The organism is Stenotrophomonas sp. YIM B06876 (assembly GCF_030711595.1).
Classification (GTDB): Bacteria; Pseudomonadota; Gammaproteobacteria; order Xanthomonadales; family Xanthomonadaceae; genus Stenotrophomonas.
Genome location: NZ_JAUJUJ010000003.1, coordinates 1 through 53,788, shown reverse-complemented (window position 1 = coordinate 53,788; position 53,788 = coordinate 1). Strand labels below are relative to the sequence as shown.

The window sequence follows — 53,788 nt, the reverse complement described above, 5'->3', positions numbered from 1 at the left end:
GCCTGCACCAGTGCGGCCAGCACCGCCAGCACGATCCCGGTGGTGGCGCCCAGATAGGGAATGAAGCTGATCAGGCCGGCCACCAGGCCGATCAACAGACCCAGGTTGAGCCCTGCCAGCGACAGCCCTGCGGCATAGACGATGCCCAGCGCGATCATCACCACGATCTGGCCGCGGATGAATGCCGCCAGCACGTCGTTGGATTCGCGCGCCAGCCGCGTGGCAGTGGCGATATGGTCGCGCGGGATCAACGAAGCGACCCGCTCCACCAGCTTGTCCCAGTCCCGCAGGAAGTAGAAGGCCAGCACCGGCAGCAACACGATGTTGACCGCCCAGGCCACCATCGCAAACCCCGAACGCGACAGATAGCCGAAGAACGCGGCGGCCACCCCTCCGGCCTGCTGCCAGTGGCTGCGCGCCCACTCCACCAGCCGCTGCGGATCCAGCCAGCTGATCAGCTCCAGGCCGGTTTTCTGCTCCAGCCACGGAAGCGCGGTGGTGATCAGCCACTGCTGGCCCTGCGGCAATACCGCCAGCAGGGTCACGATCTGGCGCTCGATCATCGGCACCAGGATCAGCAGCGCCAATGCCAGCAGCAGCACCATCAACACGAATACCAGGATGACAGCGGTGTTGCGCGAACGCCCGGCCGCTTCCAGCCGGTCCACCAGCGGGTCGCCCAGCCAGGCCAGCATCAACGCGACCACGAACGGGGTCAGGATCGGTGCAAGCACCCAGGTCACCCAGAGCGCGGCGACGGTCACCGCGGTCCATTTCAGGCGGCGCAGGAACAACGCGATTTCCGCTTCCGGTGTTACCCCGCTCATCGCATGCGGTACTCGGCCATCCGGCTTTCGCCGGCCGGTTGCCCGCGGTCTTCGGCCGGTGGCGTCACCGGTGCCAGCGCGGCATCCGTGCCCAGCATGCGATTGAAGCCGGGCAACCCGGTCATCAACTCCAGGTCCAGCTCCAGCCGGTCGGCGGAGGCACGGACCGGCACCATCGCCTTCACCACCGGCACGCCCTGCAACGCCACGGCCAGGCGCAGGTAGTCATCGGCGCTGTAGATGCCGCTTACCGCCACCCGGTAGATTCCCGGGGCGCCGGCGACACCGGCCTTGGCATAGCGTTTGACCAGCGCGTCGGCCGCGCCATCGGCGCCACCGGCCATGGCGCGGCGGGCATCGCCTTCGCGCGTGCTCCAGTTCGACAGCACCTTGCCCGCGTCCACAAACACCCAGTCCGCCACCCAGCCGCCGTCCTGCCCGCGATACAGCTTGCCGATCAACTGCATCGGCGGCGAATAGCGGGCCGAAGCCCGCGCCACCGCGGCGGTGTCCTGGCGCCAGATCGCGCCCACCAGCGCCTGTTCGGCCGCGCTGCCACCGGGCAATCCCAGCCTGAAACCCCGTTCGATCGCCCGGTCCAGCAACGGCCGCGCCGCAGCGGACTGCTGCACGCTCACCAGCCGCGGGCCGCTGCCATCATCGATGGCCAGCCACACCACCGGCTTGGGCCGCGGCTGCGGCCACACCGGCAGGCCCAGCGCCGCCACCAGCCCGTCCACGTCATCGGCACGGAAGCGCGCCACCAGCAGCGTACGGAAACTGGGCGCGCCAGTGGCCGAGGTGCTCTGATCCTGGCGGTAGTCGTAGCTTTCGACGTAATCCTTGGCATTGCGCAGCGCCTGCCCGACCCCGGGACGGGTCATCGCACTGCGGTCGCCGGACAGTTTGCCCAGCACATTGCCCAGCGCGCGCGCCAACGCGCCGTTGCGGTCGGCCTCGGACTGGCTGTTCACCGGCACCTCGGCTTCATAGGCACCGTGCGCACTGGCAATGTCGCCTTCAGTGCGCATTGCCGACTGCGCCAGCGCCGCCGGAGCAGGCAGGCAAAGTGCCAGAAACAGGATTATGGCCAGGCTGCGACGCATTGAAAATTCCATTGCTCGACGATTCCAGGGGGAATTGTTGCCCGAATGCGGCCTTGGCGCCAACGCGGCTGTTAAAATCGCCTGTCCACTCCGCCAGTGCAGCCGCCCGTGACCACCCCCTCGACTCCTGCCAATCCTCCCCTCACCTATCGTGACGCCGGTGTCGACATCGACGCGGGCAACGAACTGGTGGAACGCATCAAGCCGCTGGTCAAGCGCAGTTTCCGCCCGGAAGTGATGGGCGGACTGGGCGGCTTCGGCGCGCTGTTCGACCTGTCCGGCAAGTACCGCGAGCCGGTGCTGGTCTCGGGTACCGACGGGGTCGGCACCAAGCTCAAACTGGCGCAGCAGCTCGGCCGCCACGACACCATCGGCATCGACCTGGTCGCCATGTGCGTCAACGACGTGCTGGTGCAGGGCGCCGAACCGCTGTTTTTCCTGGATTATTTCGCCACCGGCAAGCTGGATATCGATACCGCTGCGGCGGTGGTCGGCGGCATCGCCAACGGCTGCACCGAAGCCGGCTGCGCCCTGATCGGCGGCGAAACCGCGGAAATGCCGGACATGTACGCGCCAGGCGAATACGACCTGGCCGGTTTCACCGTGGCCGCGGTCGAGAAGTCCGAACTGCTGGACGGTTCGGCCGTGCAGCAAGGCGATGTGCTGATCGGCATCGCTTCTTCCGGCCCGCACTCCAACGGTTATTCGCTGGTCCGCCGCATCTATGAACGTGCCGGCAGCCCGGCCGAGCTGCTGCTCGCGGATGGGGTGAAGCTGGTCGATGCACTGATGGCGCCGACCCGCCTGTATGTGAAGCCGATCCTGTCGCTGCTGAAGTCCCACGGCGCGGCGATCCACGGCATGGCGCATATCACCGGCGGCGGGCTGACCGAAAACATCATCCGTGTGGTTCCGGATGGCCTGGGCGTGGAGATCGACGCCAGCCGCTGGACCCTGCCGCCGGTATTCCAGTGGCTGCAGCGCGAAGGCGCGGTGGCCAACAGCGAAATGTGGCGCACCTTCAACTGCGGCATCGGCTTCGTGCTGGTGGTACCGCCGCAGCAGGCCGCAGCAGTGAGCAGTGCACTGGACGCGCTGGAACTGCCGCACTGGCAGATCGGTGCCGTGGTGACGGCCGCCAGCGGTGAACGCGTCCACATCGGCTGAGCCGGGCATTTCCGCGATGCAGAGGGCAAAAAAGGCCGCGCACGCAAGCGCGCTCGCGGCCTTGTGCGATCCCCGGGACCAGGTCGCCGGCCAGCAAGGCGACAGCGGGGACGCACATGCCGACATGATGCCGGCCCCGCCCGGCAGCCTGCTCACCTGGCCCTTCCTCAGAATCCGCGCCCGATGACCCTCCCGTCCCTTTCACGTATTGCGGTACTGGCCTCCGGCCGGGGCAGCAACCTGCAATGCCTGCTCGACGGCATCGCTGCCGGCACCCTGCCGGCGCAGATTGCCGGTGTGTTCTCCGATCGTCCCGACGCCGCCGCGCTGCTCAAGGTCGCCCCGGCGCAACGCTGGGCGTGCACTCCAAACCAGTTCGCCGACCGCGCCGCGTTCGACCGCGCGCTGGCCGATGCGGTGGCCGCCTCACAACCGGACTGGATCGTCTGCGCCGGTTACATGCGCATTCTGGGCACCGCCTTCGTCGAGCGCTTCCACGGCAGGCTGGTCAACATCCACCCTTCGCTGCTGCCGCGGCACAAGGGGCTGCATACCCATGCCCGGGCACTGGAAGCCGGTGATACCGAGCATGGCGCCAGCGTGCACTTCGTGGTGCCTGAACTCGATGCCGGCAGCGTGATCGCACAGGCACCGGTCCCGGTGCAGGCCGGCGACAGCGCCGACACGCTGGCCCAGCGCGTGCTGCAGGTGGAACACCCGTTGCTGCTGGCGACGGTGCGCCTGCTGGTTTCCGGGCGCATTGCTGAACGGCAAGGGCAGGTCCTGCTTGATGGTCAGCCCCTGTTTAAGCCGCTGCACCTAGATTCCGCCGGAACACTCTCGCGCTTATCCTGATCCGCACATGCCACCGATGCGCGAGCTGGCATGCTTGTCCCACTTCCCGCCCCTGTGAGTGCATGACCATCCCATTCCTCAAGCCGGTATTGCGCACCGCCCTGCTGCTGGTTGCCGTCGCCGGCCAGGCACAGGAACCCCCGGCCAAGGCCGCTGACCTCAGCGCGCTGCCGGCCAGCGAGTGGAATGCGCCGGAGCTGGAGCCGTTCGTTGCCACCTACCAGGCCTTTTACAAAGGCAGGGAAGCCGGCGATGCCACCTTGCGCGTTGTCCGCGGCGAGCCACCACAGTGGCGGGTGGACCTGGCCGTGCACGGCCGCCGCGGGTTTGCCAGCGTGCTGGGGCTGAACATCGAGCAGAGCACGGTGTTCAACAAGGACGGCGCCAACTACGTTCCGCTCAGCCAGAGCACGGTGAAGAAAGCGCTGTTCCTGGGCAAGAAGGTCACCGGCACCTACAACTGGCAGGCCGGCACCGCGCAGTGGCAGGGCGACCTGAAAAAGGAACGGCAAGCGCCGATCCCGCTGCAAACCGGGGATCAGAGCGCGCTGCTGCTGAATCTGGCGATCATGCGCGACGCCCGCCCGGGCAAGACGATGCATTACCGCTATGTGGACGTGGGCCGCGTGCGCCAGCACGACTACCGCGCCGCGGACGCCACCGAGATCGTCCAGATCGGCGATCTCAGCTATGACGCACTGCGCGTCTACCGCACCAATGGCGGCAACGACGAAACCATCCTGTGGATCGCCAATGGCGTTCCCACGCCGGTGCGCATCCTGCAGCGCGACAACGGCGAAGACCAGATCGACCTGCGCCTGATCGAATACAACGGAGCCTGAGCATGAAAACTTTCATCCGCCCGCTTTCTCTTGTCACCGCCGCCGCGCTGGCCTTGGCCAGCCTGCCGGCATTGGCGCTGGAACCCTTCAAGGCCGACTACACCGCCAGCTACATGGGCATGCAGGCCAACGGCATGATGTCGCTGGCGGCGGAGGGCAACAACCAGTGGCGCTACAGCCTGCAGGTGAAGAACCAGCTCGCCGACCTGAGCCAGAGCACCGTGTTCGACGAACACAATGGCAGGTTGCGGCCGCTGAGCAGCCAAGACAGCTCCACCGTGCTGGTGAAAAAGCGCAATGTCGACGCCCGTTATGACTGGAAAACCGCCCAGGCGACCTGGTCGGGCGACGTCAAACCCGATCGTCGCGGACCGGTGAAACTGCAAAGCGGCGACATGGACGGGCTGCTGATCAACCTGGCCATTGCCCGGGACGTGGCGGCCGGCAAACCGCTCAACTACCGCATGGTCGACGGTGGCCGCATCAAGCCGATGAGCTACAGCGTGGTCGGCAAGGAAACCCTCACCATCGGCGGCAAAGCCGTGGAAGCGACCAAGGTGTCGCGCATCGATGGGCGCAAGGAGTTGATCGCCTGGGTGGTCCCGAATTTTCCGGTGCCGGCACGCCTGCTGCAGCGCGAGGACGGCAAAGACACGCTCGACCTGACGCTGAAGTCGCTGCGCTGAATCCCCTTCAGCAGCGGCACGGAAAAGCCCGGCCATACGCCGGGCTTTTTACGCACCAATCCTGGCTTGGCGGCCGCTGCCTGCGCCGTGCCCGGGGCGCAGCGATCACACCGCCGCACCCGCGTCCTCAGTGGCCGGCATCCTTCTGGAACACGGTCTTGCAGTCCACCCGGAACTGCTCGCCATTGCGCCGCCACTGGAAGCTGCGGCACTGCCGGTTACCCTCGCGGGTATCCTTCACCACCACCGCATAGAACGCCTGCAGCAGTTCGCTGCGGCTCACCTGGCCATCGCCATTCCAGTCCATCTCGCGCTTTTCCACGCCGCGGGTGATGGCGATGCCGGCGTACCAGCCATAGCCCAGCCAGCCCAGTATCACCAGCACCAATACCAGCAGGATCTTGCGGCGGCGGGTGAAACGGCCGCGCAGGATCACGGGACGCGCCGGATCAGGGCGCCCAGCGAACCGAGCTTCTCTTCGATGTTCTCGTAGCCGCGATCAAGGTGGTAGATACGGTCGATGGTGGTATCCCCTTCGGCCACCAGACCGGCAAGGATCAGACTCGCCGAGGCGCGCAGGTCGGTCGCCATCACCGGCGCGCCACTGAGCTGGGCCGCGCCGCGCACAATCGCCGTGTGGCCTTCGATCTGGATGTCGGCGCCGAGGCGCAGCAGTTCGTTGACGTGCATGAAGCGGTTTTCGAAGATCGTCTCGTTGATCACGCCCACCCCGTCGGCCACGCAGTTGAGCGCCATGAACTGCGCCTGCATGTCGGTCGGGAATGCCGGGTACGGCGCGGTGGTCAGGTTGACCGCACGCGCACGCTTGCCGCCCATGTCCAGGGTGATGCTGTCTTCGCCGCTCTCGATATGCGCGCCGGCCTCCACCAGTTTGGACAGCACCGCGTCCATCGTGCCCGGCCGCGCGCGTTTGACCGTGACCCTGCCGCCGGTCATCGCCGCGGCGACCAGGAAGGTGCCGGTCTCGATGCGGTCGGGCAGCACTTCGTGACGGCCACCGGACAGGCGCTCCACGCCTTCGATCACCAGCCGCGCGGTGCCCAGGCCCTCGATCTTCGCCCCGAGCGCGATCAGGCAATGCGCCAGATCGGCCACCTCCGGCTCCATCGCGGCGTTTTCCAGCACCGTGGTGCCTTCGGCCAGCACGGCGGCCATCAGCACGTTCTCAGTGCCGGTGACGCTGACCATGTCGAAGGTGAAGTGGGCGCCCTTCAGGCGCTTGGCCTGCGCCTTGATGAAGCCGTTCTCCACCGTGATCTCGGCACCGAGGGCCTGCAACCCCTTGATGTGCTGGTCCACCGGACGCGACCCGATCGCGCAGCCGCCGGGCAGCGAGACTTCCGCTGCGCCGTATTTGGCCAGCAGCGGACCGAGCACCAGGATCGAGGCGCGCATGGTCTTGACCAGCTCATACGGGGCCACGTGCTGGTTCACCGTGCGCGGGTCGACCACGATCGCGCTGCCGCGTGACAGCGAGCCCTGGTCGATGGTGACCTTCGCCCCCAGCTCACCGAGCAGCTTCACGGTGGTGATCACATCGTGCAGATGCGGCACGTTGGTGATTTCCACCGGTTCGTCGGCCAGCAGGGTCGCGCACAGGATCGGCAGCACCGCGTTCTTGGCGCCGGAAACAAAGACTTCACCGTTCAGCGCGTTGCCGCCGGTCACTATGATTTTTGCCATGGAATAAAGGCCGAAAAAGGAAAAAGGTGGTGGCGGGACGCGGCGGTCAGGCCGTTTCGTCGGGCGTGACGGTCTTCAGGGCCAGCGCATGGATCGCTCCGCCCATCAGCTCACCCAGCGTCGCATACACCATGCGGTGGCGTGCCAGCGGCAGTTTGCCGGCAAAGGCGGCGCAGACCACGGTCGCCTCGAAGTGCACGCCATCGTCACCTTGCACCTGGGCGCGGGCACCGGGCAGGCCGGTTTCGATCAGATTTCGGATGGTCTCGGCGTCCAACGGGCTTTCCTAATAAAATGGCCCCCCATTCTACTATCCGACCGGCACCCACATGGCCGTTTCGCACCCGTCCACCGCCGCCGTGACCGATACCAGCCTGGTTGCCAGTGGCCGTCGTGTCATCGAGATCGAGCAGGCCGCATTGGGCTCGATCGGCGAACGCATCGGCGAAGCCTTCAGCCGGGCCTGCCGGCTGGTGCTGGAATCGCGCGGGCGCGTGGTCGCCACCGGCATGGGCAAGTCCGGCCATATCGCGCGCAAGATCGCCGCCACGCTGGCCTCCACCGGCACTCCGGCCTTCTTCGTCCATCCCGGCGAGGCCGGGCATGGCGATCTGGGCATGATCACCGAGGACGACGTGGTGCTGGCGTTGTCGTATTCGGGCGAATCGGACGAGGTGCTGATGCTGCTGCCGGTGCTCAAGCGCCAGGGCAACCGCCTGATCGGCATGACCGGCAAGCCGCAGTCCAGCCTGGCCCGCGCCGCCGACGTGCATCTGGATGTGAGCGTGGCTCACGAAGCCTGCCCGCTGGCGCTGGCACCCACGTCCAGTACCACCGTCTCGCTGGCGATGGGCGATGCCCTGGCGGTGGCGCTGCTGGATGCGCGCGGCTTTACTGCCGACGACTTCGCCCGCTCGCATCCGGCCGGCAGCCTCGGCCGGCGCCTGTTGCTGCACATCACCGATGTCATGCATGGCGGCGATGAACTGCCGGCCGTGAACGAAGAGGCCAGCTTGAGCGAAGCGCTGATGGAGATGAGTCGCAAGCGCCTGGGCATGACCGCCGTCGTCGACCACGACAACCGCCTGGTCGGCCTGTTCACCGACGGCGACCTGCGCCGCGCCCTGGACACCGACCTGGACGTGCGCACCGCCAGGATCGCCGACGTGATGACCCGCATGCCGCGCACCATCGGTGCCGACCAGCTGGCGGTGGAAGCCGCACGCCTGATGGAAACGCACAAGATCAACGGCCTGATCGTGGTCGATGCCGCCGGCCATGCCGTCGGCGCCCTGAATATTCATGACCTGTTGCGCGCCAAAGTGGTTTAAAGCCGGCAGACTGCCGTTGCGTGATCCCGCTCCCCGCCCCTCCCCCGGACATTTCCCGCTGATGCCTTATTCCCCGCTCGCCGGTTTTCCTGCCGAACTCCTCGCCAGCGCCCGCACCATCAGGCTGGCGTGCTTCGACGTGGACGGTACGTTGACCGATGGCCGCCTGTACTACGACCACGCCGGCCATGAGAGCAAGGCGTTCTACGTGCACGATGGCCTGGGCCTGAAATTGCTGCAGCAACACGGCATCCATCCGGTGCTGATCACCGCGCGCAACAGCCTGTCGGCGCAGCAACGCGGCGCTGATCTGGGCATCGACACCCAGATTGCGGTCGGCGACAAACTCGCCAACGTGAAGGCGCTGTGCGCGCAGCATGGGATTGGCCTGGACCAGGTCGCCTTCATGGGTGACGACCTGCCTGATCTGGCGCCGCTGTCGAAGGTGGGGCTGGCGGTAGCGCCGGCCGATGCGCACCCGCTGATCGCCAGCCGCGTGCACTGGCAGACCCGTGCAAACGGTGGCCGGGGGGCGGCGCGCGAACTGTGCGATGTGCTGCTGGCGGCGCAGGACAAACTGGATGCGGTGCTGGCGAGGTTTTCAGCATGAACTGGCGCAGCCTTCTGGGCGTCACCTTGCTGGTCGCGGCGTTGGTCAGCGGCTGGTCCGCGTGGCGCCAGCGTTCGACCATTGCCGCCAGCGAAATGGAACAGGGCCGCTCGGATTACGTGCTGGGGAATTTCGAAATCATCGCCCTGGACGAGGACGGCAAAGAAGCCACCACCCTGCGCGCGCCGGCGATGGAGCGCAGTCGCGCCGATGAGAGCATGAGCGTGACCCAGCCGTTGTTCCTGCTGCCTGATGCTGCCGGCCAGCATTGGCAGTTGCGCGCGAAAACCGGCTGGATCAGCGCCAAGGGTGACGAGATGCGCCTGCGCGGCGACGTCAATGGCGACAGCCCCAGCACCGGCAACATTCCCCCCACCACCTTCCGTACCCAGCGGCTGGATGTGTTCCCCCGGCAGAATCTGGCGCGCACCGATGACACGGTGACGATGACCCGCCCCGGTATCATCCAGACCGGCGTCGGCTTCCAGGCCGACCTCAAGTCCCAGCAGTATTCACTCCTTTCCCAGGTCAAGACCCGCTATGAACCGAACGCTGCCCGCTGAGCTCGCGACCATCGCCCTGCTCGCCGCCCTGCTGTTGCCGGGCCTTGCTTGGTCCAAGGCGTCGGACCGCAACCAGCCGATGACCATCGATGCAACGTCCAGCGATTGCAGCATGGCCGGTGACAACGGCAAATGCCGCTTCACCGGCAATGTCGTCATTGTGCAGGGGACCTTGGAAATCCATGCCGACACCGCCGATGTCATGCAGAAAAACGGCGAGATCGACCGCGTCGTCCTCACCGGCAAGCAGGCCGCCCTCAAGCAGCAGATGGACGATGGCACGATGATGAATGCCCATGCCAACAACATGGATTACAACATCCACACTGAAACGATCATCCTTACCGGCGATTACAAAGTCGAATCCGAACGCGGCACCAACGCCGGCCAACGCATGGTCTACAACACCCGCAGCGGCAACATGCAGAGCGGTGGCGACGGCACCCGCGTGCGCACCGTGATCCAGCCCAAGAACAAGGCAGCCGCCGCACCGGGAGAGAAGAAGTAATGCTCGTCGCCGAAGGCCTGCGCAAGCGCTACAAGAACCGCGAAGTCGTGCGCGAATTCGGGCTGACGCTCGATGCCGGCGAGGTGGTCGGCCTGCTCGGCCCGAACGGCGCCGGCAAGACCACCTGCTTCTACATGATCGTCGGCCTGGTGGAGGCCGATGCCGGACGCATCGTGCTTGATGGCCGCGACATCACCGCCGATCCGATGTACAACCGCGCCAAACTCGGCGTCGGCTACCTGCCGCAGGAGCCCTCGGTGTTCCGCAAGCTGACCGTGGCCGACAACATCCGCCTGGTGCTGGAGCTGCGTGACGACCTGGACGCCACCGGTCGCGAGCGCGCGCTTTCCTCGTTGCTGGACGAACTGCAGATCGGCCATGTCGCCGAACAGCTGGGTGCGAGCCTGTCCGGTGGCGAGCGCCGTCGCTGCGAAATCGCCCGCGCACTGGCGGCCAAGCCGCGGCTGATCCTGCTCGATGAACCGTTCGCCGGTGTCGATCCGATTTCCGTCGGCGAGATCCAGCGCATCGTGACGCACCTCAAGCAGCGGGGCATCGGCGTGCTGATCACCGACCACAATGTGCGCGAGACCTTGGGAATCTGCGACCGCGCGTATATCCTCAATGAAGGCAGCGTACTGGCGCAGGGGGCACCGGAGGAATTGCTGGCCAATACCGACGTCCGCCGCGTCTATCTCGGAGACTCCTTCAAGCTCTGACCTGCGGCTGACCCGCTGCGCCCCTCCAGAACGGTTGCAGGCATGAAAGCACGGTTGCAGACATCGATGGGGCAACACCTGGTGATGACGCCGCAGTTGCGTCAGGCCATCAAGTTGCTGCAGATGTCCAGCGCTGAACTGGACGTGGAAATCGCCGAAGCGGTGGAAACCAACCCGCTGCTGGAATGGGCGGAGAACGCGGAAGCCTCGGCGGCCACCGGCAGCGATAGCGATAATGGCAACGCCGTCAGCAACAGCGACGGGGCCTCCGCCGGGCAGGAACAGCGCAGCGACGAGTGGACGCCGGACGAGCCCGACTGGCGGGGCGGCAGCGGCGGCTCGTTTGACGATGACGACAATGACAGCGCCGCCGAGCGCGTGGCCGAGCCGGAAACACTGGCCGACCACCTGCTCTGGCAGCTGCACCTGTCGCCGCTGTCACCCCAGGACCGGCACATCGGCGTGGCGCTGATCGACGCCCTTGATGACGACGGCTATCTGCGCGAACCGCTTTCGGCCATTGCCCAGACGCTGCGCCCGGAAGTGACCGCAGACGAAGAGGAAATTCTCACCGTGCTGCACCAGATCCAGCGCTTCGATCCGACCGGCGTCGGCGCCCGCTCGCTGGGGGAATGCCTGAACCTGCAACTGGATGTGCTGCCGGCCGACACCGCCGGGCTGGACCTGGCCCGGCAGATTGCCGATGGCCCGCTGGAAAAACTGCCACGGGCCGGCATCGCCGGTGTCGCCCAGGAGCTCAAACGCAGCCACTGCGAGGTGGAACAGGCCATCCAGCTGCTGCGCTCGCTGGACCCGCGCCCGGGCAAGCAACTGGGAGAACTGTCCTCGGATACCTATGTGGTGCCCGATTGCGTGGTCTGGCGCCAGCGCGGCGTCTGGCGCGCGGCACTGGCCGGCCATGCCGGCCCCAAGGTGGTGATCCACCGCGGCTACGAGCAGATGATCCGCAGCTGTGGCGACAGTGACGCCAGCTACATGCGCGCGCAGCTGCAGGAGGCGCGCTGGCTGCTGAAGAGCCTGGAGGCGCGCGGCGAGACCCTGTTGCGCGTGGTCAACTGCCTGTTGCAGCAGCAGGCCGGCTTCCTGGAATTCGGTGAACAGGCGTTGCGGCCACTGACCCTGCGCGAGATCGCCAGCGAACTGGGCCTGCATGAATCCACCATTTCCCGCGCCATCTCGCGCAAATACGTGCGCACCCCGCGCGGCACGCTGCCGCTGCGCGCGTTCTTCGCCTCGGGCATCGATACCGACGGCGGCGGCGAAGCCTCCAGCACCGCGATCCAGTCGATGATCCGGCGCCTGATCGACGCCGAAAACCCGCGCAAGCCGCTTTCTGACGCCAAGCTGGCCGAGATGCTCAAAACCACCGGAATACCGGTGGCGCGCCGCACCGTGGCGAAGTATCGTGAAGCCATGAACATTTCCGCGTCGCACGAGCGTGTACGCATCATCTGAACGCACGCGACTGTAGAAATGCTCATAGCCGCCTAATCAGAGGAGGAATATGATGCGCATCGAGACGTACGGCCAGCAGATTGAAGTCACCCCTGCCCTGAAAGAGTACGTGGAGAGCAAACTCCAGCGACTGGGGAGGCACTTCGACCAGCACTGCGAAATCCGCACCCAGCTGTCGGTTCGCAAGCCGGATCACCTCGTCGTTGCCACGTTGAATGTTCCCGGCCGCACCCTGCATGCCGATGCCAGCGCCCCGACGATGTATGCCGCCATCGACCTGCTGGCCGACAAACTGGACCGCCTCGTGATCAAGCACAAGGAAAAGCATCTTGCCCACGCATCGCATGCTCTGCGCGACAATGGCGGCGAATAGACGCCACCGCCAGACCCAGACATGCCCCTGACCGACCTGATGGCGGCCGTGAATACGCAAGTGCTCACGGCCGCTGATCGTGACAGCACCCTGCAGGCCGCCGCCTTGTTGCTGGCCTGCCCCCAGGCCAACGCCACCAGCATCTTCGACAGCCTGTGCCAGCGCGAACGGCTGGGCAGTACCGCCATCGGCCATGGCATCGCCATTCCCCATGGCCGGGCCACCCGGCTGGACCGCCCCCGCGGGGCCTTGCTGCGCCTGCTGCAGCCGGTGGATTTCGGCGGCAGCGAGCCGGTGGATCTGGTCTTCGCCATGGCCGTGCCTGCGCATTACACCCATCAGCACCTGATGCTGCTGTCCGAGCTGGCCGAGCTGTTTTCCGATGCCGGGGTACGCGCCGCCCTGCGCGCGACGCACGACCCGGGCACGCTCAAGCAGATCCTCGATTCCCCGCCCAGCCACGGTGCCGCATGAACACCCGCATCACTGCACGTGAACTGTTCGAGCAGCAGCGTGAACGCCTCGAGCTGCGCTGGGCGGCAGGGCAGAACGGCGGTTTGCGCGAGCTGGAAGCGGGCAACACCGTTTCGCGACGCCCCTCCCTTGCCGGCTACCTCAACACCATCTATCCCAACAAGGTGCAGATCCTGGGCAGCGAGGAGCTGGCGTGGCTGGACTCCCTGGATTCGCGCCAGCGCTGGGAAATCATCGAGCGCATCATGCAGGCGCGGCCGCTGGCGCTGGTGATCACCAAGAACCATTCCTGCCCGGAAGACCTGCGCGCCGCCGCGGATGAATCGCAGACGCCGCTGTGGGTTTCACCCAAGCGCGGGCATGAACTGCTCAACCACATTTCCTATCATCTGGCGCGCACCCTGGCGCCGCGGATCACGCTGCACGGCGTGTTCATCGAGATCTATTCGATCGGCGTGCTGATCACCGGGGAAGCCGGCTCGGGTAAAAGCGAACTGGCGCTGGAACTGCTGTCGCGGGGCCATCGCCTGGTCGCCGACGATGCCCCGGAATTCACCCAGATCGCCCCCGACGTGCTCGACGGCACCTGCCCGGAACTGCTGCAGGACCTGCTCGAAGTCCGCGGACTGGGGGTATTGAATGTGCGCCAGATGTTTGGCGACACCGCGGTCAAGAAGAACAAATACCTGCGCCTGATCGTGCACCTGACCAAGCCGATGACCGAACCGACGGCCTATGGTTACGAACGCCTGACCGGGGACTCGGGCAAGCGCCATGTGCTGGATCTGGACGTGCCGCTGATCACCCTGCCGGTGATGCCGGGCCGCAACCTGGCCGTACTGACCGAAGCGGCCACCCGCCTGCATATCCTGCGCACCAAGGGCATCGATCCGGCGGCGATGTTCATCGCCCGCCACAGCAACCTGTTGGAGCAACGCAGTCCATGAACCAGAGCGCCCCTTCGACCCTGATCATCGTCAGCGGCCTGTCCGGCTCTGGAAAGTCGGTCGCGCTGAAGACGTTCGAGGATCTGGACTACTACTGCTCGGACAACCTGCCGATCAACCTGCTGCCGGAATTCGTGCGCAGCGTGCTCGGCGAACCCGATGGCGCCGCCCCGCAACGGCTGGCTGTCGGCATCGACGTGCGCGGCCGCAGCGACCTGAGCCAGCTGTCGCGCTGGCGACGCGCGGCCCAGGAGTACGGCATCGAGGCACGGCTGCTGTTCTTCGAGGCCGACGATGAAACCCTGCTCAAACGCTATGCCGACACCCGCCGCCGCCATCCGCTGAGCCACCTCGGGTTGTCGCTGCCCGAGGCGATCGCCCGCGAACGCGAGTTGACCGCTCCGCTGCGTCGCGAAGCCCACGCGGTGATCGACACCAGCAATCTCAATGTCCACCAGCTGCGGCGCCGGGTCGTCACCGAATTCGCGCTGAGCCAGGACAGCAATCTGTCACTGTTGTTCGAGTCCTTCGCCTACAAGCGCGGGGTACCGGCCGAGGCCGATTTCGTCTTCGACGCGCGGGTGCTGCCCAACCCGCACTGGGACCCGGAACTGCGCTCGCTGTCCGGTCGCGACCGCGGCGTACGTGAATATCTGGAGACACAGCCGGAAGTCATCCGGTATGTCGCCCAACTGATTGATTTTCTCGACACCTGGCTGCCAAAACTGGGCAATGACACCCGCAGCTATGTCACCGTCGCCTTCGGCTGCACCGGCGGCAAGCATCGCTCGGTCTACCTGGCCGAACGGCTTGCGCGCCACGCCCGCGAACAGGGCTGGCCGGATGTGGCGACGTTCCACCGCGAACAGGATTGAAACGCGCACCAGAACCTGTTTTCGACGCTATCGCGGACGCCGTCCGACCTGTTAACGTTCAGTGATGACCTGCGGTATTCTTCTCGTGACCCATCCCGGTATCGGCCCCTCGCTGTTGAGTGTGGCCACCCGGCTATTGCGGCAACTGCCGCTGAAAACCGAAGCCTTCGAGGTGCCGTTCGACGCCGATCTGGAGGTACTGCTGCCTCTGGCCTCGGCGGCATTGCGCCGTGTGGACAGTGGCGAAGGCGTGATGATCCTGACCGACCTGTATGGCGCCAGCCCCAGCAATCTGGCCGGCGCCCTGGCCCGCCTGGGCACACCGGTGCGGCGGGTTTCAGCCTTGAGCTTGCCGATGTTGCTGCGGGTGATGAACTATCCGGAACAGGGACTGGACCAACTGCCTGCGACAGCCGCCGCAGGCACCCGCAATGGAGCGATTGTCGACGATGCTTGAACGTGAACTGACCATATCCAACCGCTTGGGCCTGCATGCCCGCGCCACCGCCAAGCTGGTGCAGCTGCTGTCCAGCTACCGCTGCAATGCCACGCTCGTGGCCAAGGGCCGGGAAGTGAACGCCAAGAGCATCATGGGAGTGATGCTGCTGGCCGCTGGCCAGGGCACACCGGTCACCGTGCGGGTGGAAGGTGAAGACGAGGTCACCGCGCTCGAGGCGGTAAGCGGCCTGTTCGAACGGCGCTTCGACGAGGACAACTGATCGTGGCCCCCGCGCCGCCCTCGCGTCGCCGTTTCGCCCGACCCGGCGGAAACACCTGATGGTGGCGCGATTCTCCGGCCATGGCGCCTCACGCGGCAGTGCCCTTGGCCGTGCCCGGGTGCGCCTGCCGCATACGCTGGAAGTGGCCGAAAAGCGGGTGCCGGCCACCAAGGTCGATGCCGAGCTGCAGCGCCTGCATCGCGCGGTGGACGCTGCCCGCGGTGAAATGCATGAACTGCGGCAGCGCCTGCAAGGCGCCCTGCCGCACGATGTCGGCGAATTTCTCGACCTGCATGCGCTGCTGCTGGATGACCCCGAACTGCTGTTCGGGCTGGATGAGCTGATCCGCACCCAGCGTTACAGCGCCGGGTACGCACTGCGGGTGCAACGCGACAAGCTCGCCAACGTCTTCAACGATATGGAAGACGCCTACCTGAAAAGCCGCATGGACGACCTGGACCACGTCATCGGCCGCATCCATGCATTCCTGCATACGCGCCCGCCGGATGTGAAGGGAATGGCCGGGGAAATCCTGGTCTGCGACAACATCGCCCCGTCCGAACTGGCCCAGCTGCAATCCCAAGGCGTGGTCGGCATTGTCACCAGTGCCGGCAGCGCGCTTTCCCACAGCGCCATTCTCGCCCGCAGCCTGCACCTGCCGCTGGTGGTGGGCGCGGCCGGGGTCTGGCAGAAGATCAGCGACGGCGATGTGCTGATCGTCGACGGCGGATCCGGCATCGTCATCGTCGATCCGGCCCCGGCCGACCTGCGCAACTATCGCGCACGGCTGCGCGAGCTGGCCCGCGAACAGCGCGAGCTGGGTCGCCTGCGCAGCAAGCCGACACGCACCCTGGACGGGGTCGACATCACCCTGCTGGCCAATGCCGAATCGCAGGAGGACGTGGCCCAGGCGCATGCCATGGGTGCGCACGGGCTGGGGCTGTACCGTACCGAATTCCTGTTCCTGCAGCGCAACGAGTTGCCGGACGAAGAAGAGCAGTTCCGCATCTACCGCGACACCGCGCTGGGCATGAGCGGACGCCCGGTCACGATCCGCACGCTCGACCTGGGCGCCGACAAGGCCGATCGCACCGGGCTGACCCTGAGCAGCGAGGAGAACCCGGCACTGGGCCTGCGCGGAGTGCGGTTGTCGCTGGCCCGGCCCAAGGTGGCCGACACCCAGCTGCGGGCGATCCTGCGCGCCTCCGGTTATGGCCCGGTGCGGCTGCTGATTCCGATGGTCAGCGCGCGCGAGGAGATTCTGGCAGTACGCCGCCGGCTGGCCCGGCTGGCCGTGCAGTTGCGCGCCGAAGGCCATGAAATCGCCGAACACCTGCCGATTGGCGCGATGATCGAGGTTCCCGCAGCGGCCATCGCGCTGGAGAGCTTCATCGACCTGGTGGATTTCCTGTCCATCGGCACCAACGACCTGGTGCAGTACCTGCTTGCCGCCGACCGCAACAACGAAGCGGTGGGCGAACTGTATTCGCCGCTGCATCCGGCGGTGCTGCGGCTGCTGTCGCAGGTGATCCACACCGGCCTGGCGCATGGCAAGAAGGTGGCGGTGTGCGGGGAAATCGCCGGCGATCCACGTTTGACCCCGATGCTGCTGGGGCTGGGACTGACCGAGTTCAGCCTGCATCCGGCGACGCTGCTGGAAGTGCGGCGCACGATCCGCGATTGCGATCTGGCGCGGCTGCGCGAATCCGGCCGCAAATTGCTGCAGGCCCGCGACCGCCGCAGCATCGAGCGCTGGATCGCCGAAGCGGCCAGGCCGTAGCGACCGCTGCCGCGATCCCGGCACAAATACGGTGCATCGCCGCGCCGCCCGCGTGATAATGACGGGTTGACCACTTCTGTTGCCGCATCCTGGTCGGGGGTGCGGCCATTATTTTTCCCGGGGAGCTGTGCATGGCCGAAGCCGTACGCCACGACAAGACTGCTCGACAGCTGCGACTGCTTTCCGATGCGCTTGATAGTGGCCGGCTCGGGCCGGTACGCCGCCTGGTCAATACGCTGGCACCGGCGGAAATCGGCAACCTGCTCGAATCCCTGCCGCCGGGCAAGCGCGAAGTGGTGTGGGGGCTGGTCGACCCGGAAGACGATGGCGAGGTGCTGGTCCACGTCGGCGAGGAAGTGCGCGAGAGCCTGCTGGCCGACATGGATGCGGACGAGATCATCGCCGCGGTCGAAGACCTCGACATCGACGATCTGGCCGATCTGGTCGAAGACCTGCCCGACACCGTCATCGACGAAGTGCTCAAGTCGATGGATCGCGAGAACCGCGAACGGCTGGAACAGGTGCTCTCGTACCCGGAGGACAGTGCCGGGCGCCTGATGAATCCGGACGTGGTCACGGTACGGGCCGACGTCAATGTCGATGTGGTGCTGCGCTACCTGCGCCTGCGCGGGGAGCTGCCCGACCATACCGATCACCTGTTCGTGGTCAGCCGCCGCCACCGCTATCTGGGCCGGGTATCGCTGGCGGCGCTGGTGACGCATGCAGACCACACCCCGATCAACCGGCTGATCGACGACGAACAACCGGCCATTGATGTCGGCGAGAACTCCGATGAGGTGGCGCGCCAGTTCTCCGACCATGACTGGGTCTCGGCGCCGGTGGTGGATGACAACAACGTCCTGATCGGGCGCATCACCATCGATGACGTGGTCGACATCATCCGCGCCCAGGCCGAACACCAGGCCCTGGGTGCGGCAGGTCTGGACGAGGACGAAGACCTGTTCAGCCCGGTCTGGCGCGCGATGCGCCGCCGCCTGCTGTGGCTGTCGATCAACCTGTGCACCGCCTTCCTGGCCTCCAGCGTGGTCGGCCATTTCGAAGGCACCATCGACAAACTGGTGGCGTTGGCGGTATTGATGCCGATCGTCGCCGGGCTCGGTGGCAATGCCGGCACCCAGGTGCTGGCGCTGATGGTGCGGGGCCTGGCACTGGGCCAGGTCGGCGCCTCCAATGCCCGCACCCTGCTGTGGAAAGAACTGCGCGTGGCCCTGCTCAACGGGCTGCTGCTCGGCACCGTGCTGGGGCTGATCGTGCTGGCATGGTTCCACAGCCCCGGCCTGTCCGCGGTGATCGGCATCGCGCTGACGCTGAACCTGCTGCTGGCCGCTTCGGCCGGCGTGCTGGTGCCGCTGACACTCAAGCGCTATGGCTTCGATCCGGCGCTGTCCAGCGGCATCTTCCTGACCGCGATGACCGACTCGATGGGCTTTTTCACCTTCCTGGGACTGGCCACGCTGGTCCTGCTGCACTGAGCCGATATGACCTTCACCGTCGAAAACTACTACCAGCCCGGCTGGCGCGAACACCCGCACACCTGCCCCGCCTGTGAATGGCATGGCAGCTCGCGGCAGATGGAAATGGAACTGCATGACGAGCAGACCGAATACAGCTGCCCGGGCTGCGAGCACCCGCTGCTGATCGTGCTGCACCCCAGCCTGCAGCAGCTCAAGGACGCGGCCGCACAGGGACACGCCGAAGCGCTGGAGCAACTGGCGATCCTCGCCGCGGCACCGCGCCCGGATTGAATGCGCGCCGGGCCTGGCACTGGCCGGGCGCCGGAACTGCCGCTATGGTCGGCCGCAGACTCCCTGCACAGGTCGGCTGGCGATGCGGACATTGTTTTTCGCGCTGGTGCTCGGTGTACCCGCCCTGGCCGCCGCGCAACGCGAAACCGGCCCCTCCTATCTGAGCAGCACCCCGCTGGTCAGCGCAGCGGCCGAGCCCGGCCTGGGGATCGCGTTGCGGGCCCCGGTGCAGAACGCCGTGGCGGCCAGCATGGCCGGCCGCCACGAAGAAGCTCTCCCGGCCCTGCGCCAAGCCGCGCGCAGCTGTGATGCCTACCGCGCGGTCACCGGCCGCCGCACCTTCAGCTTCCGCAGCCAACGCCAGTATCTGCTCTATATGGAGGAAGCCGGCGGCGGCCATCCCACCGAATGGCTGGACCATGCCTGCAGCAGCGCCTATACCCGCCTGGGCTACATCGATATCGAACGGAACCGGATCGACAGCGCGCTGGCGTGGCTGGACCAGGCCATCGCCGTGGCTCCCTACGAGGCCGAGCCGCTGTGTGAGCGCGGCGCGGCGCTGACCCGGCGCAAGGACTGGAAGGGTTCGCTGCAGGCCTATCAGCAGGCCCTGGCGCTGGCGCGGCGCCATCCCGAAGCGGCGCATATGGAAGCCATGGCCCTGCGCGGAACCGGTTTCGCCCTGATCGAACTCGGCGATCTGGCCGCCGCGCGCGCGGCCTATGAAGCCTCGCAAGTGCTGGACCCGGAAAGCGCCACGGCCAGGAACGAGCTGCGCTATATCGTGCAGCTGCAACAACGCGCCGAAGCTGCCGACTGACCCCTCATCCCGCAGGGCTGGAAATGCCAGTCCCACCGCCCGCGGACATCACCCCAGCAGCGTTTCCAGCACCGCCATGCGCACGGCAACGCCGTTGGCGACCTGGCACAGCACCCAGGACTGCGCGCCATCGGCAACCTCGTCGGTGACTTCCACGCCGCGGTTGATCGGGCCCGGATGCAGTACCGCGGCATTGGCGCCGGCGCGCTTGAGGCGTTCGCTGGTGAGGCCGTATTGGCGGTGGTACTGCTCCAGCGAGGGCACCAGCCCCTCTTCCATACGCTCACGCTGCAGCCGCAGCAGCATCAATGCGTCAGCGCCTTCGAGCATGGCGTCGAAGTCCTGGCCGACCACACAGCCATCGAGGATCGCGTCCTCCGGCAGCAACGATTGCGGCCCGCAGACACGGATCTCGCCCACCCCCAGCGTGCGCAGCGCCTGCAGATCGCTGCGGGCCACACGCGAGTGTTTGACATCGCCGACGAGCAGCACCTTCAACCTGGAGAAATCCGGACCCTTGGCCTGGCGCAGGGTCAGCATGTCCAGCAGCCCCTGGGTGGGATGCGCGTTGCGCCCATCGCCGGCATTGATCAGCGCGGTGCCTTCCCCGGCGGCCGCGGCCAGCTCGGCCACGGCGCCGTCATCGGGATGGCGTACGACGAACCCGCGCACGCCCATCGCTTCCAGGTTGCGCAGCGTATCGCCGGCGGTTTCGCCTTTGCGCGTGGACGAGGTGGAGGCATCGAAATTCAGCACGTCCGCCCCCAGCCGCTGTGCCGCCAGCTGGAAGGAACTGCGGGTGCGGGTGGAAGGCTCGAAGAACAGCGTGCAGATCGCGGTACCGGCCAGCACATGGCGCTTGTTGCCGACCCGGCCGATGGCGGCATCGCGGATCTGGCCGGCGCGGTCGAGCAGCTGCAGCAAGGTGTCACGGGGCATCCCATCCAGTGTCAGTAGGTGGCGCAGGCGGCCCTGGGAATCGAATTGCGAGACGGTCATGGCGGCAGGTCTTGGCAGGAGTCAGGAAACAGGGGTGGCATCGCCCGGCGCCGACAACCAGCGTTCGATGATGACCGCAGCGGCCACCGCATCCAGGTTGGCCGCATCGCGGCGACGCTTGCGGCCTTCGGCACGCTCGACAGCAAAGCGGCGGGCGGCCTCGACCGAGCTGGAGCGCTCGTCCACCAGCACCACCGGCACCTTGTAGCGCTGCTGCAGCTGGCGGGCAAAGGCATGGGCGCGCTTGCGGTTGGGCTGGTCCTCGCCTTCCAGCGTCAACGGGTCACCGACCACCATGCCCTGCGGACGCCATTCCTTGTGCAGGCGATCCAGCGCCGCCCAGTCCGGTCCATTGCCATGCACATCGATCACCGCAAGCGCGCGCGCACTGACCCCGAACGGACTGCCGATGGCCACGCCGATGCGGCGCGAACCGACATCGAAACCGAGCACGGTACTGTCGGGCGAAAGCGCCACCGGATCAGGCATTGCCGCTGTATCCGGTCAGACGGAACAGGTCCACGCCGATCCGCGCCGCCGCACTTTGCCAGCGGCTTTCCAGCGGCAGCTCGAACAGCAACGCCGCGTCGGCCGGCACGGTCAGCCAGCTGTTGTCGGCCAATTCCTGTTCCAGTTGGCCGCCGTCCCAGCCGGCACAGCCCAGCGCGACCAGCGCATTGCGCGGCCCCTGTCCATGCGCCATCGCCTCGAGGATGTCGCGCGAAGTCGTCAGGTACAGCCCACCGCCCACTTCCAGGCTGGAATCCCACGGTCGCGCGTCGTCATGGATCACGAATCCGCGCTCGGGATGCACCGGGCCGCCGCTGAGCACCGGACGGGCGCGCAGCACGGCGTCGTCGGTATGGATGTCCATCTGCGACAACACCTCGCCCAGGGTGTATTCGGAGGGCTGGTTGATCACCACTCCCATCGTCCCGCCCTCGTCATGCCGGCAGATCAATGCCACGCTGCGGGCGAAGCTGGACCCGGCCAGCGTCGGCAGTGCGACCAGCAGATGGTTGGCGAGAGGGAGCGACAGCGCGGACATGCCGCCATTCTATCGCCTGCGCGCGCGGAAGGCCGCCCCGGCGCGATAATCGGCGCCGGGCAAACGCCCTGTGCCAACGGAACAATGCCGCCCATGCCCAGCTACTGTGATATCGCTCCAGGCCACCCGGTGCATGCGCACTATCACGCCACCGAGTACGGCTTTCCCCAACGCGGCGAGCGTGAACTGTTTGAACGGCTGCTGCTGGAAATCAACCAGGCCGGATTGAGCTGGGAGACGATCCTGAAGAAGCGGGAGGATTTGCGCCGCGCCTACGACGGATTCGATGTCGATACCGTGGCCGCCTATGGCGAGGCCGACGTGGCGCGCCTGCTGGCCGACGCCGGCATCATCCGCAACCGGCTCAAGGTGCATGCCGCCATCCACAATGCCGGTGTGATCGCGGCCATGCGCGCCTCCCATGGCGGCTTTGCCGCCTGGCTGGACAGCCACCATCCGCGCGAAAAACCCGATTGGGTGAAGCTGTTCAAGAAGACGTTCCACTTCACCGGCGGCGAGATCACCGGCGAATTCCTGATGAGCCTGGGCTACCTGCCCGGTGCCCACCAGCCAGGCTGTCCGGTGCTGGCCCGGATCGAAGCCTCCGGGCCGGCCTGGCGGCGCCGCCAGGACTGAGGTCCGGCAGATATTCCTTCCGCATTGGATCGCGGAACAGCCGCGGAAAACACCCACACTTTCCCGGAGCAGCCGGCCGGACGGCGCGGACACGCCGCCCCACCCGGCGTCGTCACCGCCCCCTTTGAACCGCACGCGCCCGGTCCCGAACGCAGGATGCCCACAATGCCGGGGAATGCTCCTGCAGCAACGCCTGCTGCCTGGGGTCCATCCGTCGCGCTGCTCTTTCAACGCGTTTCGCGACGCATGTCGCTCCTGCCGCGGCAATGCCGGGAACCGCATGGGTGCCGGCCCATGCAAAAGCCCGGTCAGGGACCGGGCTTTGACAGGTGCCACTCAGCGCGGCGCGCGGTCAACGGACCTCGGCTATCTCCACGCCATCCATACCCTGTGCCAGGGTTTTGGCATCGCCGCCCTGCGAGAGCTTGATGCGCAGGCGCACCTCGTTCTGCGAGTCGGCGTAACGCAGCGCGTCCTCATAGCTGATCTCGCCGGCCTGGTACAGCTCGAACAGGCTCTGGTCGAAGGTCTTCATGCCCAGCTGCACCGATTCCTTCATCACTTCCTTGAGCTTGTGGATCTCGCCGTCGCGGATGTAGTCCTGTACCAGTGGCGTGCCCAGCATGATCTCCATCGCCACCTTGCGCGCCTTGCCGTCCGGGGTGGGGATCAGCTGCTGCGCGACCACGCCCTTGAGGTTGAGCGACAGATCCATCAGCAACTGGTTGCGGCGGTCTTCGGGGAAGAAGTTGATGATGCGGTCCATCGCCTGGTTGGCGTTGTTGGCGTGCAGGGTACACAGCACCAGGTGGCCGGTTTCGGCAAACGCGATGGCGTGGTCCATGCTCTCGCGGGTGCGCACCTCGCCAATCATGATCACATCCGGCGCCTGGCGCAGGGTGTTCTTCAGCGCGTTGTCCCAGCTGTCGGTATCGATGCCGACTTCGCGCTGGGTGATGATGCAGCCCTCGTGCTTGTGCACGAACTCGATCGGGTCTTCGATGGTGATGATGTGGCCGGTCGAATTCTGGTTGCGGTAGCCGATCATCGCCGCCAGCGAGGTCGACTTGCCGGTGCCGGTGGCGCCCACGAACAGGATGATGCCGCGCTTGGTCATCGCCAGGGTCTTGATCACCGGCGGCAGGCTCAGCTCTTCCACCGTCGGAATGCGGGTCTCGATCCGGCGCAGCACCATGCCCACCTGGTTACGCTGGTAGAAACAGCTGACGCGGAAACGGCCGACGCCGGCAACGCCGATGGCGAAATTGCACTCGTGGGTTTTTTCGAACTCCTCGCGCTGCGACGGCGTCATCACGTTCAGCACCATGTCGCGGCTCTGCTGGCTGGTCAGCGGCGACTGCGTGATCGGCGAAATCTTGCCGTTCACCTTCATGGAAGGCGGCATGCCCGAGGTGATGAACAGATCCGACGCCTTCTGGTGCGCCATCAGCTTGAGGAACGAGGTGAAGTCGATGGTGCTCATGACAGTGCTCCGGAATGGGCGATGCACAAAATACGCTTGCGGCGAGGAAAAGACCTGCGGGAGGTGCGCGCCATGGCGGGCATGCCGCGCACATCGTCCCGGCTATTCGAACAGGCGCTTGTCCTTGGCGTAGTCCTTGGCCTGGTTGCGGGTAATCAGGCTGCGCTTGACCAGATCCTGCAGGTGCTGGTCCAGGGTCATCATGCCGTTCTGCTGACCGGTCTGGATCGCCGAATACATCTGCGCCACCTTGTCCTCGCGGATCAGGTTGCGGATGGCCGGGGTGCCGACCATGATTTCCCACGCCGCGGTACGCCCGCCGCCGACTTTCTTCAGCAGCGCCTGCGAGATCACCGCGCGCAGCGACTCGGACAGCATCGAGCGCACCATCGGCTTTTCGCCCGCCGGGAACACGTCGATGATGCGGTCGATGGTCTTGGCGGCCGAACTGGTATGCAAGGTGCCGAATACCAGGTGGCCGGTTTCCGCGGCGGTCAGCGCCAGCCGGATGGTTTCCAGATCACGCAGTTCGCCGACCAGGATGATGTCCGGATCTTCACGCAAGGCCGAGCGCAGCGCTTCGTTGAACCCGTGGGTGTCACGGTGCACTTCGCGCTGGTTGATCAGGCACTTCTGCGAGGTGTGCACGAATTCGATCGGATCCTCGACGGTGAGGATGTGGCCGTATTCGCTCTTGTTGATGTAGTCGATCATGCCGGCAAGCGTGGTCGACTTGCCCGAGCCGGTCGGCCCGGTCACCAGGATCAGCCCCTGCTTCTGCTGGATCAGCTCGCGGAAGATCGGCGGGCAGCCGAGGTCTTCCAGCGTCAGCACCTCGGAGGGAATGGTACGGAACACCGCACCGGCGCCGCGGTTCTGGTTGAAGGCGTTGACACGGAAGCGTGCCAGCGAAGGAATCTCGAACGAGAAATCGACTTCGAGGAACTCTTCATAATCGCGCCGCTGTTTGTCCGACATGATGTCGTACACCAGCGCGTGCACCTGTTTGTGATCAAGTGCGGGAATATTGATGCGACGGACATCGCCGTCGACACGGATCATCGGTGGCAGGCCTGCGGAAAGATGCAGGTCCGATGCACGGTTCTTGACCGAGAATGCCAATAGTTCAGCGATATCCATAACGCTGCATTTCCCCTGGGCTGCGACTGGAAGGTTTTCCCCTTGGGCGGCAGTATAGCGCTCCGCCGTAAGAGGTTGCTTGCTTGCAGACCGCCCCGCTCGCCCTGATCCAGCACGCCATCGCCGAGGCCGCGCACGGCCGCCCGCCGGTCCGCCTGCTGGCGGTTTCCAAGACCCGTCCGGCCACGGCGATCGCGGCGCTGGCCGACCAGGGGCAGGCCGCTTTTGGGGAAAACTACGTGCAGGAGGCGGCCGGCAAGATCGCCGCCCTGGCCGATCGCGGACTGGAGTGGCACCTGATCGGCCATCTGCAATCCAACAAGGCCGAGCTGGCCGCGCAGCTGTTCGACTGGGTGCAGAGCGTGGACCGGGTCAAACTGGTGGCCGCGCTGGCCCGGTATCGCCCCGCAGCGCGGGGGCCGCTGAACGTGCTGATCCAGGTCAATATCGATGACGAGGACAGCAAGCACGGCTGCCTTCCGCACCAGATCGAGGCCCTGGCCCTGGCGATTGCGGCCGCGCCGCAGTTGCGGCTGCGCGGGCTGATGGCGATTCCGGCGCCGCATCCCGAAGCCGGGCGGCGGCGCGCGGCGTTTGCCGGCATGCGCGCCCTGTTCGATGAACTGGCAACGCGGCACCCGGCGGTGGACACGCTGTCGATGGGCATGAGCGACGACTTCGCGCTGGCCATCGCCGAAGGTGCCACCATGGTCCGGGTGGGTACCGCCCTGTTCGGACAGCGCCCGTCCCCTTGATCCACCGCCCATCAGCCCGTTTTGACGAGATGACGATGACCGATCCCACCCGCGACGCCCTGCTGTCCAGCACCCTGGCCTTCATCGGCGGCGGCAATATGGCCCGCAGCCTGATCGCCGGACTGATCCGCCGGGGCATGGAGGCCCGCCGGATCCATGTGGCCGAGCCGGTGCCGGCGCTGCGTGAGGCGCTGCAGACCGATTTCGGCGTGACTACCGCCGCCGATGCCGCCGGGGCGGCCCGCCATGCGGCGATCTGGATCATGGCGGTGAAACCGCAGGTGATGCGCGAGGTCTGCGCCTCGCTGGCCGCGTTGGCGCAGTCGCAGCCGCCGCTGGTGCTTTCGATCGCGGCCGGCATCACCGCCAGCCAGCTCGACCGCTGGCTGGGCGGCGGCCAGAGCATCGTGCGGGCGATGCCCAATACGCCGGCGTTGCTCGGCGCCGGCGTGACCGGAATGTTCGCCAATGCGCGCGTACGCGCGTCACAGCGCGCGCAGGCCGATGGCGTGCTGGCCAGCGCCGGGCGCACGGTCTGGATCGAGGACGAGCCGCGCATGGATGCGGTCACCGCGGTGTCCGGCAGCGGCCCGGCCTATGTGTTCCTGCTGGCCGAAGCGATGGAGGCGGCGGCACTGGAACAGGGGCTGCCCGCCGACGCCGCCCGTACCCTGGTACTGGACACGGTGCTGGGTGCGGCGCGCATGCTGACCGAGGCTGGCGAAGCCCCGGCCGTCCTGCGCCGGCGCGTCACTTCGCCGGGCGGCACCACCCAGGCCGCGATCGAGACCTTCCAGGCCGGCGGATTCGAAGCATTGACCGCGCGCGCCATTGCCGCCGCCACCCGGCGCGGACGGGAACTCTCCGCCGCCAACGACTGAGGTCCACATGCGCCTTGCCCCCTGGCTGTTGCTGTGCACTTTGCCGCTGCTATGGCTGCCCGGCTGCTCCGCCGGCGATGCACCGCAGCCGGCGCAGCTGCTTGCGCCCACGCCCACCCATGCCGATTTCGGCCACCTGCGGGTGCGCTACAACGCCCTGCCGACGCTGGCGATGAACGCGGCCGTCGCCCGCCGCTATGGCGTCAACCGCGATGCCGGCCAGGCGTTGCTGGTGGTCGCCCTGCGCGAGGTGCAGCAAGGCGAGGAACTGCCGCTGGGCGGCGAAATAAGTGCCACGGCCACCGACCTCTCCGGCCGCCGGCAGACGATCACGCTGCGCCCGGTGACCACCGGCGCCTACGTCGATCAGGTCGGCACGGTACGCACCGGCGTCCACGACAGCGTGCGCTTCCAGTTGAAACTGCAGACTTCCGCCGGCAACGGCATCGTGGAATTCGAGCGGAATTTCTGAAACCGGCTGCAGCGGCCGGACGACCAGCCAGGTCAAACCGTGTTGGATGCGGCTCGCTCTGGAAGCGCGGCAACAGCGATTCACCTGTCTTCGAAGCACAGTGGTCGTGTACGGCACACGCCGGTTGGTGGTCTTTCCTGCTGCGCTCTGGGGAATGCATCCAGCGCCGCGGTTACTGTCCAGCGCCCAGCTCGCGCAGGTCCTCGCGCAGAATCCGCCGCACTTCCAGCACCGCTTGCGGGGTCTCCTGCACGCTGTGCCCGGAAAGGATCACCTTCTCCGACAGCGCCTGGTCCAGATGCGCACTCCAGTACGGCACCAGCCCGTCATCGGACAGCTGCAGCGGCACCCCGGGTTTGCGCTGGGCGATGATCGAGTGGTACTTCAACCCCGGCGCCAGCGGCAGATCGGCAGCGGCCTGCACAAACGGATCATTCGACTTGAGGTTGTCGATGCTGTTGGGGATGCGCGGCTTCTCCGCCTTCTGTTCCGTCCCCGGCGGACTCTGCAAGGCCAGGAAGACGTCTTCGAACTTGCCCAGGATGGTCAGCGGCAAGCGCACCAGCTTGCCGATCATGCGTCCCAGCCGATTGCCGGCAATGTCGGTACCGCGATGCGGGGAGGCCAGAAAAATCACCCGCTCCACGTTCGGCTGCGGCTGGTAATGCAGCAGCGGGCCCAGCTTGGCCTGCACCCGCTGCAGGCGCGGGCCGCGCAATTCATAGCGCTGCAGCAGGTCGTTCCACAGCACTTCGGCCGGATCGCTGAGCATCAGCCGCGCCAGCACGCCGCCCATGCTGTGGCCGATGAGCACCATGTTTTTCGACGCCGGCTGCCGCCCCGTTTCATCGAAATGGTGCAGCGTCCGGTTCAACGCGTTGCTGATGGTGTAACGGTTCAACGCCAGCGGCGCGTTGGTCGGGTAATACACCGACCACACCTGGAAATGTTCGCGCATTTCCGCATCGCCCATGATTTCGTTGGCCAGGTTGACCCAGGCTTCCGGACTGCTGGCCAGCCCGTGCAGCATGAAGATGATGCGGCGGCTGGGATCGTAGGGCTGCATCAGGTAGATATGCGGTTCACGGATGCCCGCACCGCGCCCGAACAGCGTGCGCAGCGATTCGGTGGCAAAGCCCGATTGCGCAAGCCACAGGCCATAGGCCGCGGTGAAATTGGCCGCCAACGGCACCTTCTGCCCCTGCAATTCCACGCTGTCGGTGGTTTCCGGGGCATAGGCTTCGATGGTGATGTTGCGGGTGGCCAGCACCTCGTCCAGCGTCGCACCGTCGAACCGCAACAGCGCGGTGACATTGATCGCCGGCATTTCACTGAACACGGGGGTATCGGGCAATGCCGCGGCACCGCCGTCCATCGGCAGCGCCAACGGCGCCGGTTCCATCACCAGCACCAGTTCAGCGCCGAATCCATCGCGCCGGTAGGTGCTGCGCAGGCCGGCGAAACTCACTGACGAGGCCGACACCAGCTGCCGCGGGATGCTGGTCAGATGCAGCGCGTCGAAACGGCTGGCCAGCGTCCAGTGCTCGGCGTGCAGCGGCCCGTTGTAGTCCTCGCCACCGAGGGCACGCTCGCGACCGCGCTGGAACACCACCGCCGCGCTCTGCTCGGCGGCGTAGTTGTAGTAGTCGCGCACCTGCGTCTGCCGGTCCTCGAACGCGCGCTCGGCCGGGCTACGGCCACTGAAAAACAGGTAGGCATAGGCATAGCGCGCCGCTTCCAGCCACGCCTCCAACGCGCCTTCCGGCAATGGCGCCATGCCGGCGGCCTTCGGCTTGGGGGTCAATGCCAATGCCTCTTTCACCCACAGCTCGGACAACGTGGCCAACCGCTGCTCGGCATGCAGGCCATCGGTCTGCTGCACCGCTTCGCGGCAGGCGGGCAGATCCTTGCCGCACTGGCTCTCGGTGAGGCCGATGACACTGAGCATTTCCTGCGCGGAGGCGCTGAGCCGGCCACCATCGAGCACGTCACCGCGTTTGAGGGTGACGTAGTCGGTCGGCGCCACCGTCTTCATCTTGACCATGGCGCACCCGCTGCCCAGCAGCAGTGCCATCGCCATCATCGGCGCCAGAACCAGGCGGTACCCGCGGGGGTGCGACGTCGGCGTCATTGCGTACTTCCTTTTGGGATACCGGGAATGTCCTGGCGGATGCGGCGGGAAAAATCGGCGCTGTCACCGGCCTGCAACGCACGCCCGGTAATGCGCCCGCGCTCACGCAGCCGCTGGAAATCAGTGCCGGGCGTCAACCCGCCCATATCGAAGGCGTAGCGGTCCAGATAGCCGGACAGCAACAGCCGGTAATCCAGCGGCAGGCCGGGCGCGATCCGGCGCATCAGCTCGAATGCGACCGTGGTGCAATTGCTGGTCAGCGTGTTGTAGAACCGCGGCGCGCGCAGCAGGGCGTCGCCCTCGCTTACATAGGCGCGCAGCAGTTCCTGCAGGTCAGGTTGTGACAGGCCATGGATCCGGTACAGATACACGTCCTCGCCGCGCACATTGCTGCGCACGCGGACGATGTCGCGCTCATCGGCGGCTACCAGCACCGTTTCAAATTTGCGGAAAAAACCGCCCAGGGCCGAGAATGACTCGCCGCGTTGCTTGCGGATCTCCAGCGAGAACACCAGCTGGCGGCCATCGGCGAAACCGAATGACACCAGCGTATGTGCAATCGCCGGCCCCATCCAGTAGGAAAGGATCAGGTCGGCCGACTGCAGCTGGGCCAGATCGTATTCGCGGCGCTGCCAGCGGATGTCGTAATCGCTTTCGGTGCGCCAGGTGAAATCACGCACGTTTTCCACCACCAGCCGCTGCCCATGCACCGCGGCGCGCAACGGTTGCGCCACATCATCGGCCCATGCGCGGTCCTGCGACGGCGTGATCGTGGACCACCAGCCCAACATCAATCCGAACATACCGGCGAACAGCAGCACGCTGCGCCAGTGCCGCGACGGTGTCCAGCCAGCCCGCATCGCAAGCACGCCCGCCAGGACCCATATGCCGATCATCCCGCTGCGCAGCGCCACGCCGGCCGGAATCTGGAACCACAGTGCGAACCCACCCCACAGCGCGACCAGCGCACAAGCCAGCACCCACGCAACGCGCGCGCTTGTACGCAAGACACCGCGCCAGGACAGCTGCACCCTGCGCCCCAAGATCAACCGCTCCCACCGGCCGCGCGGGCGCGGCGGCAAGTCCTCCCCGCGGCGAGGTGACCCGTGATCGGCAGATATGCGCGCTGCACCAATCCCATCCCTTCTTTCCCCGAACCGGTGCGCCGGCAGCGCATCCCCCGGAAAGATACCCTGCCGCCCGCATCGCCAGCGTGTTCATGGCAGGCACAAAAAAACCGGCTCGCGGCCGGCTTTCTGTTTTTCGCATGGTGGGCGGTACAAGGTTCGAACTTGTGACCCTTGCCGTGTGAAGGCAATGCTCTACCGCTGAGCTAACCGCCCGTGTTGCGAGCCGCCAATTATAGGGCGGAGATTTCTGACGTCAACGCATTGGCGGAATTTTTTTCACATCGTCTGCGTCGGCTTTTCTGAATTCAACGCACCGGCCAGCAGGGTCTCGATCTTGTTGCGGATCGCCTCCGCCTCACTGCCATCGGCCAGCTGCACGCCGATCCCGGCCTGGCGGTTGCCCTGCGCGCCCACCGGGGTGACCCAGATCACCTTGCCGGCGACCGGCAGCCGCTCGCTGGTGTCGGGCAGGGTCAGCAGCAGGAACACTTCATCGCCGAGAAAGTAGCGCTTCGGCGTCGGCACGAAAATACCGCCGTTCTTCACAAACGGCATGTAGGCGCTGTACAGCGCCGACTTGTCCTTGACCACCAGCGACAGGATGCCCTGGCGTGCGTTCATCGCACTCATCGATTGTTTCCCTTGGCTTGCGACTGGTTGGCTGCGCACCAGGCCAGCAATAGTTCCACTATCGCCAGATCGGCGCGGATCGTGGTCCGCAGCAGATCCCGCGTCCGGTTGGCGGCATCGAACCAGGCCGCCAGCTTGTGCAATCGTGCCGGATCGGTCAAGCCGCCAGCCGAGGCCTGGGCAAGTGCCAGATCGGCGGCGTGACGCAGACGCATTTCGGCATGCGCGTCGGCCGTCCAACGCTGCGCCAGCTCGACACAGCCAAGGCGGCCTGCCGCCAGCTGTCCCAGCTCGCTGGCGACCTGGCGGCGCAGGGTCATGCCCTCGCCCTGCAACCACTGGTCGGCCATTCCCGGATGTCCACGCGCCGCATCCAGTGCATCGCGCGCGACCGCGTCACCATGGCCGCGGGACTGCAGCCAGGCCAGCGCCTCTTCGCGCGGCGGCAGCTTGAATTCCAGCCCCTGGCAACGGCTGCGGACCGTGGCCGGCAGCCGCGCCGGGTCGGCACTGATCAGCCACAGGTAGCGGCCGGGCGCGGGTTCCTCCAGCGTCTTGAGCAGCGCATTGCAGGCGGAACGGTTGATCGCATCGGCCGGATCCACCACCACCACCTGGGCCACCCCGTACTGCGGGGTCAGCGCCAGCTTCTGCGAGATCTCGCGCACCTGCTCGATCACGATCTCGGTGCGCAGCTTGTCGCCGCTCTTGTTGGGGATGAACGACACCAGCTGCAGGTCCGGATGGGTACCGGCCGCGATCAACTGGGCGTTGCGCGATGCCGCCGCCGGACTGGCGCCCTGCCCCAGCACATGCGCCGCCATCCTCATTGCCACGGCCCGCTTGCCCAGCCCGGCGGGACCGCAGATCAGCAGGCCATGGCCGAGTCGCCCGGCATCGAGCGCGGCAATGCTCTGGTCATAGGCGCGTTGCTGCCAGGGCGTGAACAGCTCGCTCATGCCGTGGCTTCCTGCGCCATCCATTGCGCCAGCAACGCGGTCACCGCATGGGCCACGCCGGCCTGGTCCTGGCTGGCGTCGACCAGCCGGAACCGCAGCGGATCATCCTGCGCCCGCTGCCGGAACTGGGCGCGCACGCGCTGGAAAAAATCGTCCTGCTCGGTTTCGATCCGGTCCGGCCACAGATCGCGGCCATTGGCACGGGCGCGGCCGATGGCCACGTCCACATCCAGCAGCAGGGTCAGCCCCGGCAACAGGCCCACCACCCGCCGCTCCAGGTCGGCGATCCATTGCAGGTCCAGACCGCGGCCCGCGCCCTGATAGGCGTAACTGGAATCGGTGAAGCGGTCGCTGATCACGAATGCGCCGCGCTGCAGCGCCGGACGGATCACTTCGCTCAGGTGCTGGGCACGGGCGGCAAACACCAGCAGCAGTTCGGCCTCGGCGGTCAACGGCTCGCCGGCGATCCCGGCATCCGGGGTCAGCACCAGCGCGCGGATGCGCTCGGCCAACGGGGTGCCGCCGGGTTCGCGGGTCAAGACGACCTCATGTCCCTGCGCCTGCAGCCAGTCACGCAGGGCGTTGATCGCGGTGGTCTTGCCGGCCCCCTCGCCGCCTTCCAGGCTGACGAAATGCGGATGCCGCAGCAACGCTTGATTCATTGGGGTACTGCCTCGTTGCGGTTCTGGCGCAGCCGCTGCAGATAGCGCGCAACGGCGGCGGTATGTTCGGCATAGCTGGCCGAAAACGCGTGGGCGCCGCTGCCATCGCCAATGGCGACGAAATACAGCGCATCGCCCGCCGCCGGTTGCGCGGCAGCCCGCAGCGCGGCGCGCCCGGGCATGGCGATCGGCGTGGGCGTCAGCCCGGCGCGGGTATAGGTGTTGTAGGGCGTGTCGGTGGTCAGGTGACTCTTGCGGATATTGCCGTCATAGCTGCTGCCGATGCCATAGATGATCGTCGGGTCGGTCTGCAGCCGCATGCCCAGCTTCAGCCGGCGGACGAACACCCCGGCAATCTGCGGCCGCTCGGCGGCCAGGCCGGTTTCCTTCTCGATGATCGAAGCCAGCGTCAGCAGCTCATACGGCGAGGCGAGCGGCAGGCCCTCGGCCCGCGACTCCCAGGCGCTGCTCAGGGCCTGCTCCATCGCCGCGTGCGCGCGTTTGAGCACGTCCAGATCGCTGTCGCCGCGCTGGTAGATATACGTCTCCGGCAGGAAGCGGCCTTCCGGGTGCTGCCCGGCAAAACCCAGCGCCTCCATCAGTTCACCATCCCCCATCGCCGTCGTCTTGTGCAGCAGCGGTTGCGCCCGGTTGAGCGCGGCACGCAGCTGGCGGATGTTCCAGCCCTCGACGATGGTGATCCGGTACTGCAACACCTTGCCCTGGCGCATCCGCAACAACAGTTCGCGTGGGGTAAGTGCCGGTTCCAGCGCATATTCACCGACCTTGAGCTTGCCGGCCGCATCCAGCTGGCGGGCCAACAGCTGCCATTGCAGATCACGGCCTTCATCGACTCCGGCAGCGCGCAGTTTGCCCAGCACGGTGCTGAACGAATCGCCGGACGCCACGGTGACGCTGGCCACCGACGGCGTCACCGGCGTCGTGGCGAACTGGGCCTGACGCTGCCACAACCAGGCGCCCGCAGCGGCCACCAGCACGGCCAGCAACAGCCCCATCGCCAGGACCACCAGACAACCCCGTTTAGCACCCGCCATGCTCACCTCGATTGGAAACAGCTGGCGCGCAGGATACCCCGCGACCCGCCGCTGCCGGCAAAACCCGGTTCATGCCAGCGGCGTCAGCGCCCGCAACAGCCCCCGCGCCTTGGCCCGGGTTTCCTCCAGCTCGCGCTCCGGCACCGAGTCCACCACCACCCCGGCGCCGGTACGGAACCGCGCGGCATGGTCCTGCACTTCGGCGGTGCGGATCAGGATATTCAGGTCCATGTCGCCATCGCGGTTGAGCCAGCCGAACGCGCCGGTGTAGGCCCCGCGCGCCTGCTGCTCGAGCTCGGCGATGATCTGCATGCAGCGCACCTTGGGGCAACCGGTGATGGTGCCGCCAGGAAACGTGGCGGCGATCACCTGCCCCGGGGTCACCCCGGCGCGCAGCCGCCCGCGCACATTGCTGACGATGTGGTGGACGTGGGCGTAGCTTTCCACCGACATCAGCTCATCGACCTCGACACTGCCCGGCGCGCAGATCCGCCCCAGGTCGTTGCGCTCCAGATCGATCAGCATCACATGCTCGGCGCGCTCCTTGGGATGGTCGACCAGCTCGCGGATACGCGCGGCATCGTCGTCGCCCTCGAAGCGCGGGCACGTGCCGGCGATGGGACGGGTCTGCACCACATCGCCACAGACCGAGACCAGCCGTTCCGGCGAGGAGCTGACCACGGCGCGCCCGGCGGCGTTGAACAGGCCGGCGAACGGTGCGGGATTGGCGGTGCGCAGGCGCGCGTACAACGCTTCCGGTGCGAGCGGTGCATCGAACTGCGCCTGCCAGCAACGCGACAGGTTCACCTGGAAGACGTCGCCTGCACGCAGGTAAGCAATGACCTGGCGTACGCCATCGGTGAAGCGTTCGCCTGCGTCTTCGCTGATGGCTGCCGGGCCCTCCCAGTGCGGCAACGGGGGTAACTGGTCGGCTCCGGTTTGATCGTGCTGGAGCTGGCTGAGCAGGTCTGCAGCGTCATCTTCGGCGATGGCGATGCAGCGGCCGCTGTCGCGTTCGCGCAGTACGGCTGCCGGGCAGCGCAGTGCGATTGCGGTTGGCAGGCCGTCAGTGCGCTGCGGCAGCTGCAGGATCGGTTCGACTTGCTGGGCGAGCTCGTAATCGAGCAGCAATGCCCAGCCGCCACGGAACGGGATTTCCGCTTCCATCGGGTTGCGGGCTTGGCGCAGGGCCTGCCAGTCGCGATCCAGTGCAGACAGGAAATCGCCCTCCACTGCGCTGCCGTCTTCGCGTTGCAGGCTGCCGTCCGCGTTTAGCAGCAGCTGGCCGCCATCGGCGATCAGCAGCATGTCCCACTGGCCCTGCTTGCCGGCGGCAGTGGATTCGAGCAGCACCGGATAACGATGCGGCGCAAGCCGATGCAGCGCCAGCAGGTCGGTGTCGGCGTGCAGGGGAAGGATGTGCATCGTGGGCCCGAAAGAAGTCAGGGAAGTGGATTCCATCCTTCTCCCTGCGGGAGAAGGTGCCCCGAAGGGGCGGATGAGGGGCGCCTCAATACAACCAGAGGCGCCATGCTGAAGAACGCGTCGCCACGCGCCGGTTCGGGTGAACAACCTTTGTCACCAACCGAGTGGTTCGACGAAGCCGCTTCGCCCTGCCCTCACCCCAACCCCCGCTTCGCGCCCCGGCCCTTGCGCTGGCGCAAGGGCGTTCGAGGGGCAGCGAACCGGTGGTTCGCAGACTGCCCCTCTTACCCCGCAGGGAGAGGGGCTTTGAGCGGCGCTCAGATCCGCTTGAACACCAGCGTGCCGTTGGTGCCACCAAAGCCGAAGCCGTTGGACATCACCACGTCCACGTCGGCCTTGCGCGCCACATTCGGCACGTAGTCCAGGTCGCAGCCTTCGCCGGGTTCTTCCAGGTTGATCGTCGGCGGGATGATGCCGGTAGTCAGCGCCATCACCGAGAAGATCGCTTCCACGCCGCCAGCGGCACCCAACAGGTGCCCGGTCATCGACTTGGTCGAGCTGACCAGCATCTTGTAGGCGTGCTCGCCGAAGGCGGTCTTCATCGCCATGGTCTCGCCCAGGTCGCCCAGCGGGGTGGAGGTGCCGTGCGCGTTGAGGTAGCCCACCTGCTCCGCGGTGACGCCGGCGTCGTTCATCGCCGCGACCATGCAGCGTGCGGCGCCTTCGCCGTTCTCGCTCGGTGCGGTCATGTGGTACGCATCGGAGCTGGCGCCGAAGCCGGCCAGCTCGCAGTAGATGTGCGCGCCGCGCGCCTTGGCGTGCTCGTACTCTTCCAGGATCAGGATGCCGGCACCGTCGCCCAGCACGAAGCCGTCACGCTCCTTGTCCCACGGGCGCGACGCCTTGGCCGGATCGTCATTACGGGTGGACATGGCCTTCATCGCGCAGAAGCCGCCCAGCGCGGTCGGCGAAGAGCCACGCTCGGCGCCACCGGCAACCATCACGTCGGCATCGCCGTACTGGATCATGCGCATCGCCGTGCCGATGGAATGGTTGGACGTGGCGCAGGCCGACACCGCCGAGAACGACGGGCCCTTCAGCCCGGCGATGATGCTCAGCTGCCCCGGCAGCATGTTGATGATGGTCTTGGGCACGTAGAAGGGCGAGATCTTCTTGCCCTCGTGGAACTCGATGGTCTGTTCCTCGATGCCGAGCAGGCCACCGATGCCGGCGCCGACAATGGCACCGATGCGCTCGGCGTTGGCGTCGGTGATTTCCAGGCCCGAGTCATGCAGCGCCATGAAGGCGGCACCCAGGCCGTAATGGATGAACGGGTCCATCTTCTTGGCATCCTTGCCGCTGACCCGGTACTTGCCGAACTGTTCGTTGTCGGCGGTGATGTCGAAATCCCTGACCTCACCTGCGATTTTGGTGGTGAACCGCTGCAGGTAGGAGTCCGCGATGGTCGTCAGCGGGCCGATGCCCGAACGGCCTTCGGTGATGCCCTGCCAACTGCTGGCCAGATCATTGCCCAATGGCGAGACCATGCCCATGCCGGTAACGACAACGCGACGTTTCATAGCAGTTTCTCCTGTCCCCGTACCGTGCGGGTATGTCACTTAAATACACAGGGCCGCATATGCGGCCCCATGGATCTGCAACGCGGTCGGAACATGGGTACCGGCCGCGCCCAGCAGGCGTACATCAGGCCTTGACGTGCGCCTTGACGTAATCGATGGCAGCCTGGACGGTGCCGATCTTCTCTGCTTCTTCGTCCGGGATCTCGCACTCGAACTCTTCTTCCAGCGCCATCACCAGCTCGACGGTGTCCAGGGAGTCGGCACCCAGGTCATCGACGAACGATGCATTGGTGGTGACTTCTTCTTCCTTGACGCCAAGCTGCTCTACGACGATTTTCTTGACGCGTTCTTCGATGGTGCTCATTGGATATCGCTCCAGATGGAGTAGTGGTGGTTCAAAAACGCCATCGCTCTGCGATGGCCGCCTGGATAGTGTAGTGGAAAGCGTCGCGGGCTTGCATTGCTGCGGAAACACCGGACGCCGGCCATCTGGGCGCAGTCCTTGCGCCGCATGCTTACGGCATGTACATCCCGCCGTTTACATGCAGGGTTTCGCCGGTGATGTAACTGGCCGAAGGACCGGCCAGAAACGCCACCGCACGTGCGATGTCCGCCGGTTCGCCAAGGCGGCCCAGCGCAATCTGTTCAAGCAACGCGGTGCGCGAGGCGTCCGGCAGCGACTTGGTCATGTCGGTGTCGATGAAGCCCGGTGCGACCACGTTGACGGTGACGCCGCGCGAGCCGATTTCCTTGGCCAGCGATTTGGAGAACGCGATGATGCCAGCCTTGGCGGCCGCATAGTTGGCCTGCCCGGCGTTGCCGGTCACGCCGATCACCGAGGCGATGTTGACGATGCGGCCCTTGCGCGCCTTCATCATGCCGCGCATGACGGCCTTGGAGGTGCGGAAGACGCTGGTCAGGTTGGTGTCCAGGATCGCCTGCCAGTCTTCTTCCTTCATCCGCATCAACAGGTTGTCGCGGGTGATGCCGGCATTGTTGACCAGGATCGAGATCGCGCCGAATTCCTTGCCGATGCCTTCGATCAGCGCGTCGACCGCAGCGGAATCGTTGACGTCCAGCGCGCGGCCATGGCCACCGCTGGCAGCCAGCCGCTCGCCAATGGCGGCGGCCCCGCCGTCGGTGGTGGCGGTGCCGATGACGGTCGCGCCCTGCGCGGCCAGTTCATCGGCGATGGCGGCACCGATGCCGCGGCTGGCACCGGTGACAAGGGCGACTTCACCCTGCAAAGGCTTGCTCATGCTGTTTCCTCAAATACGGGTGGCGTGCCGCGCGGCAGCCGGGAGCAATACGGTCGGGCCGGAGGCCGTGCCGTGCTGCGACATGTTCAGTGTGCCCATTCAACCAGTGCGCCGCCGAAATCGGCCGGCGTCGCCAGCGAGCGGCCCTCGACCGACTTGTCGATGCGCTTGACCAGACCGGTCAACACCTTGCCCGGGCCGCACTCGGCCACCCGGGTGACGCCACGCGCCGCCAGCGCCTGCACGCAGCCGGTCCACTGCACCGGCAGATACAGCTGCTGCACCAGCGCCTGGCGGATCGCATCGACGCCGTCGTGCACCTTGGCATCCACGTTCTGCACCACCGGCAATGCCGGCACCTGCCACTGCATCCCGGCCATGGCGTCGGCCAGCCGGTTGGCGGCTTCGCGCATCAACGGGGTATGCGACGGCACGCTGACGGCCAGCTTGACCGCCTTGCGCACGCCGCGTTCGGCCAGCAGCGCCAGCGCCCGGTCCACCGCAGCGGCGTCACCGCCAATCACGATCTGGCCGGGCGAATTGTAGTTGGCCGGCACCAGCACCTGGCTGCCTGCGGCCTGCTCACAAACCTCCAGCACCAGCGCGTCCTCGGCGCCGAGCACGGCGGCCATCGCACCGACGCCGGCCGGGGCGGCCTGCTGCATCAGCTGCCCGCGCAGCCGCACCAGATGGGCGCCATCGCGCAGGGTCAGGGCGCCGGCCGCCACCAGCGCGGTGTATTCGCCGAGGCTGTGACCGGCCAACAGCGCCGGGCGCGCGCCACGCTGGTCCTGCCACAACCGCCACAGCGCAATCCCCGCGGCCAGCAACGCCGGCTGGGTGTATTCGGTGCGGTTGAGCTGTTCTTCCGGGCCGCCTTGCGACAGCGCCCACAGATCGACCCCGGCGCCTTCGGAGGCCTCGCCGAAGGTGGCACGGATCTGCGGATGCAGCTCGGCCAGTTCCGCCAGCATGCCCAGCGACTGGGAACCCTGGCCGGGGAACACAAAGGCAAGTTGGGAATCAGTCATGGTCATCGGCCTGCAAAATCGAAGCCGCGCATCATAAGCGTGAATGCTCCAGCCCGTCTGTACTGCCGCGTATGCAAGGGCGGACAGGCCCGCCCGGCCCAGCAGTCCCGGCAGGCCCAGATCGCCGTCGCTGAATCTGCCCCAGACACAGCACCGCCCGCAGCGCCAGCGAGGGGCCGGTTGCGGCATGCCGCACCCGGGTCGAATGGGCCGCGGGACCTGGACGGCCCAGTTTCAGCCGCGCCACCCTCCGCAAGCGCCGGCTCACCACCTGCGCCTGCCCGCAGCGCCGCCTGCACCAGCAGCCATCCCGGACAGTGTTGGTACGACGATCAGCGGTTCCGCCACCACCGATCTCCGGAAACGCGTACGGCCCCGAAAGGGGCCGTATGGGCAGGATTACATTGCCGTAGCGTGCGCGATCAATAACGGATCAGCGCCGAACCCCAGGTGAAACCGCCACCAAAGGCTTCCAGCAGCAGCAGCTGGCCGCGCTCGACGCGACCGGAACGGACCGCCACGTCCAGCGCCATCGGCACCGAGGCCGAGGAAGTGTTGCCGTGCCGGTCCACCGTCACCACCACCTGCTCCATCGGCATCTCCAGGCGCTTGGCCGTGGCTTCGATGATGCGCAGATTGGCCTGGTGCGGAATCAGCCAGTCCAGATCGGACTTGGCCAGGCCATTGGCGTCGAGGGTCTCGTCCACGACCGAATCCAGCGCCTTGACGGCATACTTGAAGACGTCGTTGCCCTTCATCCTGATGCTGCCACCACCCTGGCTGCCTTCGCCGAAACCGGCGGAAACCCCGACCGGATTCCACAGCAGATCCTTCTTGCTGCCGTCCGCGTGCAGATGGGTGCTGAGGATGCCGGTTTCCGCGTCGGCCTTGAGCACGACGGCGCCGGCCCCATCACCAAACAGCACGCAGGTGGTGCGGTCTTCCCAGTCGACCATCCGGGTCAGGGTTTCCGCACCGATCACCAGCACATGGCGGGCCGCACCGGACTGGATGAATTTGTCCGCCACGCCGAGCGCGAACACGAAGCCTGAGCAGGCCGCATTGACGTCGAAAGCGGGGCAACCGGCCACACCGAGCTTGGCCTGGATCAGGCACGCGGTGGACGGGAAAATGAAATCGGGCGTCGTGGTTCCCACGACAATCATGTCCAGCTGCGAGGCGTCTATGCCTGCAGCCTCAAGCGCGCGCAGCGCGGCCTGGTAACCCAGATCGCTGGTGGTCTGGCCCTCAGCGGCGATGTGCCGTTGACGGATACCGGTGCGCGACTGGATCCACTCGTCACTGGTGTCGACGATCTGCGCAAGATCCGCATTGGTCAACAGTTTCTCGGGCAGATAACTACCGGTGCCCGCGATCCTCGAGTAGATCCGTTTGCTCATGCTGCTTCCTGTTGCACGGGCCCACCTTGGCGAACCCGGAAGAATCGGTGAAACGGCCGCCGCCCGCGGCGGCGGCCGTCACAAATCAATCTTCTTCGACGGCCGACGTCTTGGTCGCAATCACTTTCTTGCCGCGATAGAAACCGTCAGCAGTGATGTGGTGACGCAGATGCACTTCACCGGTGGTCGGATCGGTCGACAGCTGCTTTGCGGACAGGGCGTCGTGCGCACGGCGCATGCCGCGGCGGGACGGGGTAACACGGGATTTCTGCACAGCCATGGGATTGCTCCAAACTCGGTTCGTTTGCTTCGTCGTTTAATTGCACAGGACGCCAGCGTCCAGCACTACTTTCGCTTTCGCCGCAGCCGCCGACGACAACCGGCCGCTATTGTTTCTTCAACGCCGCCAATGCCGCAAACGGATTGGCCTTGTCCAGTTCCTCTTCGGTCGCCGGCCAGTCACGTTCGACCGCCTCGCTACCCGGCGACAACGGCACCACCGGCACCATCAACACCAATTCATCTTCAACCAGATCCAGCGGACGCAGGTTGCCATCCTCCGGCACCAGCAAGGGCTCATAGTCTTCGGGGAGCGAGGACTCTTCGTCTTCGCTCCGGATCAGACCAAGCCGCTGCACCAGCGACACCGGCAGCAGGAACCGCTGCATGGTGCGCTGACAGATCAAAGGCAGCGCGGTATCGATAGTCAATTCGACATAGGACACCCGCAGAACCTCGTCGCGACCGAATTCCAGCGCATAACTGCACTGCCCTTCGGTATCGGCAACAAGACCCTGCAAGCGGGCCATTTCGGACAATGGTGTCTGGTCTTCGAAGCGCCTGCGCGCTGCGACCATCCGCCAAGCATCCAGCATTTCGGGTACGTTCGCGGACATAAGCCGCAGAATGTTAAAGACCGCCCCGGCAGCTGTCAAATCCCGGCGCCCATCCTTGCCGCGGAACTACCGCCCCGCGCAGACTGGGGCCTTTCTTTGGACCGGTATTGTCGCATGCTCCCGCTGATTCTTGCCTCCACCTCGCGCTACCGGCGCGAACTGCTGCAGCGGGTGGGACTGGCCTTCGACTGCGCGCGCCCGGAAGTCGACGAAGCACCGCTGCCGGGCGAAGCCCCGGCCGGCACGGCGAAGCGGCTGGCACATGCCAAGGCCGCTGCCGTGGCCGCGCGGCACCCGGGGAGCTGGGTGATCGGCTCGGACCAGGTGGCGGAACTGGAGGGCGCCGCGCTGGGCAAGCCCGGCACGGTCGCCGCCGCCCACGCCCAGCTGGCGGCGATGGCGGGGAAAACCGTGCTGTTCCACACCGCCGTGTGCCTGATCAATGCCGGCCACAGCCTGCACACCGTCGACCTGACCCGGGTCTGCCTGCGGCCACTGCAGGACGCGGAGATCGCGCGTTACGTGGCTGCCGAAATGCCGCTGGACTGCGCCGGCAGCTTCAAGTGCGAGGGCCTGGGCATCACCCTGTTCGAGGCAATCCACACGCAGGACCCCACCGCGTTGATCGGCCTGCCGCTGATCGCGCTGTCGCAACTGCTGCGCCAGGCGGGCTATTCATTACCCTGAAGCGGATCGGCCTGCGGTTTGCGCACCACCCGGCACCACTGGTAGGGGTATTCGCCCTGGCCAATGCGCGAGCCACGCAGGACGCAGGAGCTTTCCTCCAGCATCCAGCCATAACCGGCCAATCGCGCCTGGGCCGCGGCGCGCTCCTGGCTGGCAGCCAGCACCGGATCCGCGATCGGCCCGGAACGCGGCAGCAACCGGCAGCGTCCCGGAGAGGTCTGCTCGACCACGGACTTCAAACCACGGACGTGGTGCGCCAACCAGCGCAACCTCTCACAACCGGGCTGATCCAGAAATCCAACGCGCTCCACCCAACCGTTCATCCGCGCAAAGCGTGCGGCCGCCTTGTCCGAATAGCCGGGAACCAGCGCAAAACGGTGTTCGCGCGCCTCCAGCATTTGCGTGACCCGCGCGCGGAAGCCGGAGGATTCGGGAAAATTGGAGGCCACCGCAACGTAGCGGGCTTGCCCGGGCAGGAACGGAATGCGCCAGGCTTGCGGCTCGCCGCCGACCAGAAGCACGACACTGTCGCCCGGCTCCGGCATCGGTGGCGCTTCCACCGCAAACGCCTGCCACGCCCAGCGCTCCTGGCCCCAGGTATTCCAGCCCAACAGCGACACCAGCGCACAGGCGCCGACCAGCATCGCACCCCAGCGCGGCGCATGCCGGGCCGGCAGCAGCGTCTGGCACAGCCACCACACCAGCAGCGGCGCCAACAGCTCCAGCACCACCAGATAGCGATGGATGCTGAAGGCGGCCTGCCACAGCAGATAGGCCACCAGGAAAAACAGCACCACGGAGCGCATCGCCGGCGCAAACACCACGGCTGCCGCGCGCGGCCGCCACAGCACCCGCCACAGCGCGAGCAGTGCCGCCAGATACAGCACGACCCAGAGGCACTGGCTCAGCGAAATCTCACTGATGCGCCGCGGCTGGAACGTGAACAGCAACGGCCACGCCAGATGCTCCCACACGCTTGTGGGCAGCCAACGGGTATCGGCCACCGACACCGGCGCGGCCAGCGGCGCCTGGAACAGCGTATTGAATTGCGGAAACAGCGGATTGCCGAACGCCTGCCATACCTGCCAGTACCACCAGCCGGCCAATACCGCCGCGGTCAACAGCGCCACGCCGGCCAGCACGGCCAGTGTTGCCAGCCGGCGCCAAGGCGCACCCGCGGCGCCGATCACCGCGATCGCCAGGGCCAGCGCATAGATCGCGTTGGTCAACTTCAGCGCGACCGCGATTCCCAGCAGTGCGCCGGCCGCGCCCGATATCCACAACACGCGGCGCAGCGCTGTTTGCGGCTGCGCTTGTGCCCACAACACCAGAAACAGGCTGCCCAGTACGAACAGCGCGGTGGTGTTGTCGGCCATGGAGCCGCCAAGCTCGGACAGGAACGCACCCGTGCACAACCCCGCCAGCCCCAGCAACGGCGCAAGCCCGGATCGATACGCCTGCCCCTGCAACGCCAGCCAGGCGATGGCCGATACCGGCAGGAACGCCAACCCGTGCAGGACTCCGAACGCAAAGCCCGCCAACGGTGCCGGCAGCCGCACCATCATCAGGTAATGCAGCACATCCAGCACCGGGCTGAAATAGCTCTGCATCTGCGCCGGCGCCAGATCCTGTGCCAGCCGGCCTTCCAGCACCGCATAGCCGTTGTAGAGGTGGTAGTTGCGCAGATCCCAGTTGGCATCCTGGCCCAGCCATAGCGACAGCAACCCCGCCAGCAGCGCCACCGCGCCGGTGGCCAACGCGACATTGCGCGGGCGGGTAAAGGCGAAGCAGGACTCCCAGCTGCGCAAACACGCCGCCGAAAAGCTCGCGGCGCTCACGCCGGCTTTTCCGCACTGGACACGGCGAGATAGGCAAGGTGCTTGGCCTCGATCCGGCCGCGCGTCACCGTATCCAGGACCAGTCCACAGGCCAGCAACAGGAAACCGAGCAACGCCAGCGCCACGCACAGGACCGCGGTAGGAAAGCGCGGGACCAGCCCCGTCTCCAGATAGGTCCACAGCAACGGCAATGCCAACAGCACCGACAACGCTTCGGAAAAAGCAAAACCGAGCGAGAAGAACAACAACGGGCGTTCGGCCTTGAACAGCTTGGCGATGGTGCACAGGATCCGCCAGCCATCGCGCCAGGTGTTCAATTTGCTCTGCGACCCTTCAGGCCGGACCCCGTAGGCCGTTTCCATTTCCGCCACCGGCATCCGCAGCTGCAGCGCATGCACCGCCAGCTCGGTTTCAATCTCGAAGCCGTGCGCATGGGCGGAAAACGACTTCACGTAGCGACGGGAAAACACCCGGTAGCCGGAAAGCATGTCCTGGAAGCTGCGCCCGAACAGGAACCCGGCACAGCGGGTCAACAGCACATTGCCGATGCGGTGTCCGGGCCGGTAGGCCGCCGCCTGCTGGTCACGCCGGGCGCCGACCACCATGTCCATGCCTTCATTCCGCAACCGGTTCACCAGCACCGGTGCGGCCGCGGCATCGTAGGTGTCATCGCCATCGACCAGCACATAGATATCGGCCTCGATATCGGCAAACCCGCGGCGCACGACGTTGCCCTTGCCCTGCAAGGCCACCGTGCGCACCACCGCCCCGGCCTGTCGCGCCAGCTCTGCGGTGCGATCGGTTGAATTATTGTCCAGCACCACGATGCTGGCGCCGGGCAGATGCAGCGCGAAGTCCCGCACCACCCGGGCGATGGTGGCCGCCTCGTTGTAGCAGGGAACCAGCACCGCGATATGTTTGTCGTCCATGTATCACTCCGCGGCCCGGTTGCCGCACCCAGGATTTTTACGGCGCAGAAACGCTGCGCCAGCGGGATCAGCGTCGTACCTGCAACGGCTGCTCCGGCCAGTCTTCGACACTGCCGTCATTGCCATGCAGACGCAGTCCCAGCCAGTGTTTTCCGGGCGTCAACCCGGTGGTGTCGATGCGTGCATGGAAACCCACGTGTGGATGCTGCGGATCGGTGGATATTTTCCAGAACCCGGTGATGTCATAGCGCTGCCCATAGTCGGCGATGGCCGCGACTTTGCCATCCAGCAGCACTTCCACGGACGACAGCCCGACGCCATCCTTGAATGCCCAGCCGCGGATATCGACGCTGCCGCGGCCGACCTGCCCCGGCAGGGGCGAATCCACCCACGCCATCGCCGGCGTCACACATGGCCCCGGCGACTTCTGCGCGGGCAGCGCGAACAGCAGGAAGCGCTGGGAGCCGTGATCGCTGGATACCACCCGCGGCGGTGGCAAAGGCCCCACCAGTTCGCACACCAGGTGATAGCGGGCCAGCAGATCGCGATAGCGCTGATCACTGGGCGCCAGCACCAGCAACTGCGGCTGCGTGCGTTGGCCGTCGCTGATCAGCCGCCATTGCGCCAACTGCGCGGTACGCCCGTGCTTGTCGTTCAATACGTGCGGCAGCACCTGGATCGACGCATCATCGAGCTGGAACCCCAGCTCCGCCCCGACCTTGAAGCTGCCCGCCAGTACAGTGGTGCCTGCAGGCATTTTCCGCAGTTCCTCGCGCACCGCCACCGCCAACGGCCGCCAGCCGGCGAAATTGCGCGGGTAGTATTTGTTGCCGGCCAGCTGCTCGCGTATCGCCGGCGTGGCCGCCATCAGGTAGTAACCGAACGCACACACCAGCCCGACGCCGGCCAGCCACCAACTGAGCCGGCGCAGCCAGCGCGGCCAGCGGTTGAGGATGACCGGCATGGCCACCAGCAAGGCCAGGTAGCCTGGCAGCGGCCAGTGGAAGCTGATGCGTTCGACGTCGGTGAAAAAGCCGAGCACGAAGATGGTCAAGGTGGACACAGCGCCGACCAGGGCGAAATAGCGCCACTGCACTCGCGCGCGGTGCTCGGCGCGGAAGCCGGCCACGGCGACCTGCCACATCGCAAGACCCAGCAGCGGCGTCACCAGCAGCGGCTGGATCACCACAAACCACAGGCCACTGGGCTGGAACTGCCAGGGGTGGCGTTCGACGATCTGGAATTTCAGGCCGGCGTCGTGGTTGTCGGCATTCCACGCCAACAGTGGCAACCACGCCACCACGCCCACCATCAATGCCACCCATACCCGCGGATCGCGCAACACCCGGCGCCCCTGCGGCAGCCACAGCAGCGCGATGAAACCCACCCCGATCACGCCGATGAACCGGTAATGGCTGAGCGCCCCGACGAGCAGGCCAAATGCCAAGCCGAGCGCGCCACCGGCATCCACGCCCCGCAGCAACCGCGCGCCGGCGCCCAGGCACAGCACCGCGGCGATCGCCATCGGCACATCGGGCACCGCAAGAATGCCGAGTGTGGCCGACAGCGGCATCAACAGGGCCAGACTGCCGGCCTGCCAGCCGGCCACCGCACCGGACCAGCGCGCGGCGATGTGCATCACCATCCACGGCAACCCGGCGCCCAGCAGCAGGAACGGCAGGCGCAACGCCAGCAGATGCTGTCCTCCCAACTCCACGCCCAGCCGTGCCAGCCATGCAGCCAGTCCCGGCAGGTCGGAATAGGCGGCGGCCAGGTGCTGGCCCTCCTGCCAGTAGAACGCCTCATCCACGAACAGCGGCAGCCGTGCGGCGATCACGATCTTGATCGCAGTCACCACCACCCACAGCACCATGAAGATTTTTCGCGCGCGTTGTTCGCCCTGCATTGAGCCTTACACTCCCCCTGACCACCGATACGAGACGACCATGCCCGCTGCGCCGCCACTGCCCGGAATCCTAACCGATGTGATGCGTCAGTCCTTGCAGCGCGCGCAGGACCAGGTCAATTCTCTGCTGCTGGGAAAGACCCACGAAGTACGGTTGGCGTTTGTCGCGCTGCTGTCGGCCGGCCATCTGCTGATCGAGGATCTGCCCGGGTTGGGCAAGACCACGCTGGCGCACGCGCTGGCTTCCAGTCTCGGACTGGGGTTCCAACGCGTGCAGTTCACCTCGGACCTGCTGCCGGCCGATGTGCTGGGCGTCTCGGTGTATGACGCACAATCGCGCCAGTTCCAGTTCCATCCGGGGCCGGTGTTCACCCACGTGCTGCTGGCCGACGAGATCAACCGCGCACCGCCGCGCACCCAGAGCGCGCTGCTCGAAGCGATGGCCGAACAGCAGGTCACGCTCGATGGCGTCACCCACGCCCTGCCGGAACCGTTCTTCGTCATCGCCACCCAGAATCCGGTGGACCTGTCGGGCACGTTCCCGTTGCCCGATTCGCAACTGGACCGCTTTCTGCTGCGGCTGGCGCTGGGCTATCCCAATGCCGAATCCGAGCGCGCCCTGCTCAGCGGCAGCAACCGGCGCACGCTGATCGCGCAGGCGATGCCCTGCCTGGGCGAGGACGACATCCGCATCCTGCGCGCGGCCGTCGACCAGGTCCATGCCAGCGATGCACTGATCGGCTATGTGCAGAACCTGCTCACCCGCAGCCGCCAGCATGCCGGCGTGCGCGTGGGCCTGTCGCCCCGCGCCGGCATCGCGCTGCTGCGCGGCGCCAAGGCGTACGCGCTGCTGCTGGGGCGCAACCATGTGCTGCCCGAAGACATCCAGGCGCTGTTTGTCGCGGTCGCCGGCCACCGTCTGGTCGCCGAAGCCGAAGCGTCTTCGGGTCCGGCATTGGCGCACGCGATCCTGCACAGCGTGCAGGTGGACTGAACATGCCGGCGTGGTGGCACGGCTCCTGGCGCTCGCTGCAGCAGCTGGCCCGGCCACGCTCCCCCGAAGCGCTGCCCATCTGTCTGGACCGGCGCCGGATCTATGTGCTTCCCACCGGCTTCGGGGTCTTCGTCAGCGTGCTGCTGGCCGCCATGCTGCTCGGCGCCCTCAACTACAACAACAATCCGGCGCTGCTGCTGGCCTTGCTGCTCGGCGCCACCGCCATTGCCAGCAGCATCCATGCCCACTTGCAGCTGTCCGGCTTGCGGGTGGAGGCGGTCTCCGCCGATCCGGTTCCGGCCGGCACCCCGCTGCGACTGCGCCTGACCCTTGCCCGTAACGACACCCGCGTCCGCCGAGGCCTGCAGGTGACCCATGCCGACGTCAGCGCTTTCACCTCCCTGGAAACCGGCAGTCGCAACGAAGTCGACCTGCTGCTGCCCACACACCGCCGCGGCTGGCTGGATCCGGAGCGGCTCCGGGTTTCCACCACCTACCCGCTGGGACTGGTCCGTGCCTGGGCGTGGGCATGGCCGGATACGCCGCTGCTGGTATACCCCTGCCCCGAGCGCCGCGGCCCCCTGCTGCCGGAACGCGGCGGCTCGCCGGCCCACACCCGCGTCCATCCGCTGGGTGATGAATTGCAGCAGTTGCGTCCCTATCGGCCCGGCGATGCCCTGCGCACGATCGCCTGGAAGCACTCGGCGCGCCGCGACACCTTGCTGGTGCGCGACTACGAGCGCCCGCGCGGTGTGGACGTGGTACTCGACTGGCGCGATGTCAGCGCCCTGCCCTACGAGCGGCGCATTGCCCGGTTGGCCCGCTGGGTGAATGAAGCCGAGCGTGAGGGCCGCCGCTACCAGTTGAACCTGCCGGGCCAGCCCGCGCTCGGCCCCGGCAACGGCGACGGCCACCGGCACCTGTGCCTGCGCGCCTTGGCGCTGATGCCGCATGGCTAAGCCGGGCACGCTCGAACTGGCGGTCGCAGGCCGGGCCTGGGCACTGCTCACCACCGCACTGGCGCTGCTGCCGCTGCTGCTGCAGTTGCCCACGGCACTGGCGGCCGGCTTTGCCGTGGCCGCATTGGCGGTGGGGGCGCTGTCATGGCGCCGGCCCTTGCCCTCGCCAGTGCGCCTGCTGTTGATCCTGGCCATGCTCGCCGCGATCTACTGGCAGATGGGCGCGCGGCCCGGGCGCGATTCGGGCTGCGCCCTGCTGGCGGCGATGCTGGCGATCAAGTCCTCCGAGTTGCGCACCCTGCGCGATGCCCGCAGCCTGCTCGGCTTTGCCCTGTTTGCCCCGTTTGCGGCGTTCCTGCTGGACCAGGGACCGCTGACCCTGGGGCTGGCGCTGGCCGCCGTGCTCAGCGCACTGCTGGCCTTGCAGCGACTGGCCGACGAAGAAGGCCACAGCCATACCCCGGCGCTGCGGCAGCAACTGCACGGCGTTGGCCGGCTGGTGGCCATCGCCCTGCCGCTGGCGCTGGCCGCGTTCTGGCTGTTCCCGCGCCTGCCCTCACCGCTGTGGGGCATTCCCGAACGCGCCCTGGCCCGCCCCGGCCTGTCCGACGCGATGAATCCGGGCGAGTGGATCGACCTGATGGCCGACGACAGCCCGGCCCTGCGTGCGCAGTTTTTCGGCCCCACGCCCGCGCCCGAGCAGCGCTACTGGCGCGGACCGGTGCTCACCCGCTTCGATGGCCGCAGCTGGACCCGGCTCGACCCGCCGCTGCAGCAGCCACTGCCGGCAGTCACCGCAGCAGCCGCCGGCTGGGACTACCAGATCGAATACGAACCCACCGACCGGCGCCAGCTGGTGGCCCTCGACCTGCCCATCGCCGCGCCCGCCAACGCGCGTCTGGCCGACGATTACAGCCTGAGCAGCGAACAGCCGCTGACCGCCCTCACCCGCTGGCGCCTGCAGTCCGCCCCCGCGCGCCAGTTCCAGGCCGAACTGCCGCCCGCCCTGCGCCGGCAGACCCTGCAATTGCCGCCGGGCTTCAATCCACGCACGCGGACCCTTGCCCGGCAATGGCGGCAGCAGGCCGGTGCCGACGACAACGCCATCGTGCAGCGCGCGTTGGCGTGGATCAGCGCCGAATTCGCCTACACCCTGGACACGCCGCTACCCGGCCGCGACGGCGTGGACGAGTTCCTGTTCCAGCACAAGGCCGGCTTCTGCGAGCATTTCAGCTCCGCCTTCGCGGTGCTGATGCGCAACGCCGGCATTCCCGCCCGTGTGGTCACCGGTTATGCCGGTGGCGAGCGCAACCGGTTTGGCGCCTACTGGGTGGTACGGCGCATGGACGCCCATGCCTGGACCGAGGTGTGGCTGGCCGGACGCGGCTGGGTCCGGGTCGACCCGACCGCCGCTGTCGCCCCGGAACGCATCTACGACACGCTGGAAGACCGGCTTGGCCAGGGCACAGGCGCCGCCGGCTTCGAACTGGGCCAGCGCTGGCGGCAGATGGCGGAATTGGGCGACTGGCTGCGCCGCGGCTGGAACGACCTGGTGCTCTCGTTCGACGCCAACCGCCAGCAGCACCTGCTGCGCAGGTTCGGCATCGAACGCCTGCAGCCGGAGCAGTTGATCCTCGTGTTCGCCCTGTTCGCCGCCGCGGCGTTGGGCGCGATGGCGTGGCTGCTGGCACGCGGCGAACGCGAGCGCGATCCGCTGCTGCGCGCATGGCGCAGGCTGGGCCGGCGCTACCGTCATTTCGGGCTGGAGCGGGAGCTGCATGAACCGGCGATACTGTGGGCAAGCCGGGTGGAACAACGTCAGCCAGGCAGCGGTCTATTGACGCTCAGCCAGCGTTTCGCTGCCGCGCGCTACGCTGACAACAAGGCCGTCGACGTCTCACTTTTGCGCGACCTGCGCAGGCACCGCCCGAAACCCGGAGCACATCCATGAAGATCCAGTTTCTGCTTCCCCTTGCCGCCACCCTGTCTCTGGCCGCCTGTGCCACGGCGCCCAAGCCGCTGCAGGGACAGTTCAGCCCGGTTTCCCCGCGTGATGCGGTGGCCCAGCAACAGACCGGCACCCCGGTACGCTGGGGCGGGCGCATCATCGAAACCCACCCCGGCCAGGGTGAGACCTGCTTCCAGCTGATTTCGCGGCCACTCAATGGCAGCGGGCGCCCGGTAACCAGTTCCTCGGATGCCAGCGACGGCCGCTTCATCGCCTGCCGGGCCGGCTTCTATGATCCGGCCGTATTCGAACCCGGCCGTGACGTGACTTTCATCGGCCGGGTGGACGGCTACCAGACCACCAAAATCGGCGACTACGACTATCCGCTGCCGAAGATCGCCGCCGACGTGGTCTACCTGTGGCCGGTGCAGCGCGAGGTGGAGGTGGTCCCGGCCTATCCCTACGGGCCATGGGGGCCGGGTTGGGGTCCCGGCTGGGGATGGGGCTGGCGCGGCGGCTGGTGGTAATCAGCGCCCACTGACTGAAAACGCCGCCTTCGGGCGGCGTTTTTGTTGGGCCCGAGCCGGTGTCCCTCAGCCTGCCGGGGTACCGAAACGGCCCAGCGGCGCGCCGGCCAGCAGATGCAGATGGATGTGGAACACCGTCTGCCCGGCGTGCTCGCGGCAGTTCATGACGATGCGGTAGCCGTCCTGTGCGAAGCCCTGCTGCCGTGCATAGGCGGCGGCGGCCAATGCCAGCTTGCCGATCAGGTGCGCCTGCCCGGGCTGCACATCGTCCAGCGTCGCAATCACCTCGTTTTTCGGCACGAACAGCACGTGCACCGGCGCCTGCGGGGCAATGTCGTTGAAGCCGAGCACCTCGTCATCTTCATAGACGATGGTGGCGGGAATCTCGCGGCGAATGATCTTTCCAAACAGCGTGTCGGTCATGGCAGGGGTCGCATCGGGGAAACAGCGCCTAGCTTAGCCGCTGGCCCCGCGGTCTTCGATGCGGTCGGCGCGGGCCGGCAGTGACCGCCACAGCGGCTATTCGGCCAGCTCGCTGCGGCTGCCAAACGCGTGCGACAACGTGCCACGGTCGACATACTCCAGCTCGCCCCCCAGCGGCAGCCCCTGCGCCAGGCGGCTGGGGATGACCTTGTGGCGCCGCGCCAGCTGCGCCAGATAGTGCGCCGTGGCCTCACCCTCCACCGTGGAATTGGTGGCGATGATCAGCTCGCCCACTTCGCCCTGCGCCAGCCGCGACTCCAGCTGGTCCAGACCCAGCTCGCGCGGGCCGATGCCATCGAGCGGCGACAGCCGGCCCTGCAGCACGAAATACACGCCGCGATAGCTGGTGGCATGTTCGATCGCCAGGCGGTCGGCCGGTGATTCGATCACGCACAGCATCTGCCGTTCGCGGTTGCTGCTGGCGCATACCGGGCAGATCGGGCTTTCGCTGAAATCGCGGCACTGTTCGCAATGGCCGATCTTCTCGATCGCCTCGGCCAGCACCGAGGCCAAGCGCAAGCCGCCGTCGCGCTCGCGTTCGAGGACGTGATAGGCCATGCGTTGGGCGGTCTTCTGCCCGACTCCCGGCAACACCCGGAAAGCCTCGATCAGTTGTTCGAGCAGCGGCTGGCTCATCGTATCGGCTCAATGCAGAAACAGGCACGCGAAGCCCGGAGACTTCGCGCGCGGAACCCAACCGGCGATCACTCCGCCGGTCCGGCAGATCAGAACGGCAGTTTCATTCCCGGCGGCAACTGCATGCCGGCCGTGGCCGAACCCATGCGCGCCTTGGATTCGGCATCGATCTTGTTGGCGGCGTCGTTGAACGCGGCCGCCACCAGATCCTCGGTCATTTCCGGATCGGCCAGCACCGACGGATCGATCCGCACCTTGCGGCACTCCTTGGCACCGGTCAGGGTCACGCTGACCATGCCACCGCCGGCGCTGCCGGTCATTTCCAGCTTGGCCAGTTCTTCCTGGGCCTTCTGCAGGTTTTCCTGCATCTTCTGGGCCTGTTGCATCAGTTGGGCGATATTGCCGCGCATAGCTGCCTACTCTTCAAAGGGACGGATGGAATCTGGAACCACCCGGGCGCCGTGCTGCTGTACCAGCAGCTGCACTTCAGGGTTGTCCATGAAAATGGTTTCGGCCGCACTCTGCCGCTCGCCGCGCTGGCGGTCGGCGCGCTCGTGCAGCGTCTCGGCGTCGGCGGCACCGGTTTCAATCACGATTTTCGGCGTCTGCCCGAGCGAAGCCGACAGCGCCTGCTCCAGATCGCCAACCGCACGTTCCGAACGCAGGTATTCAAACCCCGGGGCCAGCGCCAGCCGCAGCACGCCGTGGGCATAACCGACGAACGCCACATTGGCCGCCAACTGCCTGGACGGTCCAGACAGCGCACTGGCAGCCACCAGGTCGAGCCACTGTTCGGCATTGCCCAGTGCACGCCCCGAATCGCCCGCCACTGGGGCTGCGGCATGGGCGACAGGTGCAGGTGCCGGGACTTCACTCTTTTCCGGCCGAACCGCACCCGGCGCGACGGGGGCTTTTTCCACTGCGACAGGCGCGCTCACAGGTGCGTCCCAGGCGCTTCGTTCTTCGCCCATTTCCGCAGCCAGGGTTTCGTCCTGCGCCGAGGCGGCGCTGTCTGTCGCCCACGGCGGGACGTCGTCGCTGATGGCGGCGGCGTTTTTCTCCGGCGATCGTGGCGCGGGTGCCGTTGCGGTTACGGGTGCCGGCGGCGGGGCAACGGGGGTGGACGCAGGCTCCGCCGGCGTTGCGGCGCCCGGTGCGACC

The 53,788-nt window shown here is 66.7% G+C and carries 60 protein-coding genes and 1 tRNA gene (1 of these 61 cut by a window edge); 29 read left to right on the top strand and 32 right to left on the bottom strand.

Annotation, left to right across the window (positions count from 1 at the left end; genetic code table 11):
- Positions 1 to 827 carry the 5' portion of an AI-2E family transporter gene (locus QZH66_RS02510; protein ID WP_305804374.1) on the bottom strand. Its footprint begins 346 nt before the window's first position, so the window shows 827 of its 1,173 coding nt (coding positions 1-827); it begins with the start codon at positions 825 to 827; its stop codon lies beyond the left edge, outside the window.
- Positions 824 to 1,945: a DUF2066 domain-containing protein gene (locus QZH66_RS02505; RefSeq protein ID WP_305804373.1), complete on the bottom strand. Its 1,122-nt coding sequence runs from the start codon at positions 1,943 to 1,945 to the stop codon at positions 824 to 826. Before QZH66_RS02505 ends, QZH66_RS02510 begins: the two co-directional genes overlap by 4 nt.
- A gap of 96 nt (positions 1,946 to 2,041) precedes the next feature.
- On the opposite strand from QZH66_RS02505, the gene purM reads away from it, so the two are divergent.
- From purM to QZH66_RS02485, 4 genes are all read left to right on the top strand, one after another.
- Entirely contained in the window at positions 2,042 to 3,100 is a 1,059-nt protein-coding gene (gene purM, locus QZH66_RS02500; protein ID WP_305804372.1) for a phosphoribosylformylglycinamidine cyclo-ligase, read from the top strand.
- Between the two features lie 183 nt (positions 3,101 to 3,283).
- Entirely contained in the window at positions 3,284 to 3,955 is a 672-nt protein-coding gene (purN, locus tag QZH66_RS02495) for a phosphoribosylglycinamide formyltransferase (protein WP_305804371.1), read from the top strand.
- 62 nt (positions 3,956 to 4,017) lie between these two features.
- Positions 4,018 to 4,797 carry a DUF3108 domain-containing protein gene (locus tag QZH66_RS02490; protein WP_305804370.1) on the top strand — a complete coding sequence of 260 codons (780 nt, stop codon included), beginning with the start codon at positions 4,018 to 4,020 and terminating at the stop codon, positions 4,795 to 4,797.
- A 2-nt stretch (positions 4,798 to 4,799) separates the two neighbouring features.
- Positions 4,800 to 5,483 (top strand): DUF3108 domain-containing protein, encoded by a 684-nt coding sequence (locus tag QZH66_RS02485; protein WP_305804369.1) that lies wholly within the window; start codon positions 4,800 to 4,802, stop codon positions 5,481 to 5,483.
- Between the two features lie 127 nt (positions 5,484 to 5,610).
- On the opposite strand, the gene QZH66_RS02480 is transcribed toward QZH66_RS02485, so the two are convergent.
- The 3 genes from QZH66_RS02480 to QZH66_RS02470 are packed head-to-tail and all read right to left on the bottom strand — an operon-like array spanning position 5,611 to position 7,464.
- Positions 5,611 to 5,919, bottom strand: a complete 309-nt coding sequence (locus QZH66_RS02480) for an EF-hand domain-containing protein (protein WP_305804368.1) — start codon at positions 5,917 to 5,919, stop codon at positions 5,611 to 5,613.
- A complete protein-coding gene (gene murA, locus QZH66_RS02475; protein WP_305804367.1) occupies positions 5,916 to 7,187 on the bottom strand; it encodes a UDP-N-acetylglucosamine 1-carboxyvinyltransferase in 1,272 nt (423 codons plus the stop codon). Before murA ends, QZH66_RS02480 begins: the two co-directional genes overlap by 4 nt.
- A gap of 46 nt (positions 7,188 to 7,233) precedes the next feature.
- Complete coding sequence (locus tag QZH66_RS02470; RefSeq protein WP_305804366.1) at positions 7,234 to 7,464, bottom strand: BolA/IbaG family iron-sulfur metabolism protein; 231 nt, start codon at positions 7,462 to 7,464, stop codon at positions 7,234 to 7,236.
- Between the two features lie 52 nt (positions 7,465 to 7,516).
- Between QZH66_RS02470 and QZH66_RS02465 the strand changes: the two genes are divergently transcribed.
- The 16 genes from QZH66_RS02465 (at position 7,517) to QZH66_RS02390 (ending at position 20,148) form a co-directional block, all read left to right on the top strand.
- Positions 7,517 to 8,518, top strand: a complete 1,002-nt coding sequence (locus QZH66_RS02465) for a KpsF/GutQ family sugar-phosphate isomerase (protein WP_305804365.1) — start codon at positions 7,517 to 7,519, stop codon at positions 8,516 to 8,518.
- Between the two features lie 61 nt (positions 8,519 to 8,579).
- A complete protein-coding gene (locus tag QZH66_RS02460) occupies positions 8,580 to 9,128 on the top strand; it encodes an HAD hydrolase family protein (RefSeq protein ID WP_305804364.1) in 549 nt (182 codons plus the stop codon).
- Positions 9,125 to 9,691, top strand: coding sequence for an LPS export ABC transporter periplasmic protein LptC (lptC, locus tag QZH66_RS02455; RefSeq protein WP_305804363.1), 567 nt, complete (start codon positions 9,125 to 9,127; stop codon positions 9,689 to 9,691). Before QZH66_RS02460 ends, lptC begins: the two co-directional genes overlap by 4 nt.
- Positions 9,669 to 10,199 (top strand): lipopolysaccharide transport periplasmic protein LptA, encoded by a 531-nt coding sequence (lptA, locus tag QZH66_RS02450; RefSeq protein WP_305804362.1) that lies wholly within the window; start codon positions 9,669 to 9,671, stop codon positions 10,197 to 10,199. The genes lptC and lptA overlap by 23 nt, the downstream gene beginning before the upstream one ends.
- Positions 10,199 to 10,918: an LPS export ABC transporter ATP-binding protein gene (gene lptB / locus QZH66_RS02445; protein ID WP_305804361.1), complete on the top strand. Its 720-nt coding sequence runs from the start codon at positions 10,199 to 10,201 to the stop codon at positions 10,916 to 10,918. The genes lptA and lptB overlap by 1 nt, the downstream gene beginning before the upstream one ends.
- Positions 10,919 to 10,960: 42 nt before the next feature.
- Entirely contained in the window at positions 10,961 to 12,394 is a 1,434-nt protein-coding gene (locus QZH66_RS02440; protein ID WP_305804360.1) for an RNA polymerase factor sigma-54, read from the top strand.
- Between the two features lie 52 nt (positions 12,395 to 12,446).
- Positions 12,447 to 12,767, top strand: coding sequence for a ribosome-associated translation inhibitor RaiA (gene raiA / locus QZH66_RS02435; RefSeq protein ID WP_305804359.1), 321 nt, complete (start codon positions 12,447 to 12,449; stop codon positions 12,765 to 12,767).
- 21 nt (positions 12,768 to 12,788) lie between these two features.
- Positions 12,789 to 13,241, top strand: a complete 453-nt coding sequence (locus tag QZH66_RS02430; protein ID WP_305804358.1) for a PTS sugar transporter subunit IIA — start codon at positions 12,789 to 12,791, stop codon at positions 13,239 to 13,241.
- Positions 13,238 to 14,188, top strand: coding sequence for an HPr(Ser) kinase/phosphatase (gene hprK / locus QZH66_RS02425; RefSeq protein WP_305804357.1), 951 nt, complete (start codon positions 13,238 to 13,240; stop codon positions 14,186 to 14,188). The genes QZH66_RS02430 and hprK overlap by 4 nt, the downstream gene beginning before the upstream one ends.
- The gene (gene rapZ, locus QZH66_RS02420; RefSeq protein ID WP_305804356.1) at positions 14,185 to 15,063 is read left to right on the top strand and encodes an RNase adapter RapZ; all 879 of its coding nucleotides are present in this window, start codon (positions 14,185 to 14,187) and stop codon (positions 15,061 to 15,063) included. Before hprK ends, rapZ begins: the two co-directional genes overlap by 4 nt.
- A gap of 64 nt (positions 15,064 to 15,127) precedes the next feature.
- Positions 15,128 to 15,520 carry a PTS fructose IIA subunit family protein gene (locus tag QZH66_RS02415; protein WP_305804355.1) on the top strand — a complete coding sequence of 131 codons (393 nt, stop codon included), beginning with the start codon at positions 15,128 to 15,130 and terminating at the stop codon, positions 15,518 to 15,520.
- A complete protein-coding gene (locus tag QZH66_RS02410) occupies positions 15,513 to 15,782 on the top strand; it encodes an HPr family phosphocarrier protein (protein ID WP_305804354.1) in 270 nt (89 codons plus the stop codon). The genes QZH66_RS02415 and QZH66_RS02410 overlap by 8 nt, the downstream gene beginning before the upstream one ends.
- 58 nt (positions 15,783 to 15,840) lie before the next feature.
- A complete protein-coding gene (gene ptsP / locus QZH66_RS02405) occupies positions 15,841 to 17,562 on the top strand; it encodes a phosphoenolpyruvate--protein phosphotransferase (protein WP_305804353.1) in 1,722 nt (573 codons plus the stop codon).
- 131 nt (positions 17,563 to 17,693) lie between these two features.
- Positions 17,694 to 19,055, top strand: a complete 1,362-nt coding sequence (gene mgtE / locus QZH66_RS02400; protein WP_305804352.1) for a magnesium transporter — start codon at positions 17,694 to 17,696, stop codon at positions 19,053 to 19,055.
- Between the two features lie 6 nt (positions 19,056 to 19,061).
- The gene (locus tag QZH66_RS02395) at positions 19,062 to 19,328 is read left to right on the top strand and encodes a hypothetical protein (RefSeq protein ID WP_305804351.1); all 267 of its coding nucleotides are present in this window, start codon (positions 19,062 to 19,064) and stop codon (positions 19,326 to 19,328) included.
- An 82-nt stretch (positions 19,329 to 19,410) separates the two neighbouring features.
- Positions 19,411 to 20,148, top strand: coding sequence for a hypothetical protein (locus tag QZH66_RS02390; RefSeq protein WP_305804350.1), 738 nt, complete (start codon positions 19,411 to 19,413; stop codon positions 20,146 to 20,148).
- Positions 20,149 to 20,196: 48 nt separating this feature from the next.
- On the opposite strand, the gene QZH66_RS02385 is transcribed toward QZH66_RS02390, so the two are convergent.
- Genes QZH66_RS02385 through QZH66_RS02375 form a run of 3 tightly spaced genes read right to left on the bottom strand, consistent with a single transcriptional unit; the run spans position 20,197 to position 22,195 of the window.
- A complete protein-coding gene (locus QZH66_RS02385) occupies positions 20,197 to 21,147 on the bottom strand; it encodes an aspartate carbamoyltransferase catalytic subunit (RefSeq protein WP_305804349.1) in 951 nt (316 codons plus the stop codon).
- 21 nt (positions 21,148 to 21,168) lie between these two features.
- On the bottom strand, positions 21,169 to 21,636 hold the full coding sequence (ruvX, locus tag QZH66_RS02380) for a Holliday junction resolvase RuvX (protein ID WP_305804348.1): 468 nt from the start codon (positions 21,634 to 21,636) through the stop codon (positions 21,169 to 21,171).
- Entirely contained in the window at positions 21,629 to 22,195 is a 567-nt protein-coding gene (locus tag QZH66_RS02375) for a YqgE/AlgH family protein (protein ID WP_305804347.1), read from the bottom strand. The genes ruvX and QZH66_RS02375 overlap by 8 nt, the downstream gene beginning before the upstream one ends.
- A gap of 93 nt (positions 22,196 to 22,288) precedes the next feature.
- Here QZH66_RS02375 and QZH66_RS02370 point away from each other — a divergent pair, with 93 nt between their 5' ends.
- A complete protein-coding gene (locus QZH66_RS02370; RefSeq protein ID WP_305804346.1) occupies positions 22,289 to 22,831 on the top strand; it encodes a DNA-3-methyladenine glycosylase I in 543 nt (180 codons plus the stop codon).
- A gap of 352 nt (positions 22,832 to 23,183) precedes the next feature.
- Here the strand turns inward: QZH66_RS02370 and QZH66_RS02365 are convergent, their stop codons facing one another.
- Positions 23,184 to 24,314, bottom strand: coding sequence for a PilT/PilU family type 4a pilus ATPase (locus tag QZH66_RS02365; RefSeq protein ID WP_305804345.1), 1,131 nt, complete (start codon positions 24,312 to 24,314; stop codon positions 23,184 to 23,186).
- A gap of 102 nt (positions 24,315 to 24,416) precedes the next feature.
- The gene (locus QZH66_RS02360; protein ID WP_305804344.1) at positions 24,417 to 25,454 is read right to left on the bottom strand and encodes a type IV pilus twitching motility protein PilT; all 1,038 of its coding nucleotides are present in this window, start codon (positions 25,452 to 25,454) and stop codon (positions 24,417 to 24,419) included.
- An 83-nt stretch (positions 25,455 to 25,537) separates the two neighbouring features.
- On the opposite strand from QZH66_RS02360, the gene QZH66_RS02355 reads away from it, so the two are divergent.
- The 3 genes from QZH66_RS02355 to QZH66_RS02345 are packed head-to-tail and all read left to right on the top strand — an operon-like array spanning position 25,538 to position 27,562.
- The gene (locus QZH66_RS02355; protein WP_305804343.1) at positions 25,538 to 26,209 is read left to right on the top strand and encodes a YggS family pyridoxal phosphate-dependent enzyme; all 672 of its coding nucleotides are present in this window, start codon (positions 25,538 to 25,540) and stop codon (positions 26,207 to 26,209) included.
- 35 nt (positions 26,210 to 26,244) lie between these two features.
- Positions 26,245 to 27,090, top strand: a complete 846-nt coding sequence (gene proC / locus QZH66_RS02350; RefSeq protein WP_305804342.1) for a pyrroline-5-carboxylate reductase — start codon at positions 26,245 to 26,247, stop codon at positions 27,088 to 27,090.
- Between the two features lie 7 nt (positions 27,091 to 27,097).
- Complete coding sequence (locus QZH66_RS02345; RefSeq protein WP_305804341.1) at positions 27,098 to 27,562, top strand: DUF4426 domain-containing protein; 465 nt, start codon at positions 27,098 to 27,100, stop codon at positions 27,560 to 27,562.
- Between the two features lie 172 nt (positions 27,563 to 27,734).
- Here the strand turns inward: QZH66_RS02345 and QZH66_RS02340 are convergent, their stop codons facing one another.
- The 15 genes from QZH66_RS02340 to QZH66_RS02270 all read right to left on the bottom strand — a co-directional run bounded on the left by QZH66_RS02340 (position 27,735) and on the right by QZH66_RS02270 (position 41,720).
- Complete coding sequence (locus QZH66_RS02340) at positions 27,735 to 29,693, bottom strand: alpha/beta hydrolase (RefSeq protein ID WP_305804340.1); 1,959 nt, start codon at positions 29,691 to 29,693, stop codon at positions 27,735 to 27,737.
- On the bottom strand, positions 29,690 to 30,700 hold the full coding sequence (locus QZH66_RS02335; protein ID WP_305804339.1) for a DUF4105 domain-containing protein: 1,011 nt from the start codon (positions 30,698 to 30,700) through the stop codon (positions 29,690 to 29,692). Before QZH66_RS02335 ends, QZH66_RS02340 begins: the two co-directional genes overlap by 4 nt.
- A gap of 261 nt (positions 30,701 to 30,961) precedes the next feature.
- Positions 30,962 to 31,036: transfer RNA gene (locus tag QZH66_RS02330), tRNA-Val, on the bottom strand.
- 63 nt (positions 31,037 to 31,099) lie between these two features.
- Positions 31,100 to 31,453, bottom strand: a complete 354-nt coding sequence (locus tag QZH66_RS02325) for a PilZ domain-containing protein (RefSeq protein ID WP_305804338.1) — start codon at positions 31,451 to 31,453, stop codon at positions 31,100 to 31,102.
- Entirely contained in the window at positions 31,450 to 32,412 is a 963-nt protein-coding gene (locus QZH66_RS02320) for a DNA polymerase III subunit delta' (protein WP_305804337.1), read from the bottom strand. Before QZH66_RS02320 ends, QZH66_RS02325 begins: the two co-directional genes overlap by 4 nt.
- On the bottom strand, positions 32,409 to 33,074 hold the full coding sequence (tmk, locus tag QZH66_RS02315) for a dTMP kinase (RefSeq protein WP_305804336.1): 666 nt from the start codon (positions 33,072 to 33,074) through the stop codon (positions 32,409 to 32,411). The genes QZH66_RS02320 and tmk overlap by 4 nt, the downstream gene beginning before the upstream one ends.
- Entirely contained in the window at positions 33,071 to 34,129 is a 1,059-nt protein-coding gene (gene mltG / locus QZH66_RS02310) for an endolytic transglycosylase MltG (RefSeq protein ID WP_305804335.1), read from the bottom strand. Before mltG ends, tmk begins: the two co-directional genes overlap by 4 nt.
- Positions 34,130 to 34,198: 69 nt before the next feature.
- On the bottom strand, positions 34,199 to 35,554 hold the full coding sequence (locus QZH66_RS02305; protein WP_305804334.1) for an aminodeoxychorismate synthase component I: 1,356 nt from the start codon (positions 35,552 to 35,554) through the stop codon (positions 34,199 to 34,201).
- A gap of 317 nt (positions 35,555 to 35,871) precedes the next feature.
- On the bottom strand, positions 35,872 to 37,134 hold the full coding sequence (gene fabF, locus QZH66_RS02300) for a beta-ketoacyl-ACP synthase II (RefSeq protein ID WP_305804333.1): 1,263 nt from the start codon (positions 37,132 to 37,134) through the stop codon (positions 35,872 to 35,874).
- Between the two features lie 124 nt (positions 37,135 to 37,258).
- Positions 37,259 to 37,498, bottom strand: a complete 240-nt coding sequence (acpP, locus tag QZH66_RS02295; protein ID WP_305804332.1) for an acyl carrier protein — start codon at positions 37,496 to 37,498, stop codon at positions 37,259 to 37,261.
- 151 nt (positions 37,499 to 37,649) lie between these two features.
- On the bottom strand, positions 37,650 to 38,393 hold the full coding sequence (fabG, locus tag QZH66_RS02290) for a 3-oxoacyl-ACP reductase FabG (protein WP_305804331.1): 744 nt from the start codon (positions 38,391 to 38,393) through the stop codon (positions 37,650 to 37,652).
- 86 nt (positions 38,394 to 38,479) lie between these two features.
- Positions 38,480 to 39,424, bottom strand: coding sequence for an ACP S-malonyltransferase (fabD, locus tag QZH66_RS02285; RefSeq protein WP_305804330.1), 945 nt, complete (start codon positions 39,422 to 39,424; stop codon positions 38,480 to 38,482).
- A 422-nt stretch (positions 39,425 to 39,846) separates the two neighbouring features.
- Positions 39,847 to 40,824 carry a beta-ketoacyl-ACP synthase III gene (locus QZH66_RS02280; protein WP_305804329.1) on the bottom strand — a complete coding sequence of 326 codons (978 nt, stop codon included), beginning with the start codon at positions 40,822 to 40,824 and terminating at the stop codon, positions 39,847 to 39,849.
- Positions 40,825 to 40,909: 85 nt separating this feature from the next.
- Positions 40,910 to 41,104, bottom strand: coding sequence for a 50S ribosomal protein L32 (gene rpmF / locus QZH66_RS02275; RefSeq protein ID WP_305804328.1), 195 nt, complete (start codon positions 41,102 to 41,104; stop codon positions 40,910 to 40,912).
- Positions 41,105 to 41,210: 106 nt separating this feature from the next.
- The gene (locus QZH66_RS02270) at positions 41,211 to 41,720 is read right to left on the bottom strand and encodes a YceD family protein (RefSeq protein ID WP_305804497.1); all 510 of its coding nucleotides are present in this window, start codon (positions 41,718 to 41,720) and stop codon (positions 41,211 to 41,213) included.
- A 114-nt stretch (positions 41,721 to 41,834) separates the two neighbouring features.
- Here QZH66_RS02270 and QZH66_RS02265 point away from each other — a divergent pair, with 114 nt between their 5' ends.
- Positions 41,835 to 42,407: a Maf family nucleotide pyrophosphatase gene (locus QZH66_RS02265; RefSeq protein ID WP_305804327.1), complete on the top strand. Its 573-nt coding sequence runs from the start codon at positions 41,835 to 41,837 to the stop codon at positions 42,405 to 42,407.
- On the opposite strand, the gene QZH66_RS02260 is transcribed toward QZH66_RS02265, so the two are convergent.
- From QZH66_RS02260 to QZH66_RS02250, 3 genes are all read right to left on the bottom strand, one after another.
- A complete protein-coding gene (locus QZH66_RS02260) occupies positions 42,392 to 44,245 on the bottom strand; it encodes a glycosyltransferase 87 family protein (protein WP_305804326.1) in 1,854 nt (617 codons plus the stop codon). The genes QZH66_RS02265 and QZH66_RS02260 overlap by 16 nt on opposite strands.
- Positions 44,242 to 45,174 carry a glycosyltransferase family 2 protein gene (locus tag QZH66_RS02255; RefSeq protein WP_305804325.1) on the bottom strand — a complete coding sequence of 311 codons (933 nt, stop codon included), beginning with the start codon at positions 45,172 to 45,174 and terminating at the stop codon, positions 44,242 to 44,244. The genes QZH66_RS02260 and QZH66_RS02255 overlap by 4 nt, the downstream gene beginning before the upstream one ends.
- Before the next feature lie 67 nt (positions 45,175 to 45,241).
- Positions 45,242 to 47,080 carry a glycosyltransferase family 39 protein gene (locus QZH66_RS02250; RefSeq protein ID WP_305804324.1) on the bottom strand — a complete coding sequence of 613 codons (1,839 nt, stop codon included), beginning with the start codon at positions 47,078 to 47,080 and terminating at the stop codon, positions 45,242 to 45,244.
- A 40-nt stretch (positions 47,081 to 47,120) separates the two neighbouring features.
- Between QZH66_RS02250 and QZH66_RS02245 the strand changes: the two genes are divergently transcribed.
- From QZH66_RS02245 to QZH66_RS02230, 4 genes are read left to right on the top strand one after another with little or no spacing between them, the layout of a single operon-like run.
- Entirely contained in the window at positions 47,121 to 48,074 is a 954-nt protein-coding gene (locus QZH66_RS02245; protein WP_305804323.1) for an AAA family ATPase, read from the top strand.
- Positions 48,075 to 48,076: 2 nt separating this feature from the next.
- Entirely contained in the window at positions 48,077 to 49,033 is a 957-nt protein-coding gene (locus tag QZH66_RS02240; RefSeq protein WP_305804322.1) for a DUF58 domain-containing protein, read from the top strand.
- On the top strand, positions 49,026 to 50,984 hold the full coding sequence (locus QZH66_RS02235; RefSeq protein WP_305804321.1) for a transglutaminaseTgpA domain-containing protein: 1,959 nt from the start codon (positions 49,026 to 49,028) through the stop codon (positions 50,982 to 50,984). Before QZH66_RS02240 ends, QZH66_RS02235 begins: the two co-directional genes overlap by 8 nt.
- Complete coding sequence (locus tag QZH66_RS02230; RefSeq protein ID WP_305804320.1) at positions 50,981 to 51,508, top strand: Slp family lipoprotein; 528 nt, start codon at positions 50,981 to 50,983, stop codon at positions 51,506 to 51,508. The genes QZH66_RS02235 and QZH66_RS02230 overlap by 4 nt, the downstream gene beginning before the upstream one ends.
- A 66-nt stretch (positions 51,509 to 51,574) precedes the next feature.
- Here the strand turns inward: QZH66_RS02230 and QZH66_RS02225 are convergent, their stop codons facing one another.
- From QZH66_RS02225 to QZH66_RS19035, 4 genes are all read right to left on the bottom strand, one after another.
- A complete protein-coding gene (locus QZH66_RS02225) occupies positions 51,575 to 51,931 on the bottom strand; it encodes a histidine triad nucleotide-binding protein (RefSeq protein ID WP_305804319.1) in 357 nt (118 codons plus the stop codon).
- A 96-nt stretch (positions 51,932 to 52,027) separates the two neighbouring features.
- A complete protein-coding gene (gene recR / locus QZH66_RS02220) occupies positions 52,028 to 52,627 on the bottom strand; it encodes a recombination mediator RecR (protein WP_305804318.1) in 600 nt (199 codons plus the stop codon).
- 89 nt (positions 52,628 to 52,716) lie between these two features.
- On the bottom strand, positions 52,717 to 53,037 hold the full coding sequence (locus QZH66_RS02215) for a YbaB/EbfC family nucleoid-associated protein (protein WP_305804317.1): 321 nt from the start codon (positions 53,035 to 53,037) through the stop codon (positions 52,717 to 52,719).
- A 6-nt stretch (positions 53,038 to 53,043) separates the two neighbouring features.
- Positions 53,044 to 53,457 carry a DNA polymerase III subunit gamma/tau C-terminal domain-containing protein gene (locus tag QZH66_RS19035; protein WP_345783821.1) on the bottom strand — a complete coding sequence of 138 codons (414 nt, stop codon included), beginning with the start codon at positions 53,455 to 53,457 and terminating at the stop codon, positions 53,044 to 53,046.
- Positions 53,458 to 53,788 lie beyond the last annotated feature (331 nt).

What these genes read in the sequence shown, in the direction of transcription:
- QZH66_RS02505 (WP_305804373.1), bottom strand. Translation starts at nt 1,945, where the DNA reads ATGGAATTTTCAATGCGTCGCAGCCTGGCCATAATCCTGTTTCTGGCA.
- purN (WP_305804371.1), top strand. Translation starts at nt 3,284, where the DNA reads ATGACCCTCCCGTCCCTTTCACGTATTGCGGTACTGGCCTCCGGCCGG.
- QZH66_RS02490 (WP_305804370.1), top strand. Translation starts at nt 4,018, where the DNA reads ATGACCATCCCATTCCTCAAGCCGGTATTGCGCACCGCCCTGCTGCTG.
- QZH66_RS02485 (WP_305804369.1), top strand. Translation starts at nt 4,800, where the DNA reads ATGAAAACTTTCATCCGCCCGCTTTCTCTTGTCACCGCCGCCGCGCTG.
- murA (WP_305804367.1), bottom strand. Translation starts at nt 7,187, where the DNA reads ATGGCAAAAATCATAGTGACCGGCGGCAACGCGCTGAACGGTGAAGTC.
- QZH66_RS02465 (WP_305804365.1), top strand. Translation starts at nt 7,517, where the DNA reads ATGGCCGTTTCGCACCCGTCCACCGCCGCCGTGACCGATACCAGCCTG.
- QZH66_RS02460 (WP_305804364.1), top strand. Translation starts at nt 8,580, where the DNA reads ATGCCTTATTCCCCGCTCGCCGGTTTTCCTGCCGAACTCCTCGCCAGC.
- lptC (WP_305804363.1), top strand. Translation starts at nt 9,125, where the DNA reads ATGAACTGGCGCAGCCTTCTGGGCGTCACCTTGCTGGTCGCGGCGTTG.
- lptA (WP_305804362.1), top strand. Translation starts at nt 9,669, where the DNA reads ATGAACCGAACGCTGCCCGCTGAGCTCGCGACCATCGCCCTGCTCGCC.
- lptB (WP_305804361.1), top strand. Translation starts at nt 10,199, where the DNA reads ATGCTCGTCGCCGAAGGCCTGCGCAAGCGCTACAAGAACCGCGAAGTC.
- QZH66_RS02440 (WP_305804360.1), top strand. Translation starts at nt 10,961, where the DNA reads ATGAAAGCACGGTTGCAGACATCGATGGGGCAACACCTGGTGATGACG.
- raiA (WP_305804359.1), top strand. Translation starts at nt 12,447, where the DNA reads ATGCGCATCGAGACGTACGGCCAGCAGATTGAAGTCACCCCTGCCCTG.
- QZH66_RS02430 (WP_305804358.1), top strand. Translation starts at nt 12,789, where the DNA reads ATGCCCCTGACCGACCTGATGGCGGCCGTGAATACGCAAGTGCTCACG.
- hprK (WP_305804357.1), top strand. Translation starts at nt 13,238, where the DNA reads ATGAACACCCGCATCACTGCACGTGAACTGTTCGAGCAGCAGCGTGAA.
- rapZ (WP_305804356.1), top strand. Translation starts at nt 14,185, where the DNA reads ATGAACCAGAGCGCCCCTTCGACCCTGATCATCGTCAGCGGCCTGTCC.
- QZH66_RS02415 (WP_305804355.1), top strand. Translation starts at nt 15,128, where the DNA reads ATGACCTGCGGTATTCTTCTCGTGACCCATCCCGGTATCGGCCCCTCG.
- QZH66_RS02410 (WP_305804354.1), top strand. Translation starts at nt 15,513, where the DNA reads ATGCTTGAACGTGAACTGACCATATCCAACCGCTTGGGCCTGCATGCC.
- ptsP (WP_305804353.1), top strand. Translation starts at nt 15,841, where the DNA reads ATGGTGGCGCGATTCTCCGGCCATGGCGCCTCACGCGGCAGTGCCCTT.
- mgtE (WP_305804352.1), top strand. Translation starts at nt 17,694, where the DNA reads ATGGCCGAAGCCGTACGCCACGACAAGACTGCTCGACAGCTGCGACTG.
- QZH66_RS02395 (WP_305804351.1), top strand. Translation starts at nt 19,062, where the DNA reads ATGACCTTCACCGTCGAAAACTACTACCAGCCCGGCTGGCGCGAACAC.
- QZH66_RS02390 (WP_305804350.1), top strand. Translation starts at nt 19,411, where the DNA reads ATGCGGACATTGTTTTTCGCGCTGGTGCTCGGTGTACCCGCCCTGGCC.
- QZH66_RS02385 (WP_305804349.1), bottom strand. Translation starts at nt 21,147, where the DNA reads ATGACCGTCTCGCAATTCGATTCCCAGGGCCGCCTGCGCCACCTACTG.
- ruvX (WP_305804348.1), bottom strand. Translation starts at nt 21,636, where the DNA reads ATGCCTGATCCGGTGGCGCTTTCGCCCGACAGTACCGTGCTCGGTTTC.
- QZH66_RS02375 (WP_305804347.1), bottom strand. Translation starts at nt 22,195, where the DNA reads ATGTCCGCGCTGTCGCTCCCTCTCGCCAACCATCTGCTGGTCGCACTG.
- QZH66_RS02370 (WP_305804346.1), top strand. Translation starts at nt 22,289, where the DNA reads ATGCCCAGCTACTGTGATATCGCTCCAGGCCACCCGGTGCATGCGCAC.
- QZH66_RS02365 (WP_305804345.1), bottom strand. Translation starts at nt 24,314, where the DNA reads ATGAGCACCATCGACTTCACCTCGTTCCTCAAGCTGATGGCGCACCAG.
- QZH66_RS02360 (WP_305804344.1), bottom strand. Translation starts at nt 25,454, where the DNA reads ATGGATATCGCTGAACTATTGGCATTCTCGGTCAAGAACCGTGCATCG.
- proC (WP_305804342.1), top strand. Translation starts at nt 26,245, where the DNA reads ATGACCGATCCCACCCGCGACGCCCTGCTGTCCAGCACCCTGGCCTTC.
- QZH66_RS02345 (WP_305804341.1), top strand. Translation starts at nt 27,098, where the DNA reads ATGCGCCTTGCCCCCTGGCTGTTGCTGTGCACTTTGCCGCTGCTATGG.
- QZH66_RS02340 (WP_305804340.1), bottom strand. Translation starts at nt 29,693, where the DNA reads ATGACGCCGACGTCGCACCCCCGCGGGTACCGCCTGGTTCTGGCGCCG.
- QZH66_RS02325 (WP_305804338.1), bottom strand. Translation starts at nt 31,453, where the DNA reads ATGAGTGCGATGAACGCACGCCAGGGCATCCTGTCGCTGGTGGTCAAG.
- QZH66_RS02320 (WP_305804337.1), bottom strand. Translation starts at nt 32,412, where the DNA reads ATGAGCGAGCTGTTCACGCCCTGGCAGCAACGCGCCTATGACCAGAGC.
- tmk (WP_305804336.1), bottom strand. Translation starts at nt 33,074, where the DNA reads ATGAATCAAGCGTTGCTGCGGCATCCGCATTTCGTCAGCCTGGAAGGC.
- mltG (WP_305804335.1), bottom strand. Translation starts at nt 34,129, where the DNA reads ATGGCGGGTGCTAAACGGGGTTGTCTGGTGGTCCTGGCGATGGGGCTG.
- QZH66_RS02305 (WP_305804334.1), bottom strand. Translation starts at nt 35,554, where the DNA reads ATGCACATCCTTCCCCTGCACGCCGACACCGACCTGCTGGCGCTGCAT.
- fabF (WP_305804333.1), bottom strand. Translation starts at nt 37,134, where the DNA reads ATGAAACGTCGCGTTGTCGTTACCGGCATGGGCATGGTCTCGCCATTG.
- acpP (WP_305804332.1), bottom strand. Translation starts at nt 37,498, where the DNA reads ATGAGCACCATCGAAGAACGCGTCAAGAAAATCGTCGTAGAGCAGCTT.
- fabG (WP_305804331.1), bottom strand. Translation starts at nt 38,393, where the DNA reads ATGAGCAAGCCTTTGCAGGGTGAAGTCGCCCTTGTCACCGGTGCCAGC.
- fabD (WP_305804330.1), bottom strand. Translation starts at nt 39,424, where the DNA reads ATGACTGATTCCCAACTTGCCTTTGTGTTCCCCGGCCAGGGTTCCCAG.
- QZH66_RS02280 (WP_305804329.1), bottom strand. Translation starts at nt 40,824, where the DNA reads ATGAGCAAACGGATCTACTCGAGGATCGCGGGCACCGGTAGTTATCTG.
- rpmF (WP_305804328.1), bottom strand. Translation starts at nt 41,104, where the DNA reads ATGGCTGTGCAGAAATCCCGTGTTACCCCGTCCCGCCGCGGCATGCGC.
- QZH66_RS02270 (WP_305804497.1), bottom strand. Translation starts at nt 41,720, where the DNA reads ATGTCCGCGAACGTACCCGAAATGCTGGATGCTTGGCGGATGGTCGCA.
- QZH66_RS02265 (WP_305804327.1), top strand. Translation starts at nt 41,835, where the DNA reads ATGCTCCCGCTGATTCTTGCCTCCACCTCGCGCTACCGGCGCGAACTG.
- QZH66_RS02255 (WP_305804325.1), bottom strand. Translation starts at nt 45,174, where the DNA reads ATGGACGACAAACATATCGCGGTGCTGGTTCCCTGCTACAACGAGGCG.
- QZH66_RS02250 (WP_305804324.1), bottom strand. Translation starts at nt 47,080, where the DNA reads ATGCAGGGCGAACAACGCGCGCGAAAAATCTTCATGGTGCTGTGGGTG.
- QZH66_RS02245 (WP_305804323.1), top strand. Translation starts at nt 47,121, where the DNA reads ATGCCCGCTGCGCCGCCACTGCCCGGAATCCTAACCGATGTGATGCGT.
- QZH66_RS02240 (WP_305804322.1), top strand. Translation starts at nt 48,077, where the DNA reads ATGCCGGCGTGGTGGCACGGCTCCTGGCGCTCGCTGCAGCAGCTGGCC.
- QZH66_RS02235 (WP_305804321.1), top strand. Translation starts at nt 49,026, where the DNA reads ATGGCTAAGCCGGGCACGCTCGAACTGGCGGTCGCAGGCCGGGCCTGG.
- QZH66_RS02230 (WP_305804320.1), top strand. Translation starts at nt 50,981, where the DNA reads ATGAAGATCCAGTTTCTGCTTCCCCTTGCCGCCACCCTGTCTCTGGCC.
- QZH66_RS02225 (WP_305804319.1), bottom strand. Translation starts at nt 51,931, where the DNA reads ATGACCGACACGCTGTTTGGAAAGATCATTCGCCGCGAGATTCCCGCC.
- recR (WP_305804318.1), bottom strand. Translation starts at nt 52,627, where the DNA reads ATGAGCCAGCCGCTGCTCGAACAACTGATCGAGGCTTTCCGGGTGTTG.
- QZH66_RS02215 (WP_305804317.1), bottom strand. Translation starts at nt 53,037, where the DNA reads ATGCGCGGCAATATCGCCCAACTGATGCAACAGGCCCAGAAGATGCAG.